Annotated in this window: 53 protein-coding genes (1 of these 53 running past the window's edge); 29 read left to right on the forward strand and 24 right to left on the reverse strand. The window is 62.1% G+C overall.

All coding sequences use genetic code 11. The features are described 5' to 3' along the window. Positions 1–587 precede the first annotated feature (587 nt). The 10 genes from CFE47_RS25790 to pedF all read right to left on the reverse strand — a co-directional run bounded on the left by CFE47_RS25790 (position 588) and on the right by pedF (position 11,640). Entirely contained in the window at positions 588–2,051 is a 1,464-nt protein-coding gene (locus CFE47_RS25790) for a DASS family sodium-coupled anion symporter (RefSeq protein WP_286841375.1), read from the reverse strand. Positions 2,052–2,115: 64 nt separating this feature from the next. Continuing rightward, positions 2,116–3,486 carry an ATP-binding response regulator gene (locus CFE47_RS25795; RefSeq protein WP_286841377.1) on the reverse strand — a complete coding sequence of 457 codons (1,371 nt, stop codon included), beginning with the start codon at positions 3,484–3,486 and terminating at the stop codon, positions 2,116–2,118. Continuing rightward, positions 3,470–4,633: an alcohol dehydrogenase-like regulatory protein ErcA gene (ercA, locus tag CFE47_RS25800; protein ID WP_185706362.1), complete on the reverse strand. Its 1,164-nt coding sequence runs from the start codon at positions 4,631–4,633 to the stop codon at positions 3,470–3,472. Before ercA ends, CFE47_RS25795 begins: the two co-directional genes overlap by 17 nt. 127 nt (positions 4,634–4,760) lie before the next feature. Further along, positions 4,761–4,832 carry a pyrroloquinoline quinone precursor peptide PqqA gene (gene pqqA / locus CFE47_RS25805; protein ID WP_010209364.1) on the reverse strand — a complete coding sequence of 24 codons (72 nt, stop codon included), beginning with the start codon at positions 4,830–4,832 and terminating at the stop codon, positions 4,761–4,763. A gap of 232 nt (positions 4,833–5,064) precedes the next feature. Further along, positions 5,065–6,585, reverse strand: coding sequence for an acetaldehyde dehydrogenase ExaC (gene exaC, locus CFE47_RS25810; RefSeq protein WP_286841379.1), 1,521 nt, complete (start codon positions 6,583–6,585; stop codon positions 5,065–5,067). Between the two features lie 121 nt (positions 6,586–6,706). After that, complete coding sequence (locus CFE47_RS25815; protein ID WP_286841381.1) at positions 6,707–8,482, reverse strand: PQQ-dependent methanol/ethanol family dehydrogenase; 1,776 nt, start codon at positions 8,480–8,482, stop codon at positions 6,707–6,709. Between the two features lie 107 nt (positions 8,483–8,589). After that, entirely contained in the window at positions 8,590–9,537 is a 948-nt protein-coding gene (locus tag CFE47_RS25820; protein WP_286841383.1) for a quinoprotein relay system zinc metallohydrolase 1, read from the reverse strand. A 16-nt stretch (positions 9,538–9,553) separates the two neighbouring features. Continuing rightward, on the reverse strand, positions 9,554–10,303 hold the full coding sequence (locus CFE47_RS25825) for a quinoprotein dehydrogenase-associated SoxYZ-like carrier (RefSeq protein WP_286841385.1): 750 nt from the start codon (positions 10,301–10,303) through the stop codon (positions 9,554–9,556). Beyond that, positions 10,300–11,175 carry a substrate-binding periplasmic protein gene (locus CFE47_RS25830; RefSeq protein WP_286841387.1) on the reverse strand — a complete coding sequence of 292 codons (876 nt, stop codon included), beginning with the start codon at positions 11,173–11,175 and terminating at the stop codon, positions 10,300–10,302. The genes CFE47_RS25825 and CFE47_RS25830 overlap by 4 nt, the downstream gene beginning before the upstream one ends. 3 nt (positions 11,176–11,178) lie before the next feature. Continuing rightward, positions 11,179–11,640 carry a cytochrome c-550 PedF gene (gene pedF, locus CFE47_RS25835; RefSeq protein WP_286841389.1) on the reverse strand — a complete coding sequence of 154 codons (462 nt, stop codon included), beginning with the start codon at positions 11,638–11,640 and terminating at the stop codon, positions 11,179–11,181. A 257-nt stretch (positions 11,641–11,897) separates the two neighbouring features. On the opposite strand from pedF, the gene exaA reads away from it, so the two are divergent. Both exaA and CFE47_RS25845 read left to right on the forward strand, forming a co-directional pair. Continuing rightward, positions 11,898–13,793, forward strand: a complete 1,896-nt coding sequence (gene exaA, locus CFE47_RS25840; protein WP_286841391.1) for a quinoprotein ethanol dehydrogenase — start codon at positions 11,898–11,900, stop codon at positions 13,791–13,793. A 178-nt stretch (positions 13,794–13,971) separates the two neighbouring features. Then, entirely contained in the window at positions 13,972–14,619 is a 648-nt protein-coding gene (locus CFE47_RS25845) for a pentapeptide repeat-containing protein (protein WP_286841393.1), read from the forward strand. Between the two features lie 131 nt (positions 14,620–14,750). Here the strand turns inward: CFE47_RS25845 and CFE47_RS25850 are convergent, their stop codons facing one another. Both CFE47_RS25850 and CFE47_RS25855 read right to left on the reverse strand, forming a co-directional pair. After that, positions 14,751–15,377: a response regulator gene (locus CFE47_RS25850; RefSeq protein WP_286841394.1), complete on the reverse strand. Its 627-nt coding sequence runs from the start codon at positions 15,375–15,377 to the stop codon at positions 14,751–14,753. Next, complete coding sequence (locus tag CFE47_RS25855; RefSeq protein ID WP_286841396.1) at positions 15,374–16,636, reverse strand: sensor histidine kinase; 1,263 nt, start codon at positions 16,634–16,636, stop codon at positions 15,374–15,376. Before CFE47_RS25855 ends, CFE47_RS25850 begins: the two co-directional genes overlap by 4 nt. 152 nt (positions 16,637–16,788) lie before the next feature. Between CFE47_RS25855 and CFE47_RS25860 the strand changes: the two genes are divergently transcribed. From CFE47_RS25860 to CFE47_RS25885, 6 genes are all read left to right on the forward strand, one after another. Further along, complete coding sequence (locus CFE47_RS25860; protein ID WP_286841398.1) at positions 16,789–17,961, forward strand: lanthanide ABC transporter ABC transporter substrate-binding protein PedA1; 1,173 nt, start codon at positions 16,789–16,791, stop codon at positions 17,959–17,961. A 29-nt stretch (positions 17,962–17,990) separates the two neighbouring features. Then, positions 17,991–18,950 (forward strand): YVTN family beta-propeller repeat protein, encoded by a 960-nt coding sequence (locus tag CFE47_RS25865; protein ID WP_286841400.1) that lies wholly within the window; start codon positions 17,991–17,993, stop codon positions 18,948–18,950. Further along, entirely contained in the window at positions 18,947–19,678 is a 732-nt protein-coding gene (locus tag CFE47_RS25870) for a lanthanide ABC transporter ATP-binding protein PedB/LutE (RefSeq protein ID WP_286841401.1), read from the forward strand. Before CFE47_RS25865 ends, CFE47_RS25870 begins: the two co-directional genes overlap by 4 nt. Beyond that, positions 19,675–20,466 (forward strand): lanthanide ABC transporter permease protein PedC, encoded by a 792-nt coding sequence (locus tag CFE47_RS25875; RefSeq protein WP_286841403.1) that lies wholly within the window; start codon positions 19,675–19,677, stop codon positions 20,464–20,466. Before CFE47_RS25870 ends, CFE47_RS25875 begins: the two co-directional genes overlap by 4 nt. A gap of 97 nt (positions 20,467–20,563) precedes the next feature. Then, on the forward strand, positions 20,564–21,103 hold the full coding sequence (locus CFE47_RS25880) for a PQQ-dependent catabolism-associated CXXCW motif protein (RefSeq protein ID WP_286841405.1): 540 nt from the start codon (positions 20,564–20,566) through the stop codon (positions 21,101–21,103). Positions 21,104–21,130: 27 nt separating this feature from the next. After that, the gene (locus CFE47_RS25885; protein WP_185710486.1) at positions 21,131–21,796 is read left to right on the forward strand and encodes a response regulator transcription factor; all 666 of its coding nucleotides are present in this window, start codon (positions 21,131–21,133) and stop codon (positions 21,794–21,796) included. A gap of 143 nt (positions 21,797–21,939) precedes the next feature. Here the strand turns inward: CFE47_RS25885 and CFE47_RS25890 are convergent, their stop codons facing one another. From CFE47_RS25890 to CFE47_RS25915, 6 genes are all read right to left on the reverse strand, one after another. Further along, positions 21,940–23,880: a PAS domain-containing hybrid sensor histidine kinase/response regulator gene (locus CFE47_RS25890; protein WP_502695518.1), complete on the reverse strand. Its 1,941-nt coding sequence runs from the start codon at positions 23,878–23,880 to the stop codon at positions 21,940–21,942. Continuing rightward, on the reverse strand, positions 23,822–24,967 hold the full coding sequence (nosP, locus tag CFE47_RS25895) for a nitric oxide-sensing protein NosP (protein WP_286841406.1): 1,146 nt from the start codon (positions 24,965–24,967) through the stop codon (positions 23,822–23,824). Before nosP ends, CFE47_RS25890 begins: the two co-directional genes overlap by 59 nt. A gap of 202 nt (positions 24,968–25,169) precedes the next feature. Further along, positions 25,170–26,345 carry a porin gene (locus CFE47_RS25900; RefSeq protein ID WP_286841407.1) on the reverse strand — a complete coding sequence of 392 codons (1,176 nt, stop codon included), beginning with the start codon at positions 26,343–26,345 and terminating at the stop codon, positions 25,170–25,172. A 145-nt stretch (positions 26,346–26,490) separates the two neighbouring features. Further along, positions 26,491–27,303: a sulfite exporter TauE/SafE family protein gene (locus tag CFE47_RS25905; RefSeq protein ID WP_286841408.1), complete on the reverse strand. Its 813-nt coding sequence runs from the start codon at positions 27,301–27,303 to the stop codon at positions 26,491–26,493. Then, positions 27,304–28,548, reverse strand: a complete 1,245-nt coding sequence (locus CFE47_RS25910; RefSeq protein ID WP_286841409.1) for an NAD(P)/FAD-dependent oxidoreductase — start codon at positions 28,546–28,548, stop codon at positions 27,304–27,306. Positions 28,549–28,599: 51 nt separating this feature from the next. Then, entirely contained in the window at positions 28,600–28,935 is a 336-nt protein-coding gene (locus CFE47_RS25915) for an ArsR/SmtB family transcription factor (protein ID WP_053256978.1), read from the reverse strand. A gap of 94 nt (positions 28,936–29,029) precedes the next feature. On the opposite strand from CFE47_RS25915, the gene CFE47_RS25920 reads away from it, so the two are divergent. Then, positions 29,030–29,893, forward strand: a complete 864-nt coding sequence (locus CFE47_RS25920; protein ID WP_286841410.1) for an MBL fold metallo-hydrolase — start codon at positions 29,030–29,032, stop codon at positions 29,891–29,893. Between the two features lie 51 nt (positions 29,894–29,944). On the opposite strand, the gene bkdR is transcribed toward CFE47_RS25920, so the two are convergent. After that, positions 29,945–30,433 carry a Bkd operon transcriptional regulator BkdR gene (bkdR, locus tag CFE47_RS25925; protein ID WP_185710479.1) on the reverse strand — a complete coding sequence of 163 codons (489 nt, stop codon included), beginning with the start codon at positions 30,431–30,433 and terminating at the stop codon, positions 29,945–29,947. Between the two features lie 195 nt (positions 30,434–30,628). Here bkdR and CFE47_RS25930 point away from each other — a divergent pair, with 195 nt between their 5' ends. From CFE47_RS25930 to CFE47_RS25950, 5 genes are all read left to right on the forward strand, one after another. Next, a complete protein-coding gene (locus CFE47_RS25930) occupies positions 30,629–31,864 on the forward strand; it encodes a 3-methyl-2-oxobutanoate dehydrogenase (2-methylpropanoyl-transferring) subunit alpha (RefSeq protein ID WP_185710478.1) in 1,236 nt (411 codons plus the stop codon). A 1-nt stretch (position 31,865) separates the two neighbouring features. Further along, entirely contained in the window at positions 31,866–32,924 is a 1,059-nt protein-coding gene (locus CFE47_RS25935) for an alpha-ketoacid dehydrogenase subunit beta (RefSeq protein WP_122426176.1), read from the forward strand. After that, positions 32,925–34,184 (forward strand): dihydrolipoamide acetyltransferase family protein, encoded by a 1,260-nt coding sequence (locus CFE47_RS25940; protein ID WP_286841414.1) that lies wholly within the window; start codon positions 32,925–32,927, stop codon positions 34,182–34,184. Positions 34,185–34,187: 3 nt separating this feature from the next. Beyond that, on the forward strand, positions 34,188–35,567 hold the full coding sequence (gene lpdA, locus CFE47_RS25945; protein WP_286841416.1) for a dihydrolipoyl dehydrogenase: 1,380 nt from the start codon (positions 34,188–34,190) through the stop codon (positions 35,565–35,567). 82 nt (positions 35,568–35,649) lie between these two features. Then, positions 35,650–36,669, forward strand: a complete 1,020-nt coding sequence (locus tag CFE47_RS25950) for a branched-chain amino acid aminotransferase (RefSeq protein WP_185710475.1) — start codon at positions 35,650–35,652, stop codon at positions 36,667–36,669. A 74-nt stretch (positions 36,670–36,743) separates the two neighbouring features. Here CFE47_RS25950 and CFE47_RS25955 read toward each other — a convergent pair whose 3' ends face one another. After that, entirely contained in the window at positions 36,744–37,637 is an 894-nt protein-coding gene (locus CFE47_RS25955) for a GNAT family acetyltransferase (RefSeq protein WP_286841419.1), read from the reverse strand. A 285-nt stretch (positions 37,638–37,922) separates the two neighbouring features. On the opposite strand from CFE47_RS25955, the gene ctlX reads away from it, so the two are divergent. The 7 genes from ctlX to CFE47_RS25990 all read left to right on the forward strand — a co-directional run bounded on the left by ctlX (position 37,923) and on the right by CFE47_RS25990 (position 43,819). Further along, positions 37,923–38,849, forward strand: a complete 927-nt coding sequence (ctlX, locus tag CFE47_RS25960) for a citrulline utilization hydrolase CtlX (protein WP_286841421.1) — start codon at positions 37,923–37,925, stop codon at positions 38,847–38,849. Between the two features lie 11 nt (positions 38,850–38,860). Then, the gene (gene ocd, locus CFE47_RS25965; RefSeq protein WP_286841423.1) at positions 38,861–39,907 is read left to right on the forward strand and encodes an ornithine cyclodeaminase; all 1,047 of its coding nucleotides are present in this window, start codon (positions 38,861–38,863) and stop codon (positions 39,905–39,907) included. 246 nt (positions 39,908–40,153) lie between these two features. Continuing rightward, positions 40,154–40,933 (forward strand): ABC transporter substrate-binding protein, encoded by a 780-nt coding sequence (locus CFE47_RS25970; RefSeq protein ID WP_185710471.1) that lies wholly within the window; start codon positions 40,154–40,156, stop codon positions 40,931–40,933. A gap of 137 nt (positions 40,934–41,070) precedes the next feature. Beyond that, positions 41,071–41,772 (forward strand): ABC transporter permease, encoded by a 702-nt coding sequence (locus tag CFE47_RS25975; protein ID WP_185710470.1) that lies wholly within the window; start codon positions 41,071–41,073, stop codon positions 41,770–41,772. After that, the gene (locus CFE47_RS25980) at positions 41,769–42,482 is read left to right on the forward strand and encodes an ABC transporter permease (protein WP_286841425.1); all 714 of its coding nucleotides are present in this window, start codon (positions 41,769–41,771) and stop codon (positions 42,480–42,482) included. Before CFE47_RS25975 ends, CFE47_RS25980 begins: the two co-directional genes overlap by 4 nt. 3 nt (positions 42,483–42,485) lie before the next feature. Continuing rightward, the gene (locus CFE47_RS25985) at positions 42,486–43,316 is read left to right on the forward strand and encodes an ABC transporter ATP-binding protein (RefSeq protein ID WP_198913759.1); all 831 of its coding nucleotides are present in this window, start codon (positions 42,486–42,488) and stop codon (positions 43,314–43,316) included. Positions 43,317–43,321: 5 nt separating this feature from the next. Beyond that, entirely contained in the window at positions 43,322–43,819 is a 498-nt protein-coding gene (locus tag CFE47_RS25990) for an Lrp/AsnC family transcriptional regulator (RefSeq protein WP_185710468.1), read from the forward strand. A 67-nt stretch (positions 43,820–43,886) separates the two neighbouring features. On the opposite strand, the gene CFE47_RS25995 is transcribed toward CFE47_RS25990, so the two are convergent. The 4 genes from CFE47_RS25995 to CFE47_RS26010 form a co-directional block, all read right to left on the reverse strand. Beyond that, on the reverse strand, positions 43,887–44,768 hold the full coding sequence (locus tag CFE47_RS25995) for a TIGR03915 family putative DNA repair protein (protein ID WP_286841428.1): 882 nt from the start codon (positions 44,766–44,768) through the stop codon (positions 43,887–43,889). Then, on the reverse strand, positions 44,765–45,985 hold the full coding sequence (locus CFE47_RS26000; RefSeq protein ID WP_286841430.1) for a putative DNA modification/repair radical SAM protein: 1,221 nt from the start codon (positions 45,983–45,985) through the stop codon (positions 44,765–44,767). The genes CFE47_RS25995 and CFE47_RS26000 overlap by 4 nt, the downstream gene beginning before the upstream one ends. A gap of 66 nt (positions 45,986–46,051) precedes the next feature. Continuing rightward, positions 46,052–47,389, reverse strand: a complete 1,338-nt coding sequence (locus CFE47_RS26005; RefSeq protein ID WP_286841432.1) for a lysine N(6)-hydroxylase/L-ornithine N(5)-oxygenase family protein — start codon at positions 47,387–47,389, stop codon at positions 46,052–46,054. A 126-nt stretch (positions 47,390–47,515) separates the two neighbouring features. Further along, the gene (locus tag CFE47_RS26010) at positions 47,516–47,998 is read right to left on the reverse strand and encodes a sigma-70 family RNA polymerase sigma factor (protein ID WP_185710464.1); all 483 of its coding nucleotides are present in this window, start codon (positions 47,996–47,998) and stop codon (positions 47,516–47,518) included. A gap of 259 nt (positions 47,999–48,257) precedes the next feature. Between CFE47_RS26010 and CFE47_RS26015 the strand changes: the two genes are divergently transcribed. From CFE47_RS26015 to CFE47_RS26050, 8 genes are all read left to right on the forward strand, one after another. Then, positions 48,258–49,430: an efflux RND transporter periplasmic adaptor subunit gene (locus CFE47_RS26015; protein WP_286841434.1), complete on the forward strand. Its 1,173-nt coding sequence runs from the start codon at positions 48,258–48,260 to the stop codon at positions 49,428–49,430. Between the two features lies 1 nt (position 49,431). Next, positions 49,432–51,402 (forward strand): MacB family efflux pump subunit, encoded by a 1,971-nt coding sequence (locus tag CFE47_RS26020; protein WP_286841436.1) that lies wholly within the window; start codon positions 49,432–49,434, stop codon positions 51,400–51,402. Between the two features lie 7 nt (positions 51,403–51,409). After that, positions 51,410–52,807 (forward strand): efflux transporter outer membrane subunit, encoded by a 1,398-nt coding sequence (locus tag CFE47_RS26025; protein WP_286841470.1) that lies wholly within the window; start codon positions 51,410–51,412, stop codon positions 52,805–52,807. 139 nt (positions 52,808–52,946) lie between these two features. Further along, complete coding sequence (locus tag CFE47_RS26030) at positions 52,947–54,569, forward strand: alpha/beta fold hydrolase (protein WP_286841438.1); 1,623 nt, start codon at positions 52,947–52,949, stop codon at positions 54,567–54,569. Between the two features lie 102 nt (positions 54,570–54,671). After that, the gene (locus tag CFE47_RS26035; protein ID WP_286841440.1) at positions 54,672–55,160 is read left to right on the forward strand and encodes a DUF2846 domain-containing protein; all 489 of its coding nucleotides are present in this window, start codon (positions 54,672–54,674) and stop codon (positions 55,158–55,160) included. A gap of 5 nt (positions 55,161–55,165) precedes the next feature. After that, entirely contained in the window at positions 55,166–56,029 is an 864-nt protein-coding gene (locus CFE47_RS26040) for a LysR family transcriptional regulator (protein WP_185710459.1), read from the forward strand. A 115-nt stretch (positions 56,030–56,144) separates the two neighbouring features. Beyond that, positions 56,145–56,822, forward strand: coding sequence for a sterol desaturase family protein (locus CFE47_RS26045; RefSeq protein WP_286841442.1), 678 nt, complete (start codon positions 56,145–56,147; stop codon positions 56,820–56,822). Further along, positions 56,819–57,098 carry the beginning of an SMP-30/gluconolactonase/LRE family protein gene (locus CFE47_RS26050; RefSeq protein ID WP_286841444.1) on the forward strand. 821 nt of this gene lie beyond the right edge of the window, so only the first 280 of its 1,101 coding nucleotides appear in the window; the start codon lies at positions 56,819–56,821; the stop codon falls past the right edge of the window. The genes CFE47_RS26045 and CFE47_RS26050 overlap by 4 nt, the downstream gene beginning before the upstream one ends.

Below are 57,098 nucleotides of genomic sequence, written 5' to 3' on the forward strand. Positions count from 1 at the left end.
CGGGCTTGCTCGCGAATGCAGTGTGTCAGTCAACACATTCATTGGCTGATCCACCGCATTCGCGAGCAAGCCCGCTCCCACATTTTTTGACCGCGTCCGACTTCCTTGCCCTGTGAAATCTGCTTTTCTGTGGGAGCTGGCTTGCCTGCGATGGCATCAACCGGGTATGCCTGATGTACCGAGTTGCCTGCATCGCAGGCAAGCCAGCTCCCACATTTGAACTCACTTCGACTGAAAACTCGGTCGGCTCTAAGGCCGCCGCGCTCTTGCTTTTGATCTATAAGCGCCCCGTCAAACACGCTGGCCGAACGCAGGCTTTGGAGCGTGGGTAACCCGGCAGGACGCCGGGTTAGCCGCGCTGGGCCAGGGATGGCCCATCGCGGCGGCCCACGCTCCAAAGCCGGAGTGAGGGCACACCGAGCCTAAGCGAGGTGCCGAGTGTTGGGGCAAGAGCCCTTTTGCTTACTTTTGGCTGGGCCGGCATTCCGGGCTCTTTTCCAAAAGTGAGTCGCTGTAAGAGCGAAACCATAATCAGCCGTTACCTAAAAAACGGATATGTACACCAACCAACCCACCACCATAGAGGATCAGATCCAACCCAACCAACTCCAATAAGTCGCAGCAAACACCAGCATCAACCCATACCCCACCAGCGTCACCAAAATCCCCACCTTGGCAAACTGCCGTGCCGTGAACGTCCCGGTTCCCAAACACACCATATTCTGCGGCGCATTGATCGGCAGGATAAACCCGTAGCTCATCACAAACCCCAGCAACATGGTCATGCCCAACCGGCTGAAATCCCCCGGCAAGGTCTGCAACACCGCAATCAATATCGGCAGCAACGCCGAGGTCAACGCCGTGGCGCTGGCAAAACCCAAGTGAATCAAGATCAGGAATACACCTAAAATCGCAAACACACCCAACGGCCCGACTTGATCCAACCCGGTGTGCGCCACCACTTGAGAACCCAGCCACTGCCCCGCCTGAGTGGTCAGCAACGCCGTACCCAGGCTGATACCCACGCCAAACACAATCACCGTGCCCCACGGAATGCGCGACTGCACATCCTTCCAGGTCATCACGCCGATCCCTGGCATCAGCAGGAACACTAGGCCTGCATAAGTGGTCGAGGTGGTGTCGAAGCTGTGCAGGCGCCCTTCCGTGGCCCAGGCCAGCAGCAACAGCACGGACACGGTGAGCAGGCGTTTCTGCGGCCCGGTCATCGGGCCAATCTCCACGAGCGACTGCGCCACCGCTTCTTTGCCGCCTGGAATACTGTCGGTTTCCGGCGGCAGCAGCTTGAGCACCAAGAACAACAACACCGCCGACATGATCAACGCCCACGGCGCGCCCGCGATCAGCCAGTCGATCCACGACACGCGCTGGCCGAGCATCTTGTCCATGAAGCCCACGGTGAGCAGGTTCTGCGCAGCGGCGGTCTGGATGCCGACGTTCCAGATGCTGGTACCCTGGGCCACCACGATCATGATGCCGGCGGCGATGTTCGAGCGTTTATCCACGCCGAACGCGGCAATCACCCCCATCATGATCGGCACCACGCAGGCACTGCGCGCCGTGGCGCTGGGCACCACCAGGCTGAGCAGGATGGTCACCGCAATCGCCCCCAGCAGGATGCGCCGGGTGCTGGTGCCCACCCGGCTCAGGGTCACCAGTGCAATACGCCGGTCCAGCCCGGTGTGGGTCATGGCAGCGGCGATAAAGAGCGCGCCTGCCACCAACGCCAGCGCCGGGTTGGAGAACCCGGTCAGCGCCATGCTGATCGCCGGACTGGTGCCGATCAGGTGCGCGGGGTCTTGCAACGACGGGGCGGTGCCCAGCAGAAACGCCATCAGCGAGGTGATCATGATCGCGCTGGCTTCATAGGACACCGCCTCGGTGATCCACACCACCACGGCAAACGCGAGGATCGCCAGCATGCGATGCCCGGCCACCGGCAAGTCGGCCGGCAGCGGCAACAGCAGCACGCCAGCCATCACCAATACGGCGACCACCAGGCCCAGGGGTAATTTGAAGGGTGCCGCGCTCATGGGATGCTCCAAGGCTCTAGATCAGGCCTTGAGCATAGGGCAACGCCTCCTGCGACGCATTGACCTAGGCCAATAACTGGCTCAACACCGCCCGCAACTTGCCGGGCTTGACCGGTTTGTTCAGCAACGGCGCTTCAAGACGACGCAAGGCGCGGCGGCATTGGTCGGTGCGGTCGGCGGTAATGATCACCGCCGGGATCTTGCACCCGAAATGCTCGCGCAAATGCTTGACCACTTCGCAACCGACCACCCCATGATCAAGGTGATAATCCGCCAGGATCAGCTCCGGCGCCCTGCCCTGCAACGCCAGCAACGCGCCGGCCTGATCGGTGGCGGTCAGCACTTCACACCCCCACTGACCGAGCAGCGCCTGCATGCTGTCGAGGATGCTCACTTCGTTATCGATCACCAGCAACCGCCGCCCCGGCAGTGGGTTGCCGGTGGTCGGCAGCACCGGCAGTTGGCTGATCGGCAGCGGCATCTCGTCACTCAGGGGCACTTCGATACTGAACATCGAGCCTCGCCCCGGCCAGGAACGCACGGCAATCGGATAACCGAGGATCTCGGCGATGCGCTCCACAATCGCCAACCCCAGCCCCACGCCCTTGCGATCCGCAGCACGACCAACGTCGAGTTGGTTGAACTCCAGGAAAATCGCCTCCAGCCGATCCGCCGCAATCCCGCGCCCGGTGTCCCACACCTCAAGCCGCAGGTAATCACCGCGGCGGCGTGCACCCATCAGGACGCAACCCTCGTCGGTATAGCGGCAGGCATTGCTCAAGAAATTACGCAGGATGCGTGTGAGCAGCCGCAGGTCCGTACTCACCGCATAGCTGCCGGTGTGCACCCGCAGGTTCAATCCGGCTGCCTGGGCCACCGATTGAAACTCCGAGACCAGCGGCGCAAACACCTCGTCCAGGCGGTACAACGCCACGTCTGGTTTGACTGCCGCTTGGTCCAACCGCGAGATGTCGAGCAAGTCAGTCAGCAAATCCTCGGCGCCCTCCAGCGCCTGGTGCGTGCGTTCCACCAGCACCTGCTCGACGTCGGGCAACGTGCGCTCGCGCAAGGTGGCGATCAGCAAACGTGCGGCATTGAGCGGTTGCAACAGGTCATGGCTGGCGGCGGCGAGGTACTTGTCCTTGCTGCGGTTGGCGGCTTGGGCGGCATCGCGGGCATCGCGCAGGTCCTGCTCGATCCGTTCACGCTGGGCGATCTGTTGTTGCAGGTTGAGGTTGGCTTCCAACAGTTCATCGGTGCGGGCGGCAACGCGCTGCTCCAGCTCGTCGTTGAGGCGGATATAGCGGTTGCGCTCGGCTTCCAGTTCATCCAGCCGTGCGGTCAGTTCCGGGTAGTGGCTCTTGCGCGCCGACTGGTCGCCCAAGCCCAACAGCGCTGAAAGCGCACGTTGCGGGTCGTCAGAGTGCTTCGCCATAGACGACCTCGACGTCACGCTGGCTCGACGCTCGCGGGTTGGTCAGGATGCACGGGTCATCCATCGCATGCTCGGACAGGAACGGAATATCCGCCACGCGCACCCCATGCAGGCCGAGTGTTTCGTGGAAGCCAATCGCATGCTTCAACGCGATCAGGTGCTCCACCAACCGCCCGCAGATCTGCCGATGGTTCAGGCCCCGGCAGTCAATGCCAAAGGTCTCGGCAATCACCTTGAAACGCTCCGGTGCCGAACTGTAGTTGAACGCCACCACATGCTCTACCAGCACCGCGTTGCACAGGCCGTGGGGCAAATCGAGGAAGCCGCCGAGGCTGTGGGACATGGCGTGCACCGCGCCAAGGATCGCATTGGAGAACGCCAACCCGGCCTGCATGCTGCCGAGCATGATCTTTTCGCGCAGGGCAATGTCCGTCGGGTTGGCGATCATCTGCACCAGGTTGCCGTTGATCAGACGCATGGCTTCCAGCGCATGAGGGTCGGTGAGCGGGCCATGCCCGGTGGACACGAACGCCTCGATGGCATGCACCAACGCGTCGATGCCGGTACAGGCCGACAGGAACGGGTCCATGCTGGCGGTGGTTTCCGGGTCGATCAGCGACACGTCCGGCACCACCGCCTTGCTGACGATGGAGAACTTCATGCGCTCTTGCTGGTTGGAAATGATCACGAACTGCGAGACATCCGCCGAGGTGCCTGCCGTGGTCGGTATCAGGATCAGCGGCGGGCTGGGCACACGAATGGTGTCCACGCCTTCGAATTCGAGAATGCTGCGTCCGTGGGCGACTACGATGCCGATGGCCTTGCCGCAGTCCATGGGGCTGCCGCCGCCGATGGCGACGATCACGTCACAGTGGTTTTCGCGGTACACCTCGGCGCCGGTCATCACTTCTTCAACGCGGGGGTTGGGCGAGACGGCGCTGTACAGGCAGTAGTCGATGCCGATGGCTTGCAGGCTGGCTTCCACATCGGCGACCCAACCGGCGGCGATCACCCCGGGGTCACTGACCACCAGCACCTTGCGCGCACCAAAGGTCTTCGCGTAGTTGCCGACGTTGTGCCGGCAGCCGGCACCAAAGATGATTTCAGGAGAGACGAATTTACGCAGTTGGCTCAGAGTCTGGCTCATTGGAAAGCCTGTTCTTATTATTTTGGAAGAATGCGCTCCACACTAACCGATCCGGCCGCGATTGCAATCAGACCAAAGAGGCATCTCCCAAACGGTCCCGGCCAACGCAAGGCTGGCCGGGGGTACATCAACGGCTGGCGAAGTACATGGTCACTTCAAAGCCGATACGCAGGTCGGTAAACGCGGGTTTAGTCCACATGGGGCGTTCCTCTTGTTGTGCCGGAAGATTCCGGTCAGGTCATTAATGCATGGGGGATGTGGGAGGCGAATGCTACTTTCGAAGGAGTTGGAACAGTGCATTGGTCTCAGGCATGCAGAGATCAAAATGTGGGAGCTGGCTTGCCTGCGATAGCGGTGGACCAGTTACTTATTTGTACCTGATACACCGCTATCGCAGGCAAGCCAGCTCCCACAGTTTTGACCGCGTTTTGTCAGAAGAACCCGAGTGGGTTGATGTCGTAGCTCACCAACAGGTTCTTGGTCTGCTGATAGTGATCGAGCATCATCTTGTGGTTCTCACGCCCCACACCGGATTTTTTATAGCCCCCAAACGCCGCATGCGCCGGGTACAGGTGATAGCAGTTGGTCCATACGCGCCCAGCCTTGATCGCCCGGCCCATGCGGTACGCACGGTTGATATCGCGGGTCCACAAGCCAGCGCCCAGGCCAAATTCGCTGTCGTTGGCAATCGCCAGGGCTTCGGCTTCGTCCTTGAAGGTGGTAATGCCCACCACCGGGCCAAAGATTTCCTCCTGGAACACGCGCATCTTGTTGTGGCCCTTGAGCAGGGTCGGCTGGATGTAATAACCGCTGGACAGGTCGCCCTCCAAACGCTCGGCCGCGCCGCCGGTCAGCAGTACCGCACCTTCTTGCTTGGCGATTTCAAGGTAGGACAGGATCTTGTCGTATTGCTGCTCGGACGCCTGGGCACCCACCATGGTCTCGGTGTCCAGCGGGTTGCCGCGCTTGATCTTGACGATTTTCTGCATCACCACTTTCATGAAGTCGTCATAGATCGACTCCTGCACCAGCGCCCGCGACGGGCAGGTGCACACTTCGCCCTGGTTGAAGAACGCCAGAACCAGGCCTTCAGCGGCCTTTTCGATAAACGCAGGCTCGGCCTTCATGATGTCTTCGAAGAAGATGTTCGGCGACTTGCCGCCCAGCTCTACGGTGGACGGAATGATGTTCTCGGCAGCGGCATGCATGATGTGCGCGCCCACCGGGGTCGAGCCGGTGAAGGCGATCTTGGCGATGCGCTTGCTGGTCGCCAACGCCTCCCCCGCTTCGCGGCCAAAGCCTTGCACGATGTTCAGTACGCCCGGCGGCAGCAGGTCATTGATCAGCTCGGCGAACACCATGATCGACAGCGGCGTCTGCTCGGCCGGCTTGAGCACGATGCAGTTACCGGCAGCCAGCGCCGGCGCCAGTTTCCATGCGGCCATCAGCAGCGGGAAGTTCCACGGAATGATCTGCCCGACCACGCCCAAGGGCTCATGGAAGTGATACGCGGCGGTCAGTTCGTTGATCTCGGCCGCGCCGCCTTCCTGGGCACGGATGCACCCGGCGAAGTAACGGAAGTGGTCAGCGGCCAGCGGCACGTCGGCGTTGAGGGTTTCGCGCACGGCCTTGCCGTTGTCCCAGGTTTCAGCCACGGCCAGCACTTCGAGGTTCTGCTCGATGCGGTCGGCAATTTTCAGCAGTACCAACGAGCGGTCCTGGGCCGAGGTTTTGCCCCAGGCGTCGGCAGCGGCGTGGGCGGCGTCGAGGGCCTTGTCGATGTCGGCGGCGCTGGAGCGCGGGAATTCGGCGATGACTTCACCGGTGACCGGCGAAGTGTTGGTGAAGTAGTTGCCATCGATAGGCGCGACAAACTCACCGCCGATGTAATTGCCGTAACGCGCCTTGAAGCTGACGACGGCGCCAGGGGTGCCGGGTTGTGCGTAGATCATGATGAGGCCTCTGTCGGGGTCCGGGCCTGTCGGTCAACAGGCGATGACCCGATAGTAAAGAGCCCCCGCTGCCCGGCGAATGCGCCGTTGGCAGGGGGGTTATTGTTATTTGGTCGTAGAACTAGTGCTTGGCCACCAGCTCTTTGGGCAGTTTGAAGGTCCAGAGCATGCCGCCCTGGTTGAAGTCCTTGACCCGCTTGGCGACCTCGCCGCCCCACAGCGGCACCGCGCCGCCCCAGCCAGAGACCACCGACACATATTGCTCGCCGTCCATGTCCCAGGTAACCGGGGAGCCGAGTACGCCGGAGCCGGTCTGGAACTCCCAGACTTTTTCACCGGTCTTGGCATTGAACGCTTGCAGGAAGCCTTCTGGCGTACCGGTAAACACCAGGTTGCCCTTGGTGGTCAGCACCCCGCCCCACAGCGGCGCGAAGTTTTTGTGGCGCCACACTTCCTTGCCGGTTTTCGGGTCAATCGCCCGCAGCACACCAATGTAGTCTTCGTTCAACGGCTTGATGGTGAAACCAGCGCCAAGGAACGCCGCGCCTTTCTTGTAGGCGATGCCTTCGTTCCAGATGTCCATGCCCCATTCGTTGGACGGCACATAGAACAGCCCGGTGTCGCGGTTGTAGGCCATCGGCATCCAGTTTTTCGCCCCCAGGAACGCCGGGGCAACGAACACCGAGGTGCCCTTGGTTTCGCTGCCTGGGGCGCCGGGGCGGCTGGCTTCGTTGTAGATCGGCCGGCCGTTCTTATCCAGGCCGGTGGCCCAGGTGATCTTGTCGACAAACGGGAAGCCACGGATGAACTTGCCGTTGGTGCGGTCCAGCACGTAGAAGAAACCGTTGCGGTCGGCGGTGGCCGCTGCTTTGATTTCCTTGCCGCCTTCGGTGTAGTTGAATGAGATCAACTCATTCACGCCGTCGAAGTCCCAACCGTCATGGGGGGTGCTCTGGAAGTGCCATTTGATGGTGCCGTCATCCGGGTTCAGCGCCAGGCGCGAAGACGAATAGAGGTTGTCGCCAGGGCGCAGGTGGGAGTTCCACGGTGCCGGGTTACCGGTGCCGAACAGCAGCAGGTTGGTTTCCGGGTCATAGAAGCCGCCCAGCCAAGGGGCTGCGCCGCCGGTCTTCCACAGATCGCCCGGCCAGGTTTTGCCTGCCTCACCGCCGGAGATGCCGTTCTCAACGGCCTTGCCGTCCTTGTACACGTAGCCCATATGGCCTTCGACGGTGGGTCGGCTCCACAACAGCTCGCCGTTTTTCGGGTCGTAGGCTTCGATCTTGCCCACCACGCCAAATTCGCCACCGGCCACGCCGGTGATCAGCTTGCCGTTGATGACCAAGGGCGCTGCGCTGATGGAGTAGCCTTCCTTGTGATCGGCGACTTTCTTGCTCCACACCACCTTGCCGGTGTCTTTGTTCAAGGCCACCAGCTTGGCGTCGAGGGTGCCGAAGAACACCAGGTCGCCGTACAGCGCCACGCCCCGATTGATCACGTCACAGCAGGGACGGATGTCGTCGGGCAGGCGTGCGTCGTATTGCCAAAGTTTCTTGCCGGTGCGCGCATCCACCGCAAACACCCGCGAGTAAGAACCGGTGAGGTACATCACCCCGTCCTTGATCATGGGTTGCGCCTGTTGGCCGCGCTGTTTCTCGCCGCCAAAGGAAAACGCCCAGACCGGGCGCAGTTCCTTGACGTTGTCCACGTTCAGCGTGTCCAGCGGGCTGTAGCGCTGGCCCTGCACGCCCAGGCCGTTGGTGACGATCTGCTCCGGGTTTTTCGGGTCCTGGAGAATGTCCTGGTCGGTGACAGCGGCCAGCGCCTGGCCGGATAACAGGATGGCACCGAGCAACACACTCAAGGCGAAGGGTTGGCGGCGTGCGGGTTGGGTCATGACGGCTACCTCTGCGGTTTTTTGTTATACCCGGGAAATTTTCCCGGTCTGGTGCAGATTCTTGGGCGCAGGGGCCATCGTCACAATTGACCGCAGTATCGAGTTTGCTAGTTCCTTAGTAGGGGGGACTGGCCGTCCACACGTTGCATCTGCTCACGCTCGTAACGCGGGTAGAGGTGGCTGACGCTGCGAATCAACTCGTAGCGGCTCAGGTTCACCGAGGCAAACCGCTCAGGGATGGGGCTGCGGATCATCTCGCTCATGTCGTTGCCTTGGGCGGCGCCGTCACGCAGCAATTGATCGAGCCAGGTCAGGTAGTCACGCATCTGCTCGAAGGGTTGCGCATCGGTGGCGATGGGGCCGTGGCCGGGCACCACAATGGTCCAGGGCAGGCCTTGCAGGGTAGCAATGTCGGCCAGCCAGGCGGCCAGCCCCGGGCTGTTGGGCGTGGTGAGGGCGCGCTGGTAAAACACCAGGTCGCCGGCAAACAGCACGCCGGTGGTCTGGTCGAGAATCGCCAAGTCAGCGCCGGTGTGCCCGGTCAGCGCCACCAGGCGCAAATCGTGGTTGCCAAAGGTACGCACACCGGGTTCCAGCACTTGGGTTGGCAACACCACTTCGGTGCCGCGCATCCAGTCGCCGACCATGCGGTACAGGTTTTCGGCCATGCTCTCGCCCTGCTCATGCAACAGCCGCGTGGTGTCGGCCAAGGCGCCGATGGGCACATCCTTGAAGGCTTGATTGCCCAGGGCATGGTCGGGGTGATGGTGAGTCAGTAACACCTGGATCACCGGCTTGGCGGTCACGCTGGCGATGGCTTGGCGCAGGGCTTCTCCGTAGCGTTTGGACGGCCCGGTGTCGATCACCACCACACCGGCTTGGGTGACGATGAACGCGACATTGACGATATTGCCGCCGTTGGCCTTGGCAAAATTGTCGGTACTGCCTTCCAGCAGCCAGGTGTCATCGGCAATCTGGCGCGGTTTCAGGGCGTATTCCAGATCAGCATGGGCGGCAAGGCTCAGGCCCACGCATAACAACAGTATCCAGCGCATGCCGCGCTCCTTCTGGTCAGGGAATGGCCGCGTCGAATTCATTGCCGCTGTTGTCGCGCAGCACCAACCGCGTCTGCCCGGCTCCTTCGATATCGAAGGCCAGGTTGGGGTTTTCGCTGACCGCCGGGAACAACTCCAGCTCGGCCATGACCTGACCCTTGTCCCCCAGCAACTGGGCGTGATTGATGTAGAACTCGGGGATGCCGCTGACCATGCCGTTGTCCATCGGATGCGCCACCTGCACGCGCAGGCGACTGAACTCGCCACGCGGGTAACGCCCGCCAAGCACTTCGCCGATATGCTCTTCCCAACCCGGCTGGGTACGCACCACGCTCGGCGCGGTGCAGCCACCACCAGCGGCGTCGATCAAGGTGGAACCCACATGCCACATTCCGTCATCGGTGAGTACGGCGGCGCGCAACGGCGTGGCCTGCTCGATGCGGATACGGATCGACAGCCAGGGCAACACCCCGGCCTTGGGCTGGAAGTCGACGATCTTCGGCAACGGGTTCAACTCGGCCCAGGCAACGATCCGCACCACCCGCCCCTTGAACGCTCGCGCATCGATTTCCAACGGCACTTGGCGCGCATCTTCGGCGAACGGCGGCGCCAGCAGCTTGACCTGATCGTCGAACACAAACGGCGCACTGTTCAAAAACTGCTTGTGATAGAACGACCACATCACCGACGGCACCGGATCAACCTCGGTGGCCTGGGCCGCCCATGGCAACCCGCACACCAACAGGCACATCAGCCGCCAGTTCATTGGTACATCTCGGGCACTTCGTAACGCAGCCCATAGTGGCTGTAGAGGGTTTGCACGGTGCCGTCGCGGATCAGGCCTTCCAGTGCCTCTTCCACGGCGTAGGCCAACTGCCGGTTGCTTTCATGCACCGCCATGCCGATCTCCCACCGCTGCCTACCCATGTTCGGGTAGGCGTTTTCCGCCAGGGCCAGTTGCGGGTCGGCGGCCTTGAAGACTTGCCAGTCGATCTCGCCACGCATCGCCATGACCGCATCGACCTCCCCCGCCTTCATCGCCGCAAAGGCTTGGGGCACGCCGGGATAGTGATGGGTCTTGCCGGCCAGCATGCCGTTGAACACCGAGGTGAGGTAGAACGACGGCACGCTGTCGACTTCGACGCCGATGGGATGCGTTTCGAACACTGCCACACTGGCGACGCTGTCGAGGCGACGGCGGTCGTAGGCCACCTGCCATTGTTCGTTCTGATACGGCCCGAACATCACCACATGGCCGTTTTCCAGCTCGCCCTGGTCGTTGCGCTTTTGCGCGTAGTCGTGGTCATACGGGGCGCGCATCATCAGGTCAGCCAGTTGCTGGTTATGCAACGGGCTGCCGCGCCAGATGTAGTCGCGCAGGTCGTCGTCGAGCTTCTCACCGGCCGGGGCCCAGATCAGGCTCAACCGCACGCCGAGGGCCTTGGCCAGCGCCTGGGCCAATTCCACATCCACACCGCGTGGCGTGCCGCCGTCGTCGAAGCTGTAGGGCGCAAAATCCTTGTACACCGCCACCTTCAACTCGCCGGCGGCGATCATCTGGTCATAACTGCGCACCTGCGCCTGTGCCACCTGGCAACACAGCAAGGCCAGGCCGAACACGATGCTGAACAGGCGCATGGCTTACTCCTCGACGTGCACGGAATCCAGGTAAGTGCGCACGGCCCACAGGGCTTCCTGGCTCAGGTAGTCGGCCATTTTCGGCATATACACTCGGCCGTCACGCACGGCGCCGTGGCGTACGCGCTCGACAAACCACTCATCGCCGGCGTCGCCGACATCCAGCATGCGCAGGTCAGGCGCAATGCCGCCGGACTTGGCTTCCAGCCCGTGGCACGCCGCGCAGTTCTGGTTGTAGGCGGATGAACCGATCTCTACCGCCTTGTCGTGCTCTGGGGACTTGCGATACGGGTTGGTGGCGGCCCAACCATCGCCGTCAACCGGCACGCCCGCGTCTTTGATCGGCGTCAGGCCCTGGGTCTCCACCGCTTGCGGCACCACGTTGCCATGGGCCCAGACGTTACCCACACCGATCACACTCACCAACAGGCCGGCCACCAGCAGAGCGTTGCGTTTTGTTGTCATTATTTTTGTCCTCTCAGATTGCACGCAAACCCCATGGTTCGAGGTTATGGCAACCATCTTAGAAACCGCCGGGCCAGGGCCGTATGCTGCTTTGGTGGCCGCACCCTACTCCCTTGGTAGTAGGGCTTGTGGGGCACGTCCAAATCAGAGGCGGTTCGGGAAGTCTTCCCGGCAACAGCGGGAATTTTTCCGTATCCAGCCACCGCCCCGGCGCACCACCCTGTGCAGGCCAAAACCTCCACTGGGAACTGCAAACCATGACAATAAGATCGCTACCCTCCCGCTCCCCTCTGAGCCTTGCCGTGCAAGCCTTTTTGCTGGTGGGCAGCTTGTCCTTCAGTGCGGCGAGCTTTGCCGCCGCCGAACCTGCCGCCAAGCAAACCCGCAACGTCACCTGGGAAGACATTGCCAACGACCACCTGACCACCAAGGACGTGCTGCAATACGGCATGGGCACCAATGCCCAACGCTGGAGCCCCTTGGCCCAGGTCAACGACAAGAACGTGTTCAAGCTCACACCGGCCTGGTCCTATTCCTTTGGCGACGAGAAACAACGCGGCCAGGAATCCCAGGCCATCGTCAGCGACGGCGTGGTGTACGTCACCGGCTCGTATTCGCGCGTATTCGCCCTCGACGCGAAGACCGGCAAGCGCCTCTGGACCTACAACCACCGCCTGCCCGACAACATTCGCCCGTGCTGTGACGTGGTCAACCGGGGCGCCGCGATCTTCGGCGACAAGATCTACTTCGGCACCCTCGATGCGCGCCTGATCGCCCTCGACAAAAACACCGGCAAAGTGGTGTGGAACAAGAAGTTCGGTGACCACGCCGCTGGCTACACCATGACCGGCGCGCCCGTGCTGATCAAAGACAAAGTCACCGGCAAGGTGCTGCTGATCCACGGCAGCTCCGGCGATGAATTCGGCGTAGTCGGCCAGCTGTATGCCCGCGACCCCGATACGGGTGAAGAAGTGTGGATGCGTCCGTTCGTGGAGGGCCACATGGGCCGCCTCAACGGCAAGGACAGCACTCCCACCGGCGACGTCAAGGCGCCTTCGTGGCCGGATGACCCGACCACCGAAACCGGCAAGGTCGAGGCCTGGAGCCACGGCGGCGGCGCGCCTTGGCAGAGTGCAAGTTTTGATGCCGAGACCAACACCATCATCGTCGGCGCCGGTAACCCCGGCCCGTGGAACACCTGGGCGCGAACGTCCAAGGACGGCAACCCGCACGACTTCGACAGCCTCTACACCTCGGGCCAAGTTGGCGTAGACCCAAGCACCGGCGAAGTGAAGTGGTTCTACCAGCACACGCCGAACGACGCCTGGGACTTCTCCGGCAACAACGAGCTGGTGCTGTTCGACTACAAGGACAAAGACGGCAAGGTCACCAAGGCCACCGGCCACGCTGACCGCAACGGCTTCTTCTATGTGGTGGACCGCACCAACGGCAAGCTGCAGAACGCCTTCCCGTTTGTCGACAACATCACCTGGGCCAGCCACATCGATCTGAAAACCGGTCGCCCCGTGGAAAACGAAGGCCAGCGTCCGGCCAAGCCATTACCGGGTGAAACCAAGGGCAAGCCGGTGGAAGTCTCGCCGCCGTTTCTCGGTGGCAAGAACTGGAACCCGATGGCGTACAGCCAGGACACCGGCCTGTTCTACATCCCGGGCAACCAGTGGAAAGAGGAATACTGGACCGAAGAGGTCAACTACAAGAAGGGCTCGGCGTACCTGGGCATGGGTTTCCGCATCAAGCGCATGTATGACGACCACGTCGGCACCCTGCGCGCGATGAACCCGACCACCGGCAAGGTGGTGTGGGAGCACAAGGAGCACCTGCCACTGTGGGCCGGCGTACTGGCAACCAAGGGCAACCTAGTGTTCACCGGCACCGGCGACGGCTTCTTCAAGGCCTTCGATGCGAAAACCGGCAAGGAGCTGTGGAAGTTCCAGACCGGCAGCGGCATCGTCTCCCCGCCGATCACCTGGGAACAGGATGGCGAGCAGTTCATCGGCGTGACGGTCGGCTACGGCGGCGCAGTGCCGCTGTGGGGCGGTGACATGGCCGAGCTGACCAAACCGGTGGCACAGGGCGGGTCGTTCTGGGTGTTCAAGATCCCGAGTTGGGATCAGAAAACCGCCCAGAAGTAACCTCCAACGAACATGCCGGGGGTCGCTCTTTGTAGTGAGCGGGCTCGTCGAATCGTCGCACCGCCCGCGCTGGGCTGCGAAGCGGCCCCCGGCATTCCTTCAGCGCTACCGTGCACTCAGGCTTTGCGACTGCTACGCAGCCGAGCGCGGGGCAAGCCCGCTCACTACAGGTCTTGTGATGAAAATACTTCCTTTATTGGTCCTGCTATCTCTCCCCATGGCCCACGCCGACGACGGCGACGACGCCCCCCTCGTCATCAACGGCTGCACCCTCGCCGAACACAGCCAATGCCCCGGTGCCAACCTCAAGGGTGCCAACCTGCGTAACCAGAACCTCAGCGGCATGAACCTGGCCGGCGCCGATCTGCGCGATGCGGACCTGCGCCACGCCAACCTGGATCTTGCCAACCTGGAAAAAGCCCAACTGCAAGGCGCCAACCTCACCCGCGCCAGCCTGCAACAAGCCAACCTGCGCCTGGCCGACTTCACCGGTGCCACGCTAATGGCGGTACAAGGCTGGGGACTGTTTGCCCAGGGCGCGCAATTTGAAAACGCCAACCTGAGCACCGCCTACCTGCAATTCGCAAGGCTGTCGGGGGCAAAGATGCACAAGGCCAACCTGCGTGCGGCGGACCTGGAAATGACATGGTTGAGCAAGGCTGACCTGCAAGGCGCGGACTTAAGCGATGCGAATCTACAGGAAGCCAAGTTCGGCGAAAGCAACCTGGAAAAAGCCACGCTCACGGGCAGTCGACAGCACTATGCGAATTTCCAGGATGCGAATATGGAAGGTTGCACGGATTGCCCGACGACCTGGGATCGGTAGGGCACTGAGAACCAAATGTGGGAGCTGGCTTGCCTGCGATAGCGGCGGGTCAGCCAGCATATGCATCGACTGTCACACCGCTATCGCAGGCAAGCCAGCTCCCACAGGATTCGGTGTACATCAGGCAAAAATCAGCCCGCCACCCGCACCACCCCCATATCAATCCCCACATGCACCAGTTCGGCATGGGAACTCACCTGCAACTTGCTCTTGAGCAACGTCAGGTGATTGGACACGGTCTTGCTGCTGATACTCAGTTGCTCGGCGATCTGTCGCGCCGGGGTGCCTTTGGCGAGCATCAGGAAGATCTCGAGCTCACGCGGGGTCATGCTGTGCAAGCGCGGGTCGGTGGGTTGGCAGGCCAACTGGGTGGCCAATGGCTGTTCGATATAGGCGTGGCCGTCGAGGATGCGCCGCACGGCTTCGATCAACACCTGGGGCGCCGAGCTTTTGGTCAGGTAGCCCGCCGCACCTGCATCCAGCGCCTGGCGTACCAGGGGCAGTTCATCGTGCATGCTGAAAAACAGCACGCGCAATTGGGGCAGGCGCTGGCGCAGGCGTCGGGTGGTTTCCAGGCCGCTGATGCCGGGCAGGCCGAAGTCCATGATCACCAGGTTCGGGACCGCTTCGTGCACCCGCGTCAGTGCTTCTTCGCCACTGGCCGCCTCGCGCACTTCAACCGCCGGCAACAGTGCGCGCAGCAGGCTGGCATAGCCTTGGCGCACCACGGCGTGGTCATCCACCAACAAAATATTCATAAGCCCTCCACAGGCATGTTCAACGCCAGCGCCCAACCGGCTCCGGGGTGGCTGAGGATCTTCAACTCGCCGCCCAGGCAGCGCGCACGCTCGTACATCGAGTACAGGCCAACGCCGGGGCGCTGGGGTTGTTGCGCGCCGTGGCCGTTGTCGCGCACCCACAGGCGCAAGCGCGAACCACGGTGTTGCAGGCGCACGCGCACCTGGCTGGCATCGGCGTGGCGCACGATGTTGGTCAAGGCTTCCTGGAGCAACCGATAGAGGTGGGTCTTGCTGGCCGGGGACAACGGCGGCAGCGCCGCGCTGACCTGCAGTTGGCAGTCGATGCCGTGACTGGCGCGCCATTGCGCCACCAGCATGGCGAACGCTTCGGACATCGGCAGGTGTTGCAGGGCCACCGGGTAGAGATCGTGGACCAGCACGCGAAAACCCTGCTGCAAGTGTTCGCAGTGTCCTTCCAGCAGGTGCACGGTGCGCGCCAGTGTCTCGGGTTGATGCGCGATCAACGGCAACAGGCACACCTGGGCCCGGATGCCGGCCAGGTATTGGCCAAGGTCATCGTGCAGGGTCTGGGCCAGGTGAGTCCGCTCTCGCTCCTGCACCGCCAGCAGCGTCTGGGTCAGCCGCGCATTGTCGAGACGGGCTTGCTCCAGGGCGTCGGTCATACGATTGAAATGCAGGGCCAGTTGCTGCGCCTCCGGCGCCCCTGCGCAGCGCAGGCGGACATTCAGGCGGCCACTGCACACCTGTTGCAGAGCCAGCAGCAATTCATCCAGCACGCGCATGCCCCGACGCACTGCCCAGCGGATGGTCAACAGGCTCAGGGCCAACGCCATGGCGCACACAGCCAACAGTTGCTGCAGGGAATCCCAGACTTCGTCGATCTCATCACGCGGGTCGACCCCAATGGAGACGCGCCGACCATCCGCCAGGTCAAGCACCTTGGCGCTGTGGCTGGCATCGGCAAACAGTACGCGACCGAGCCAGGCATCCAGGCCATCCTGGTCCGCCACAGGCAAGGCCTCATCAGCGGCCAGCCAATCCACGCGCACATGGCGCAGGCTGGCAGTGAGGCGCGGTTGCAGGCTGGCGGGATCGCGCTCGGCGGTTTCACTGAGGTAGTGCACCACCGCTTCGGCCGATTGCAGCTCGCGCTCCACATCCGCCAACGCCTGGTGCATCAGCAGTGCCGTGCAGGCGCAGGTCACCAGGGCGAAGAAGCCGCAGACCCACAGGTTGATCCGCCAGAGCGCCGACATAGCCAATTCCCGAACCGCACAGTTGAGCCCCATGCTAAGACCGCACCGCACACGGCGGGCTACTACCTTGGTACTGCCCCAGCGCTACTTTCTGCATATTTGCAGTGATCCGGTGGGTTTATATGCTGGCGCTACCTGTCATGGAGTGCCTTATGCGCAAGCTGCCCCCTTACGCCGTGATCTGCCTGCTGGCAGTCGCCTGGGCCACCGTCGGTCAAGCGGCTGAGCCGCCGTTGCAGGTGCAGCTCGGCTACCTGGGCTATCGGCCCGACCCGGGGCCGCTGCTCTCCAACGTGATTCCCGAACCTGTCGATGCAGGCCTGCGCGGCGCCGAGCTGGCGATCATCGACAGCAACAGCACCGGGGCTTTTCTCAATCAGCGCTACAGCCTGGTTGATGCAACAGTGGACAGCCCCGAGGCGCTGCTCGCTGCCGCGCAAAAACAACACGACCAAGGCCTGCGCCTGTTCGTGGTCAACGCCCCCGCTGCCAGCCTGCGTCAACTCAGTGCTGCAATGCCCGACAGCCTGCTGTTCAACGCCGGCAGCCCGGATGACAGCCTGCGCAGCACCGACTGCCTGGGCAACGTGCTGCACAGCCTGCCGAGCCGGGCGATGCTCGCTGATGCTCTGGCCCAGTTTCTGGTAACGCGTAAATGGCAAAAGGCACTGCTGATTGTCGGCCCCACCGAAGATGACCAAGCCTACGCCGCCGCCCTGCGCCGCGCGGCCAAGCGCTTTGGCGTCAAACTGGTGGCCGAGAAGGCCTGGCGCTTTGACAACGACCAGCGCCGCAGCGCCCAGGCCGATATGCCGCTGTTCACCCAGACCGCCGAATACGATGTGGTGCTGGTGGCCGACGAGCGCGGTGACTTTGGCGAGTACGTGCCCTACCAGACCTGGTACCCGCGCCCGGTCGCGGGTACCCAGGGCCTGACGCCCACTGGCTGGCACAAAACCGTGGAAACCTACGGCGCCGCCCAACTGCAAAAACGCTTCGAAGCCCTTGCCGGGCGCTGGATGAATGACCGCGACTTCGCCGCCTGGATGGCCGTGCGCAGCGTCGCCAGCGCAGTGAGCAAGCTGCGCCAGGCAGACCCGATGAGCATCCGCCAACTGGAGATCAGCGACCAGTTGCCCCTGGACGGTTTCAAGGGCCGCAAGCTCAGCTACCGCCCATGGAATGGCGAGCTGCGCCAACCGATCCCGATTGTGCAACCCCGCGCCCTGGTCAGCACCTCGCCCCAGGACGGCTTCCTGCACCCCTTCAATGAAATGGACAGCCTGGGCTATGACAAGCCCGAGGTGACCTGCCGCTTTCCCTGAAGCCTGACAACAACAATAAGGAATACGCCATGCGCCGCACCCTGCTCTCCTGCGCCCTGCTGCTTGCCGCTGGACATGCCGTGGCCGCCACGGCCTGGGTCTCCAACGAAAAAGACAACAGCCTGAGCCTGATCGACATGCAGACCCTGCAAGTCACCGACACGCTCAAGGTCGGCCAGCGCCCTCGCGGCCTGCTGCTGTCCCACGACAACAAGCTGCTGTACATCTGCGCCAGCGATTCTGACCGGGTCCAGGTAATGGACGTGGCCACGCGCAAGATCATCAAGGAGCTGCCCTCCGGCAAAGACCCCGAGCAATTTGCCCTGCACCCCAACAACCGCTGGCTGTACGTTTCCAACGAAGACGATGCGCTGGTCACGGTGATCGACACCGAAACCTCCAAGGTGCTCGCCCAGGTCAACGTCGGCGTGGAGCCCGAAGGCATGGCCGTGAGCCCGGATGGCAAATGGGCGGTGAACACCAGCGAAACCACCAACATGCTGCACTGGATCGACACCAGCACCCAGACCCTGGCCGACAGCACGCTGGTGGACCAGCGCCCGCGTTTTGTCGAGTTCAACCATGATGGCTCGCAGCTGTGGGCCTCGGCGGAAATCGGCGGCACCGTGACCATCCTCGATGTGGCCAGCCGCGCGGTCCTCAAGACCCTGACCTTCAAGATCAAAGGCGTGCACCCGGACAAGGTACAGCCGGTGGGCATCAAGCTCAGTGCCGACGGCAAATACGGTTTCGTCGCCCTGGGACCTGCCAATCACGTGGCCGTGATCGACGCCAAGACGTTCGAGGTCCTTGACTACCTGCTGGTGGGCCGGCGCGTGTGGCAAATGGCATTTACCCCGGATGAAAAACAACTGCTGGCCACCAACGGCGTGAGCGGCGACGTGTCGGTGATCGATGTGGACAGCCTCAAGGTGATCAAGTCGGTCAAGGTCGGGCGTTACCCGTGGGGCGTGGTGGTCACGCCATGAACGCGCTTGACGTCAGTGCCGTCAGCTTTGCCTACGGCGCACGCAACGCCTTGGTGGATGTGAACTTCAGCCTGGCCCCCGGCCGATTTACCGCGCTGCTGGGGCCCAATGGCGCGGGCAAATCGACATTGATTGCGTTGCTCACACGCCTGTATGACTTGCAGAGTGGGGACATTCGCGTCGGGGGTTATTCATTGCGTGAGGCCCCCCGCGCAGCACTTCAGCAACTCGGCGTGGTGTTCCAGCAAAGCACACTGGACCTGGACCTCAGCGTCGAACAGAACCTGCGTTATCACGCCGCGCTGCATGGCCTTTCACGCCGCGAAACCGGGTTGCGGGTCGAGGCCGAACTGGCCCGCCAGGCGTTGGGCGAGCGGCGCCGGGAAAAGGTCCGCGAACTTAACGGCGGCCACCGGCGCCGAGTAGAAATCGCCCGCGCCCTGCTGCATGAGCCGCGCCTGCTGTTGCTCGATGAAGCCAGCGTCGGCCTCGACCCGGCCAGCCGTTTGGCGCTGAACCAACATGTGCGCACACTGTGCCAGGAACAGGGCATCAGCGTGCTATGGACCACCCATCTGCTCGACGAAGTAGACGCCGACGATGCCTTGATGATCCTGCACCAGGGCCGTCTGGTCGCCAGCGGGCAGCTCGACGACCTGCTGCTGGAACAAGGCGACGACCTGAGCCAACTGTTCGCGCGCGTGACCACTAAAGGAGCCCCGGCATGAACGCCTACTGGCAATGCTTCAACGGCATCGTGCTGCGCGAATGGCTGCGCTTCGTGTTGCAGCGCACACGCTTTCTCAGCGCCTTGGTGCGGCCGCTGCTGTGGCTGCTGGTATTCGCCGCAGGCTTTCGGGCGGCGCTGGGTATTTCGGTGATCGAGCCCTACGACACCTACATCCCCTACGAGGTGTACATCATCCCAGGGCTGGCCTGCATGATCCTGTTGTTCAACGGTATGCAAGGCTCGTTGTCGATGGTTTATGACCGCGAGATGGGCAGCATGCGCGTGCTGCTCACCAGCCCGTTGCCACGCACGTTCCTGCTGTGCAGCAAGCTGTTGGCTACCTCGTTGATTTCGCTGTTGCAGGTATACGGGTTCCTGGCGATTGCCTGGGTGTATGGCGTACAGCCTCCGGCCATGGGTTTGTTGATCGCCTTGCCGGCGCTGCTGCTGGTGGCCTTGATGCTCAGTGCGCTGGGGTTGCTGCTGTCCAACGCGATCCGGCAATTGGAGAACTTCGCCGGGGTGATGAATTTCGTGATCTTCCCGCTGTTTTTCATGTCGTCAGCACTCTACCCGCTGTGGAAAATGCGTGACTCCAGCGAGTGGCTGTATTGGTTGTGCGCGATCAACCCGTTCACCCACGCGGTGGAGCTGGTGCGCTTTGCCCTGTATGAACGCTTTGCCGGCCTGGCCCTGGCGGTATGCCTAGGCCTGACCGTGGTGTTCGTAGTGTTGGCGGTGCTGACGTTCAACCCACAACATGCCGCGCTGCGCAAAAAGAGCTGATCTACTACTTTGGTACTGGTTTTCGTGTCTATCGTCGCATTCCCAAGGCAGCGGGACTGGCGTGTAATGGCGGTATAACGATAAGGATTTCACCGCCATGCTGCCCGCCCGACTGCCCTTGCTGGCCTTGCTGTGCCTGCTCTGTCTCAACGCCCAGGCCGACACCCCGCTGTTTTCCGCTGACGGCTATCGCATCAGCCTGTACCGCAGCCCCACGCCCGATCACCTGCCGGGTGCGACCATCGTCGACACCCCGGCCCTGCAAGCCCTGCTCGAGCAGACCCCGGCGCCGGTGCTGATCGACGTGTACCGCCGCCAATGGCTGCAAGGCCGCTTCATCGAAGACCAGCCCCATGCCAACCTGCCGGGCAGCCATTGGCTGGCCAATACCGGTGACGGCGACCTCACGCCTGAATGGCAAGGCTACTTCGTGCGGCACCTGTATAAATTCACCAGCGGCAACATGAGCAAGCCGGTGGTCTTCTACTGCCGCTCCGATTGCTGGCTGAGTTGGAACGCGGTAAAACGAGCCACCCAACTGGGCTATACCTCTGTGTATTGGTATCGCGACGGCTTGGACGCATGGGAAGCGGCAAAACTGCCATTGATGGCTGCAACACCCGAACCCTTTGAATAAAAAACCACAACAAGAAGGTGAACGGCCATGTACAAAATCCTGATCGCCGACGATCACCCGCTGTTTCGCGAAGCGATCCACAACGTGATCAGCGACGGTTTCCCCGGCAGTGACGTGATGGAAACCGCCGACCTGGACAGCGCCCTCGCCCTGACCCAGGACCATGACGACCTTGACCTGATCCTGCTGGACCTGAACATGCCCGGCATGCACGGCCTCAACGGCCTGATCAACCTGCGCAACGAGTCGCCGACGATTCCGGTGGTGATCGTCTCGGCTGAGCAAGACAAGCAGATCGTGCTGCAAGCCATCACCTACGGCGCCGTAGGCTTTATCACCAAGTCCTCGCCGCGCCTGCAAATGACCGAGGCGATCCAGCAGATTCTCAACGGCAACGTGTACCTGCCGCCAGACATCATCCGCACCCAGAAAAACCCCAGCCAACGCCGCCTCAACGACAACCCGAGCTTTGCGCCAGAACTGCTGCAGGCCCTGACGCGCAAGCAGTTGCTGGTGTTGGAGCGCATGACCAAGGGGGAATCGAACAAGCAGATTGCCTATACGCTGGAAATTGCCGAGACCACGGTGAAGGCCCATGTGTCGGCGATCTTGCGCAAGTTGAATGTGCATAACCGGGTGCAGGCGATCCTGAGTGCCGGGGACATCGACTTCGGCTCGTACCTGCGCCGCTGATGCCTCAGGAGAGTGCGGTCAACATGTGGGAGCTGGCTTGCCTGCGATAGCAGTGGGTCAGCTTGCACATGTATCACTGATACACCGCTATCGCAGGCAAGCCAGCTCCCACAGTTGATCTCCATTGGATGAGGGTTCGGTGTTTATTTGCCGAGTAGGTGACTCATCGCCGTTTTCAACTTCATCGGCCGCACCGGCTTATGCATCAACGTATGCCCCAACTCCCGAATCTGCTGCTTCAACTCATTGCTGTAGTTGGCCGTGATCATCAACGCCGGCACCGCGCTGCCGCGCCGGGCATTGATACGTGCCACGGCGTCCACGCCGTTCTGGTCGTCATCCAGGTGGTAGTCGGCAATCAACAAATCGGCCTCGGCATGGTAGTTGTCCACCTGCCGCGCCAGGTCCTGTTCCGACAAGGCGGTGACCACCCGGCAACCCCAGCCTTCCAGCAGCGTGCGCATGCCGGCGCAAATCGCCGCGTCGTTATCCAGCACCCACACCCGCGCGCCTTGCAGGCGTTCCAGCATCGGCTCGCTCATGCACGGCATCGGCAGTGACTTGGGTGCGGTGGCGCTCAGCGGCACTTCCACACAAAACATAGAGCCTTTGCCCGGCCAGGATTTGACGGTGATGCGGTGCCCCAGGATCCCGGCGATTTTTTCGACAATGGCCAGGCCCAAGCCGAGCCCGCGATCCTGGTCCGGGCGCTGCACATCGCCGCGCTTGAACTCCTGGAAAATTTCCTCCAAGCGTTCTTCGGCAATGCCCATGCCGCTGTCCCACACCTGGATCAACAAGCGCTGGTGCTGGCGGCGGCAACCGAGCACCACGCGGCCCTTGTAGGTGTAGCGCAGCGCATTGCTCAGCAGGTTGCGCAGGATCCGCGCCAGCAGCTGGATGTCGCTGCGCACCAGCGCCGAGCAGCCGACAAAGTGCAATTGCAGGCCTTCGGCGCGGGCCAGTTCGGTGTACTCGGCGGCGAGGTTGTCCAGCAGTTCACTGAGGGCGAACGGGGCGATATCGGCCTTGATCACCCCGGCGTCCAGCTTGGAAATATCCACCAGGGTGCCCAGCAGGTTTTCCACGTCTTCCAGGGAATTGCTCACGTTGCGCACCAGGGTTTCGCTGGGGCGTTCCAAGAGTGCGCTGGTAAACAGCCGGGCGGCGTTGAGCGGTTGCAGCAGGTCATGGCTGACGGCAGCGAGGAACTTGGTCTTCGACAGGTTGGCCTGCTCGGCCTCCAACTTGGCTTCGCGCAGGCGGGTTTCCATGCGCCGGCGCTCGTCGATTTCCTTGAGCAGTTGGTCATTGAGCGAGGTGAGTTCCGAGGTGCGCTGGGCCACCCGTTGTTCAAGATGTTGATAGGCCTGGTGCAAGGCTTCGGCGGTGCGGCGACGTTCGGTAATGTCGCGGATCAACACAAAGATCCCCACCACTTCGCCACTGGCCAGCATGTTCGGCACATAGGAACGCAGCATGTAGCGCTCCTGGTTGTTGATGTTGGTTTCGGCGAATTCGAAGGTCACGCTTTCACCGGCCAGGGCGCGGGTGACGTAGGCATCCAGGCGTTGGCAGTGCTGTTCGCTGTGCACTTCGCGCAGGCTCTGGCCAAGCATCATGCCGCGCGGCCAGCAGTACCATTCTTCATAGACTTTATTGGTGAACTCGTAGACCAGGTCGGCATTCAGGTAGCCGATCAGCGCCGGTACGTTGTCGGTGATCAAGCGAATCCAGCGTTCGCTTTCCTGGGCCTTTTGCGCGGCAGCCTGTTCGCCACGCAGTGTTTCGGCACGCAGGCGGGCGTTGATCAGCAAGTGGTTGCTGGCCTTGAGTTCGGCCATTGCCTGGTTGAGCGCGTCGGTGCGTTCGCGCACCTGCTCGGCCAGCACCACCGAATGCTGGAAGGTCGTGTACGGGTTGTTGCCCTGGGTCATGCCGGACTCGATGCGCTCGATCAGCGCCGCATTGATCCGCGCAAGCTTGCGGTTGTCCTGCTGCAGCCGGGAGACCTGGGCGAGCAGTTCAGCGTCGGCCACGGGCAATGGCGACCCCGGTGAAGGTCTGGTTGATGTGCATGCCATTGAACTGTTCTCCGTAGGTGTTGAAGCCCATCACCCGCTGGCCCTGCAGGTAGCGGCCGATCTGTTCCAGGTCGCCGCTGTCTTCCAGCTCCAGGCGGCGCAAAAAGCAGTCGCAGCCGATGGTCAGCAACAGATCGCCGAGGCGCGATTGCAGGCCGTCGAACAAGGCTTCCAGGTTGGGCAGGATCGGGCCGGGTTTCATCACGGTCAGCACAATGCCGTTCTCCACCGCGCAGTAGAAACTCAGGCTGAGGTCCTCGTGCACCTGCTGGATCGCACGTATGTAGTACTGGTCGTGGATGCGCACCGCCAACGGGTGGGCGGCGAAGATGCGGTGGTCAAGGTCGGCCACCGCCACGCCGATGTGCCGCGCGTACTCTTCGGCGGCGGGTTCGGCATTGAGTTCAAACACCCGGCGCGACGGGCTATCGGCGCCGGTCACCACCAGTTTTTCCGTGCGCGGCAGGATGTGGTGGGTGGTGAACACCTCGAAATCCAGCCAGGTATTGACCAGCACCACCACCGCCGCGCCGCTGTGGAACACGCCGTTGAAGTACACGTGGGTGTGGGTGAGAAAGTTGTCATCCCCCGCCGAGCCGCCGAAATGCGGAATATCCCCCAAGGCTGCGCTGAGGGCGGCGAGGACCATCTCTTCGCGACTGGACAGGCCGTCGAGCAAGGTCAGGGCAAAGGTGTTGCCCTTGATCGGCGCGAGCGTATTGCTGCGGCAGCCGCCCACAAGGCGTTCGACCATGTCCTGGGCGCCGATCAGGCTGAAATTTTCCACCTGGTCGATCAGCTCGGTGGCGATGGAAAAATGCGCATGGTTGAAGCCCACCGCCGTGATGCAATTGCGGTCGTAGCCTTGGGGCGTGATCTCGCCGGCGCTGGTGCAACCCACTACGCGCACATTGCCGAAACACTGTTGCAGGGCTTGGCCCAGGGCCTGGAGGTCGTAGGAGGCGGAGCAGAAAAACAGCACAAACCCCAGGTACGGATGCAGCAGTTGGCGGGCCAACTCTTCAGCCGCCTGCCCGGGGTCGTTGGCCTGGGACATGGCGCTGACTACGCCTTCACTGTTGTGCATCGTTGGTTTCCCCCTCTGAGGTATCAGTGTACGAAGGCCAAGGGGTGGGCCCTATGCTACTTGGGTACTGGGTGGGGGGATGCTATGGGATGAGGTTCCCAGGAACACTGGAGAGCAAATGTGGGAGCTGGCTTGCCTGCGATAGCAATGTGTCAGGTACATCACTATCGCAGGCAAGCCAGCTCCCACAGGTTTGAACGGGTTACCAAGTCAAGACGGCACCTACTGCAAAAGTGTCGGTGTCTTCATTCTGCGCACTGGTGTCATGCCCCTTGATCTGGAACTGGTTGTACTCCGCCACCAGCTTCAAGTTGTCATTCACGTCATGAAACAGCGCAATCCCACGGGTTTCATAATCCGCCCCGCTGCCCACCACGCCGTTGCCATCGTCCTTGGTCTTGCCGTAAGACAACGCCAAGCGGTTCTTGCCGAGCTTGTACGAGCCCTGCACCAGGTAGCCGTTGCTGTCGACGTTGCGCAGGGTGGCTTCCCCGGCATTGTTGGTGAAAAACGGGTTGATGCCCTTGGCCTGGAAGCCGGAACCTGTCAGCGACAAGCCGCCCATCTTCGCTTGCACACCGTAGCCCAGGCCCTTGGAAGTAACGCTGGCCACGGTCGAGTCGGTGTTGTCGGAGGTCTGGTAGCTGCCGTTGAGCCAGCTGTAGATCTTCGCCCCGCCCACGTCGAACTGGTAGGTGATCTCGCTCTCGGTGCGCGGGTTCTTCTGGTAGGCCTTGCCCAACGGGCTGCTGTCGTTGGTGTCCACCGGGTCCATGATGCCGACGGCGATGCGCAGGCCGTCCATCACGGGCGTGCGGTAGGTGATCTGCGAGGTGGGAAACGGGTACGGGTAGCCGCTGCCGATATTGCCGAACGACACACCGCCACCGTCCACCAGACCGAGGCTGTCGCTGACCTGGCCGTAACCGGCGAGCAATTCATCGAGCAGGATGTTGGAGCGGGCGAACAGGCCGAAGTCCTTGCCGATCAACACTTCGCCCCATTCCTTGTTTGCCACCGTGCCGTAGAACTGGCGCACGTCGATGGCGGTGTCGGTACCGTTGGTTTCGCTGTCGTTGATGGTGACCCAGAACGATGCGCGAGCGCCGAGCTTGAGGTCGTCGACCTGCTTGGTCATGTTGAAGCCCAGGTAGTTGGGCAAGAAGCCCATCTTCACCCGCGACTGGCGGCGGTCATATTGGTCACCGGCGCGGTCGACGTCGCTGTTGACGTAGAAAGCGTTGATGTAGCCATCGGTGGAAAAGGTGGTTTCGTCTTTGTCGTACAGCATGATCTCGGCGTCGGCGAACGGGCTGAGGCCCAGACTGACGAGAAAGGCAGGCAACAAACGCAGGGGGAGATTCTTATTGTTATGCATGGCGCGCTCCGCAACGGGGACTTGATGTCGGAGGCGATTATCGAAAGGGCCAAGGCCTCGGCATACGCTGCGTTGGCCTAGGTTGCGGGGTGCTTTGGACGGGCCGCGGGTGCCCGCCAAGTTGGGTGTAAGCCGGGCCCGGCACTTAGTGCGTAAGACCGGCCTTGATCAACATGCCAACGGCCACCAGTACACACAGGCTGGCAAAGCCGACCTGCAAGGTGCGCGCAGGAATCACCGAGCACAGGCGCCGGCCGGCCAACATGCCAACGATGCTCGCGCCGATAAACACCCAGCCCACCGGCTCGATGCGCACACCGGCATGGAACGCCCCCGCCACGCCGATCAGCGAGATCAGGCTGATCACCATCAGCGAGGTCGCGACAATGCCGCGCATCTGCACATCAGTGAGCTGCTTGAACGCTGGCACGATCAGGAAGCCGCCGCCCACGCCAAGCAGGCCGGAGACAGCACCGGTCACCGCACCGAGGGCGGCCAGGGTCGTGGTGCATTTGGCGGTCCACGCCAAGCGCCCGGTCTGCTGGTTGAGCATGCAGTTCTTCTGGCCCCAGGACGCGGTGCCATGGTCACTCGGCCCCGGCTCGGTTTTTTCGCGCTGCAACATGCGCCACGCCACCAGCACCATCAACGCGCTGAACAAGCCCATCAGCAGCGCTTCCGGCAATTGGTGGGCGAGAAACACACCCACCGGCGAAAACAGCGCGCCGAGCAAGGCGATCAACAGCGCGGCGCGGTAACGCACCAGGCCATGGCGCAAGCCGTCGATCGCACCGACCGCCGCCGCCGCACCGACCGCGAGCAGCGACACCGGCGCGGCCTGGGTCATGCTCAGGCCCAAGCCGAGCACTAGCGCAGGCACCCCGAGAATGCCGCCACCCGCACCGGTCAGGCCCATCACCAGGCCCATCAATAATCCCAACACAGTGGCCAGCAGCATTCAGTCCACCTTGCTCAGGCGAGTCAGCCACTCACGACCCTTGAGCATGCCGTTCCAGTAGAACCACGGCAGCAGCGTGGCCTTGAGGAACCACATCGAACGCCGCGCCTGGGTCGGGTCCAGAGGAAAAGTCGGCAGCAACTTGCCGCCGTAGCCGAACTCGGCGAGCACCACCTTGCCCTTCTCCACCGTCAGCGGGCACGAGCCGTAGCCGTCGTATTTCAGCGGCAGCGGCGCCTGTTTGCGCAGGGCCAGCAGGTTCTCGGCCACCACCACAATCTGCTTGCGCACCGCAGCAGCGGTCTTGGCATTGGTGGTGGAGCACACATCGCCCAGGCCAAAGACGTGCGGGTAACGCAGATGTTGCAGGCTGTGGGGGTTCACTTCGCACCAGCCGGCGGCGTCGGACAGCGGGCTCTGGCGGATGAAATCCGGGGCCACCTGGGGCGGGACGACGTGCAGCAGGTCGAAGGATTTTTCTTCTAACGTGGCATTGCCCTCGGCGTCCTTGACCTCGAACCAGGCCTTGCGCGCCGGACCGTCGACTTTCACCAGATTGGAATTGAATGCCAGGTTCGCGTTGTACTTGTGCACGTATTCCATCAACGGCGGCACAAAGGTTGGCACGCCAAACAGCGCGGCGCCGGCGAGGTTGAATTCCACGTCGATATGTTTCAGATGGCCGTGCTTGAGCCAGTGATCACACGACAAGTACAGGGCTTTTTGCGGCGCACCCGCGCATTTGATCGGCATGGCTGGCTGGGTAAAGATCGCCTTGCCAGCCTTGAGCTGCTGCACCAACTGCCAGGTGTAGGCGGCGTGTTCGTAGCTGTAGTTGGAGGTGACGCCGTTGTGGCCGAGGGTGTCTTGCAGGCCTTCGATTTTTTCCCAGGCCAGGCGTAGGCCGGGGCACACGATGAGGTTGTTCCAGGTGATGTGCTGGCCGCTGTCGAGCACCAGGGTCTTTTCGTCGGGCAGCACGTCGGTCACGGCCGCCTGAATCCAGGCAACGCCGTTGGGCAGCACGTCAGCCAAGGGGCGACGGGTCTTTTTCACATCGTAGGCACCGCCGCCCACCAGGGTCCAGGCGGGTTGGTAGCAGTGGTAATCGTTGGGTTCGATCAGGGTGATATTCAGGTGGGGGTCGCGCTTGAGCAGGCTGGCCAGCAGGCCGATGCCTGCCGAACCGCCGCCGATGACTACGATGTCGCCACTGATGGTCGGTCCCCAGTGTTGGTCGGTCATGGTCTATCGCCTTTTTTATTCAGTGCACACAAGGGTCGCTGCCGGATGGCGTCACGCCCAGCTTTTCATCACCGCGCCGCAGTACAGGCCGGACAAGGTCTTCATCACTTGGATCACTTCGTGGCTGGCCAGCCCGTAGAAGATGTATTTGCCTTCCCGACGGGTGGCGACCAACCCTTCGTCACGCAAGATGCCCAACTGTTGGGACAGGGTGGGTTGGCGTACGCCGGTCATGGTTTCCAACTCGCCGACGTTGCGCTCGCCCTGGGTCAACTGGCAGAGGATCAACAGGCGATCCTCATTGGCCAGCGCCTTGAGCAAGGAACAGGCCTTGGACGCCGATGCCCGCAACTGCGCGACTTCGCCTTCACTCAGAGTAGATTCCATTTGCCTCGGGTCCTTTGCGTCACTTAAGCTCAAAACATTATGTGAAAACGTAAACTGATTGTAACTACTTTTTTCTTCATCGGGGATAGCCGCCATGTCAGCGTTGATTCAAGCCTTTCTGGACGAGGCATCGTCGACCTACACCTACGTCGTTTACGAGGCCGATGGCGGCCCCTGTGCCATCGTCGACTCAGTGCTCAACTACGACCCGGCGTCCGGGCGCACCGGCACTGCGGGGGCAGACACCGTCATTGCGTTCGTGCGCGAGCACCAGCTGCAGGTGCAATGGCTACTGGAAACCCACGCCCATGCCGACCACCTGTCCGCCGCGCCCTACCTGCGCCGCACCCTGGGCGGCAAGATCGCGATTGGCCAGTCCATCAGCAAGGTGCAGGGCGTGTTCAAGCACCTGTTCAACCTGGAACCGGAATTTCGCGTCGACGGCTCGCAGTTCGATCACCTGTTTGCACCGGACGAGGTGTTTTACATCGGCAACCTCAAGGCCCAGGCCCTGCACGTGCCGGGGCATACGCCAGCCGACATGGCCTACCTGATCGACGGCCGGTTGATCCTGGTGGGCGATACGCTGTTCATGCCGGATGTGGGCACGGCGCGCTGCGATTTCCCTGGCGGCGATGCGCGGCAGTTGTATGCGTCGATGCGCACGTTGCTGGCGTTTCCGTTGGAGACCGAACTGTACGTGTGCCATGACTATCCGCCTGAGGGGCGCGAGGCGAAATGCCTGACGACGGTGGCGGAACAACGGGCTGGGAATATCCATGTGCATGACGGGGTGGATGAGGCGGCGTTTGTCGAGATGCGTACCCAGCGCGATGCGGGGCTGGGCATGCCGACGTTATTGTTGCCGGCGATCCAGGTGAATGTGCGGGCGGGGAATATGCCGCCGGCGGAGGACAACGGCGTGACCTACCTGAAAATCCCCCTTAACCAACTTTGAAATGCAGCTCCCACATTTTGGACAGTGCCTGATCGGTGAGATTAGTGATATTCAAGAGCCCAAACTTATGCCGTTAGCCGGTAGCGGCAACGCAGTTTTATAACGCACCTGCTTCAGCGCAAAACTCGACCGAATGTTCGCCACCCCCGGCACCTTGGTCAAAAAATCCATCATGAAACGCTCCAGCGACTGGATCGTCGGCACCAGCACCCGGATCAGATAGTCCGGGTCACCGGCCATCAGGTAGCACTCCATCACTTCCGGGCGATCCGAAATCGCCCCTTCAAACTGCTGCAGCGCCAGTTCGTTCTGTTTTTCCAGGCTCACATGGATAAACACATTAACGTGCAGCCCCAGTAAATCCGGGTCTAGCAGGGTGACTTGCTCACGAATCAGCCCCAGTTCTTCCATCGCCTTCACCCGGTTGAAACACGGCGTGGGCGACAGATTGACCGAGCGGGCCAGGTCGGCGTTGGTGATGCGGGCGTTCTCCTGCAGGGCGTTGAGAATGCCGATATCGGTACGGTCCAGTTTGCGCATGAGACAAAATCACCTGTTTATTATGTTTATGCAGTTTTTTTATCCGCAAATGATCGCGAGCGCAACGAAACACAGATAAATATTCTTCTACGCCCCGCCTATGATTGTTGTAGGACAAGATTTCCCCTATCCGGGGACTGACTGTCAGCTAGCGCGCCCACTACAAGAAATTCACAAGATAGAGCGTAGAAAGCCATGACCCAGCAGTACGAACCACTGCGCCTGCACGTGCCTGAACCCTCAGGCCGCCCAGGCTGCAAGACCGACTTCACGTACCTGCGCCTGACCGACGCCGGCACAGTGCGCAAACCCGCCATCGACGTAGAACCCGCCGACACCGCCGACCTGGCCAAGGGCCTGATCCGCGTGCTCGACGATCAAGGCCAGGCCCTCGGCCCGTGGGCCGAAGGCGTTCCCGTCGAGATCCTGCGTAAAGGCATGCGCGCCATGCTCAAGACGCGCATCTTCGACAACCGCATGGTGGTCGCCCAGCGTCAGAAAAAAATGTCGTTCTACATGCAAAGCCTCGGCGAAGAAGCCATCGGCAGCGCCCAGGCCCTGGCCTTGAACATCGACGACATGTGCTTCCCCACCTACCGCCAGCAAAGCATCCTGATGGCCCGCGATGTGCCGCTGGTGGACCTGATCTGCCAACTGCTGTCCAACGAGCGCGACCCGCTCAAGGGCCGTCAGTTGCCGATCATGTACTCGGTCAAGGAATCCGGTTTCTTCACCATTTCCGGCAACCTGGCCACCCAATTCGTACAAGGCGTGGGCTGGGGCATGGCCTCGGCGATCAAGGGCGATACCAAGATCGCATCCGCCTGGATCGGCGACGGTGCTACCGCCGAATCGGACTTCCACACCGCCCTCACCTTCGCCCACGTGTACCGCGCGCCGGTGATCCTCAACGTGGTCAACAACCAATGGGCCATTTCCACCTTCCAGGCGATTGCCGGGGGTGAGGCCACCACCTTCGCCGGACGCGGCGTCGGCTGCGGCATCGCCTCCCTGCGCGTGGACGGCAACGACTTCATCGCGGTGTACGCCGCCTCCGCCTGGGCTGCCGAGCGTGCGCGCCGCAACCTCGGCCCTACCCTGATCGAATGGGTCACCTACCGCGCCGGCCCGCACTCCACGTCCGATGATCCTTCGAAATACCGTCCAGCCGACGACTGGAGCCACTTCCCATTGGGCGACCCGATTGCGCGCCTCAAGCAGCACTTGATCAAGATTGGCCAGTGGTCCGAAGAGGAACACGCGGCAGTCAGTGCCGAACTTGAAGCCCAAGTGATCGCTGCACAGAAAGAAGCCGAACAGTACGGCACCCTTGCCGGCGGCCAGATTCCAAGCGCCGCGACCATGTTCGAAGACGTCTATAAAGAGATGCCGGAGCACTTGAAGCGCCAGCGTCAAGAGTTGGGGATCTGACATGAACGATCACAACAACAGCATTGAAGTGGAAACCGCCATGACCACCACCACCATGACCATGATTCAGGCCCTGCGCTCGGCCATGGATGTGATGCTCGAACGTGACGACAACGTGGTGGTGTTCGGCCAGGACGTGGGTTACTTCGGCGGCGTGTTCCGCTGCACCGAAGGCCTGCAGGGCAAGTACGGCAGTTCGCGGGTGTTCGACGCACCGATTTCCGAAAGCGGCATTATCGGCGTGGCGGTGGGCATGGGTGCCTACGGCCTGCGTCCGGTGGCCGAGATCCAGTTCGCCGACTACGTCTACCCTGCCACCGACCAGATCATCTCCGAAGCTGCCCGCCTGCGTTATCGCTCGGCTGGCCAGTTCACCGCGCCGCTGACCATGCGCATGCCTTGCGGCGGCGGCATCTACGGCGGCCAGACCCACAGCCAGAGTATCGAAGCGGTATTCACCCAGGTCTGCGGCCTGCGCACGGTGATGCCGTCCAACCCGTATGACGCCAAGGGCCTGCTGATTGCCTCCATCGAAAACGATGACCCGGTGATCTTCCTCGAGCCTAAACGCCTGTACAACGGCCCGTTCGATGGCCATCACGACCGCCCTGTCACCCCGTGGTCGAAACACCCGCAAGCCCAAGTGCCGGACGGTTACTACACCGTGCCGCTGGACGTGGCCGCCATCGTGCGTCCGGGCTCGGCTGTGACCGTGCTGACCTACGGCACCACCGTGTATGTGTCACAAGTGGCGGCGGAAGAAACCGGCATCGACGCCGAGGTCATCGACCTGCGCAGCCTGTGGCCGCTGGACCTGGAAACCATCGTCAAGTCGGTGAAAAAGACCGGCCGTTGCGTGGTGGTGCATGAAGCCACCCGTACCTGCGGCTTTGGTGCCGAGCTGGTATCGCTGGTGCAAGAGCATTGCTTCCACCACCTGGAAGCGCCGATCGAACGCGTCACCGGTTGGGACACTCCCTACCCGCACGCGCAGGAGTGGGCGTATTTCCCAGGGCCGTCCCGAGTGGGCGCGGCGTTGAAACGGGTCATGGAGGTCTGAATGGGCACGCACGTTATCAAGATGCCGGACATTGGCGAAGGCATCGCAGAAGTTGAACTGTCAGTCTGGCACGTCAAGGTCGGTGACCTGGTGGTTGAAGACCAGGTGCTGGCGGATGTCATGACCGACAAGGCGATGGTGGACATTCCCTCGCCGGTACACGGCAAGGTGATTTCCCTCGGCGGCGAGCCGGGCGAGGTCATGGCGGTGGGCAGTATCTTGATCAGCATTGAAGTCGAAGGGGCTGGCAACGCCAAGGAAGCGCCGGCAGTAAAGGAAGCGCCGAAGGCAGCCCCCGTTGCTGCCGAAACCAAGCCCGCACCCGTAGCAGTTGAAACCAAGCCAGTGGTGAAACCCGCAGCAGCGCCTGTGGCCCGTGAAGCCGACGAGCGCCCACTCGCCTCCCCTGCCGTGCGCAAGCACGCACTGGATGCCGGGATTCAGTTGCGCCTGGTCCAGGGCTCCGGCCCAGCTGGGCGAATCTTGCACGAAGACCTCGATGCCTACCTGCAACAAGGCACGGCAAAGGCATCGACAGCCGCCACCCCTTACGCCGAACGCAATACCGAAGAACAGATCCCGGTGATCGGCATGCGCCGCAAGATCGCCCAGCGCATGCAGGACGCCACTCGGCGCGCCGCGCATTTCAGCTATGTGGAAGAAATCGACGTCACCGCCCTCGACGAGCTGCGCGTGCACCTCAACGAGAAGCACGGTGCCACACGTGGCAAGCTGACTCTGCTGCCGTTCATCGTGCGTGCCATGGTCGTGGCGTTGCGGGACTTCCCGCAGATCAACGCCCGCTATGACGACGAAGCCCAGGTCATCACCCGCCTGGGTGCGGTGCATGTGGGCGTCGCCACCCAAAGCGACGTCGGCCTGATGGTGCCGGTGGTGCGTCACGCCGAAGCGCGCAGCCTGTGGGGCAACGCTGAGGAAATCGCACGCTTGGCCACGGCCGCACGCAATGGCAAGGCCAGCCGTGATGAGCTCTCGGGCTCGACCATTACCCTGACCAGCCTGGGCGCGTTGGGCGGCATCGTCAGCACGCCAGTGCTGAACCTGCCGGAAGTGGCCATAGTCGGCGTCAACCGCATCGTTGAACGGCCAATGGTGATCAAGGGCCAGATCGTGGTGCGCAAGATGATGAACCTCTCCAGCTCGTTCGATCACCGCGTGGTCGATGGCATGGACGCGGCGCAATTCATCCAGGCCATTCGCGGCCTGCTCGAACAACCCGCCAGCCTGTTTTTGGAGTAAGGCATGTCTCAGACGTTGAATACCACGCTGCTGATTATCGGCGGCGGCCCTGGCGGTTATGTGGCAGCGATCCGGGCCGGCCAACTGGGCATCCCGACCATCCTGGTGGAAGGCCAGGCGCTGGGCGGCACCTGCCTGAACATCGGCTGCATCCCGTCCAAGGCCCTGATCCATGTGGCCGAACAGTTCCAGCAAACCGTGCACCACAGCCAAGGCTCCCAACTGGGCATTGAAGTGGATGTGCCGACCCTGGACATCCGTAAAAGCGTGGAATGGAAAGACGGCATCGTCGACCGCCTGACCACCGGCGTCGCCGCGTTGCTCAAGAAGCACAAGGTGCAGGTGATCCACGGCTGGGCCAAGGTGGTGGACGGCAAGACCGTCGATGTCGGCGACCAGCGCATCCAGTGCGAGCACCTGCTGCTGGCCACCGGTTCGAAAAGCGTCAATCTGCCGATGCTGCCGATTGGCGGGCCGATCATTTCGTCCACTGAAGCCTTGGCACCAACCCGGGTGCCCAAGCGCCTGATCGTGGTGGGTGGTGGCTACATCGGTCTGGAACTGGGCATTGCCTACCGCAAGCTCGGCGCCGAGGTCAGCGTGGTCGAGGCGCAGGAGCGTATCCTGCCGGCCTACGATGCCGAGCTGACGGCACCGGTGAACGAGTCCCTCAAGCAACTGGGCGTGAAGCTGTACCTCAAGCACAGCGTCACCGGGTTTGCCGATGGCAGCCTGCAGGTACGTGATCCGAATGGCGACACCTTGTCGCTGGCCACCGATCAGGTGTTGGTGGCCGTTGGTCGCAAACCCAACACCCAAGGCTGGAACCTGGAAGCGCTGAACCTGGCGATGAACGGTGCAGCGATCAAGGTCGACAGCCACTGCCAGACCAGCATGCGCAACGTGTGGGCGATTGGCGACCTGAGCGGCGAGCCGATGTTGGCGCACCGGGCCATGGCCCAGGGTGAAATGGTCGCCGAACTGATCAGCGGCAAAGCCCGCGAGTTCAACCCGGCGGCGATTCCAGCGGTGTGCTTTACCGACCCGGAACTGGTGGTGGTCGGCAAGACCCCGGATGAAGCCAAGGCCGCCGGTTTGGACTGCATCGTGTCGAGCTTCCCGTTCGCGGCTAATGGCCGTGCCATGACGCTGGAGTCGAAAACCGGCTTCGTGCGCGTGGTGGCGCGGCGTGATAATCACCTGATCGTCGGCTGGCAGGCAGTCGGCGTTGGCGTATCGGAGCTGTCCACCGCCTTCGGCCTGAGCCTGGAAATGGGCGCGCGGCTGGAAGATGTGGCGGGCACCATCCACGCCCATCCGACCCTGGGTGAAGCGGTGCAGGAAGCAGCGCTAAGGGCTTTGGGGCATGCCTTGCACCTTTGAAGGGGGTGCTAAGGCACCGGCTAATGAAGTATTGTTGCGCCCATTCAGAAAAAAACCGACTTGACCAGAGATAGAGGGTGTCATGGGTAACGAAAGCATCAATTGGGACAAGCTGGGTTTTGACTACATCAAGACCGACAAACGGTTTCTCCAAGTCTGGAAAAACGGCGAGTGGCAAGAAGGCACCCTGACCGACGACAACGTGCTGCACATCAGTGAGGGCTCCACTGCCCTGCACTATGGCCAGCAGTGCTTCGAAGGCCTCAAGGCCTACCGTTGCAAGGACGGTTCGATCAACCTGTTCCGCCCGGACCAGAACGCCGCCCGCATGCAACGCAGCTGCGCGCGCCTGCTGATGCCGCATGTGCCGACCGACGTGTTTATCGACGCCTGCAAGCAAGTGGTCAAGGCCAACGAGCGCTTCATCCCGCCGTACGGCAGCGGCGGCGCGCTGTACCTGCGTCCGTTCGTGATCGGCACCGGTGACAACATCGGCGTGCGTACCGCGCCGGAGTTCATCTTCTCGGTGTTCGCGATCCCGGTCGGTGCCTACTTCAAGGGCGGCCTGGTGCCCCACAACTTCCAGATCTCCACCTTCGACCGCGCCGCGCCACAAGGCACCGGTGCCGCCAAGGTCGGTGGCAACTACGCCGCCAGCCTGATGCCAGGTTCGGAAGCCAAGAAAGCCGGCTTCGCCGATGCGATCTACCTGGACCCGATGACCCACTCGAAAATCGAAGAAGTCGGTTCGGCCAACTTCTTCGGGATCACCCACGACAACCAGTTCATCACGCCGAAGTCGCCTTCGGTACTGCCAGGCATCACCCGCCTGTCGCTGATCGAACTGGCCCAGACCCGCCTGGGCCTGAAAGTGACCGAGGGCGAAGTGTTCATCGACAAGCTGGACCAGTTCAAGGAAGCCGGCGCCTGCGGTACCGCTGCTGTGATCTCGCCAATCGGCGGTATCCAGTACAACGGCAAACTGCATGTGTTCCACAGCGAGACCGAAGTGGGCCCGATCACCCAGCAGCTCTACAAAGAGCTGACCGGTGTGCAGACCGGTGATGTTGAAGCGCCAGAGGGTTGGATCGTCAAGGTCTGATCACTGCCACAGCAACACCGCAGGACCCATGTGGGAGCTGGTTTGCCAGCTCCCACATTTGCTTTTAGGTGTTCTTAAGATTGAGTGGGAATATTCCCGGCAATCTTTTTGCCCATGCTGATCCTCGGCTCCACGCCATACCCCAACGCCTCATAAAACCCCACCACGGCCTCGTTGCTACTGTTGATCTGCAGGTTGATCTTCATGCAGCCCAGTCCAATCAACGCCTGCTCCGCATGCCGCACCAACGACGAACCCAAGCCATGACGTCGGTAGTCCGCGTGCACCGCCACCGAGTACAGCCAACCCCGATGGCCGTCGTAGCCCGCGAGGATCGTGCCGATCACCGCCTTTTTATCGGTTGCCACAAAAAACAGCCCATCGTTGACGGCGAGCTTCTTGTCGATCGCCAAGCTGGGCACGTTATGCGCGGTGTCATAACCAAACGCCTGCTGCCACAACGCCACCACTTGCGCGCGGTGTTGGCGGTCGCGATACAGCCCGATGGGATGTCGCGACAGCAATGCCTTTTCCATCACCAACGTACGCTCGTTACCGTGATAAACATCACGTACGGTGTGAAACCCCAGTTTGGTATAGAACGGCTCGGCGGTCAGTGAAGACGGCACGCTCAACACCGTCACGCCCGCTTCACGGGCGCGCAGTTCGATCTCGATCATCAGCAACCGGCCAATCCCCTGCCCCTGCAGCGACGGGTTGACGAACACCGAGCGCACCACATTGGCATCCAGCGCCGCCGTGGCCACGATGACCTCGTCCTGCACCGCCACCAACACCACCCGTCGCGCCAGCAAAGCCAGCACTGCCTCGGGGGTGAAGTTGCCCGCGACCCGGGCGATCACATCCGCCGGGTAATCCTGCGCATTGCTGCTGTGCAGGGCTGCCAGGATGACTTGGCTGATGCCCTCGGCATCGGTGGGTTGGGCGAGACGTACGGCGGTCGACATGATTACTCCTGGCTGACGGCGTTTTAGCAGACGCCACCATAACAATGTGGGAGCGGGCTTGCTCGCGAAAGCGGTACATCAGTGATGAATTCAGTGACTGACACACCGCCTTCGCGAGCAAGCCCGCTCCCACATTTTGATCGCATTTCACATCGGCGGCCGATTCGGCTGCGCCACTTAACTTTTCAGCTTTCCCGGCTGACCCACCCCCTCGTTTCAGCCGGGATTCATCCCGCACAACCCACAAAATAGCCCCACTGCTCAACCTCATGGATTCGTGCACCCATGCAAACCACCAATACCGTCTTGATGATTCGCCCGGCGCGCTTTGCCTTCAACCCGGACACCGCGATCAACAACCGCTTCCAACGCCAGCCCCTAGACCCACTCGGCGCGCAGCAGAAAGCGCTGGAAGAGTTCGACGGTTATGTCGATACCCTGCGCCAACACGGCGTGGAGGTGCTGGTGGTGCAGGACACCCCGGCGCCCCACACCCCCGACTCGATCTTCCCCAACAATTGGTGGAGCAGCCACGCGGATGGCAGCCTGGTGCTGTACCCGATGGAAGGCCAGAACCGACGATTGGAACGCAACAAGGGCGTGCTGCAAGTACTGGAGCAACGCTTTGCGATCAACAGCACCATTGACCTGAGCCACCTGGAACAACAGAACATCTTCCTCGAAGGCACCGGCAGCATGGTGCTCGACCGCCAGCACCGCATCAGCTACGCCTGCCACTCCGGGCGCACCCACCACGACGCCCTGCGCCAGTTCGCCGAACGCCTCGACTACCAGCTCTGCGTGTTCCACGCCGTCGACCGCCACCACGCGCCGATCTACCACAGCAACGTGATGATGAGCGTCGGCCGCGACCTCTCGGTGGTGTGCCTGCAAGCCCTGCCCGACGAAGGCGAACGCCGCACCCTGGAACGCTCGCTGCGCGACACCGGCAAGGACATCCTCGGCCTCGACTTCGACCAGCTTGAAGCCTTCGCCGGCAACATGCTCGAAGTCCACGACCGTGACGGCCAGCCGCTGCTGGTGATGTCTGCCAGCGCCTGGGGCGCCCTGCAACCCGCGCAGCGCCAACATGTGGAACGCCACACCCGGCCGGTGGTGGTGAACATCGACAACATCGAACGCATCGGCGGCGGCAGTGCCCGCTGCATGCTGGCAGAAGTTCATCTGCCCGCCCGTCCCACCTTTCAATAAGGAGTCTTGCCATGACCCGCTATATCGACGTCAACGACCTCAGCTACCTGGTCTCGCAAAAAGGCCTGCAAACCTGCATCACCGAGATGGCCGAGTACATCCGCGCCGACTACCTGCGCTGGCAGGACTTCGAAAAATGCGCCCGCCTGGCCAACCATTCGCCGGATGGCGTGATCGAGTTGATGCCGGTGTCGGACGCCTCGCTGTACGCCTTCAAGTACGTCAACGGCCACCCGAAAAACACCCTGGCCGGCATGCTCACCGTGATGGCCTTCGGTGCCTTGGGCGATGTGGACACTGGCAAGCCGGTGCTGCTGGCAGAAATGACCCTGACCACTGCGATCCGCACTGCCGCCACCTCAGCCCTGGTGGCACGCTACCTGGCCCGCGACAACAGCCGCAGCATGGCGCTGATCGGCAACGGCTCGCAGAGTGAGTTCCAGGCGCTGGCCTTCCACGCCATGCTCGGCATCAATGAAATCCGCCTGTTCGACATCGACGCCAAGGCCACCGCCAAATTGGCGGCCAACCTCAAGGCGTTCCCGGCGATAGAGGTGATCCTGGCCGGCAGCGTGGCCGAAGCGGTGAAAGGTGCGGACATCGTCACCACCGTCACCGCCGACAAGGCCTACGCGACCATCTTGACCGACGAGATGATCGAACCCGGCATGCACCTCAACGCCGTCGGCGGCGACTGCCCGGGCAAGACCGAGCTGGACCGACGCATCGTCGAGCGCGCCCGGGTGATCGTCGAGTACGAACCACAAAGCCGTATTGAAGGTGAAATCCAGCACATGCCGGAAGACTCGCCAGTGACCGAGTTGTGGCGAGTGATCAACGGCCAACAGCCTGGCCGCGAAAACGCCCGCCAAATCACCCTGTTCGACTCGGTGGGCTTCGCCATCGAAGACTACTCGGCCCTGCGCTACGTGCTGGACGTTGCCAAGGCGCTGGACGTGGGCAGCACGCTGGAGCTGGTCCCGGACCTGGCCGACCCCAAAGACCTGTTCGCGCGCCTGGCCCAACAGCCGGTGGCACAGCAGAAAAAGCGCGCCTGAGAACGCTCTGGCCTGCCGCTTTGCGCCACGGGCAGGCCAGATTCCCTCGGATGAAAAGCCGATTCAGCGGGTGCTGCAGCCGATTCCGCTGCATTGCCCGTTTTAACAGCGCAATTTGCGCTTTAGGCGAGGGGTAAACGACACAAAAAACGCACCACCATGAAGCATTCTCTCCCCCCAACAAGAACGAATTGTTTCAACGTTTTTACTGCCCTGACATCAATTACAAAATATAGGGACCACACCATGACTCCATTGCGATCACTCTTCGCTGCGTTGCTGTTGCCACTGTGCGCCACCGCCGTCCACGCCCAGGAATGGAAAGAAATCCGCTTCGGCGTATTCCCCGAATACCCACCCTTTGAGTCCGTCGCCGCCGATGGCAGCCTGCAAGGATTTGATATCGAACTGGGCAACGCCATCTGCGCCAAGCTCGAAGTCAAATGCACTTGGGTGCACAACGAATTCGACGGGATGATCCCAGCCCTGCGCGCGCGCAAGTTCGACGCCATCATGTCGTCCATGGCCGTGACCCCGGCCCGCGAAAAAATCATCGACTTCACCGACCGCTTGTTCTTGAGCCCGACCTCGGTGATTACCCGCAAGAGCGCCGACTTCGGCGACACCCCCGAATCCCTCAAGGGCAAGCAAGTCGGCGTGCTGCAAGGTTCGTTGCAAGAGGCCTATGCCCGTGCGCACCTGGCCAAGCTCGGCGCGCAGATCAAGGCGTACCAGTCCCAGGACCAGAACTACGCCGACCTGCAGAACGGCCGTCTTGACGCGACCCTGACCGACAAGCTCGAAGCCCAGCTCAATTTCCTGTCCAAGCCCGAAGGCGCCGACTTCAAGACCGGCCCGGCCTTCAAGGACCCAACCCTGCCGTTGGACATCGCCATGGGCTTGCGCAAGAACGATCAGGAACTGCGGGCGCTGATCAACAAGGGCATCGCTGCCGTGCAAGCTGACGGTACGTATGCCGAGATCCAGAAGAAGTACTTCGGCGATCAGGACATCTACAACGAGTGATGCCCACGCCTACCCTGTGGGAGCGGGCTTGCTCGCGAAGGCGGTGTGTCAGACACACATCCAGCGACTGACACTCCGTATTCGCGAGCAAGCCCGCTCCCACAGGGGGTTGTCTGCGCTCTTAAGAGAAATCCCCCATGAACGAACTTCTCAACCTGCAAGGCTACGGCCCGATGCTCGCCCAAGGCGCGTGGATGACACTCAAGCTGTCGTTCCTCGCCCTGGCCCTGAGCCTCGCCCTGGGCCTGATCGCCGCCGGTGCCAAGCTTTCCAGCGCCAAATGGCTGCGAGTGCCGGCCACGCTGTACACCACGCTGATCCGCAGCGTGCCAGACCTGGTGCTGATCCTGTTGATCTTCTACAGCCTGCAACTGTGGCTCAACGACCTGAGCGAAGTGTTCGGCTGGGACTACTTTGAAATCGATCCCTTCACCGCCGGGGTGGTCACCCTGGGCTTTATCTACGGCGCGTATTTCACCGAAAACTTTCGTGGTGCGATCCTCAGCGTGCCCGTCGGCCAACTGGAAGCCGCCACTGCCTACGGCCTGAGCCGCTGGCAGCGGTTTCACCTGGTGCTGTTCCCGCAACTGATGCGCTTTGCCCTGCCGGGGTTGGGCAATAACTGGCTGGTGCTGCTCAAGTCCACCGCGCTGGTGTCGATCATCGGCTTGTCGGACCTGGTCAAGGCCGCGCAGAACGCCGGCAAGACCACCAACGAGCCGCTGTATTTCCTGATCATCGCGGGCTTGGTCTATCTGGTGATCACCACCCTCTCCAACCGCATCTTCAAGCGCCTCGAACGGCGCTACAACCTCGGCATCAAGGGGATGGCGCGATGATCGAACTGTTCCAGCAATACGGCCTGGCCTACCTGTTCAGCGATGGGGCGGGCTTGTCCGGCGTGGCCATGACATTGTGGCTGTTCATTATCTCGGTGGTGCTCGGCTTTGTGCTGTCGATTCCGTTGGCACTGGCCCGCGTGTCAGAGCACTTCTGGCTGCGCTGGCCAGTGGAGGTCTACACCTACCTGTTTCGCGGCACGCCGCTGTATATCCAATTGCTGATTTGCTACACCGGGCTGTACAGCCTGGAAGTGGTGCAGGACAACGCGCTGCTCAATCAGTTTTTCCGCAATGCGCTGAACTGCACCCTGCTGGCCTTTGTGCTGAACACCTGCGCGTACACCGTGGAAATCTTCGCCGGGGCGATCCGCAATATTCCCCATGGCGAGATCGAAGCGGCGCGCGCCTACGGCCTGCACGGCTGGCGCTTGAACCTGTTTGTAGTGATACCGGCGGCCTTGCGCCGTGCGTTGCCGGCCTACAGCAATGAAATGATCCTGATGCTGCACGCCACCTCGCTGGCGTTTACCGCCACCGTCGCCGACATCCTCAAGGTGGCCCGCGATGCCAACGCCGAGACGTTCCTGACATTCCAGGCCTTCGGTATCGCCGCGGTGCTCTACATGCTGCTGTCCTTTGCACTGGTGGGCCTGTTCCGACTGGCCGAACGTCGCTGGATGCGTTTTCTTGTTCCTACCCGAGGCTAACCCATGAATCAGTCCGCGCAGGCCCTGGCCGCTTATCCCGTTGATGTCCCCGTTGCCAACACCGCAACCGCGGCCATCAAGCTGCAAGTCGAAGGCATCCACAAACGCTACGGCGAACACGAAGTGCTCAAGGGCGTGTCCGTCAACGCACGCAATGGCGATGTGATCAGCCTGATCGGCGCCAGCGGCTCCGGCAAAAGTACGATGCTGCGCTGCATCAATTTCCTTGAACAACCCGACGCCGGGGTCATCACCCTGGACGGCATCAGCATCGAAATGCAGCAAGGCCGCGCCGGCACCCGCGCACCGCACCAGGACCAACTGCAGAACCTGCGCACGCGCCTGGCCATGGTGTTCCAGCACTTCAACCTGTGGAGCCACATGACCGTGCTGGAAAACATCACCATGGCCCCGCGCCGGGTGCTGGGCGTCAGCGCTGCCGAGGCGGAAAAACGCGCGCGGATGTACCTGGACAAGGTCGGCCTGCCGGGCCGCGTGGCCGATCAGTACCCAGCCTTCTTGTCGGGTGGCCAGCAGCAACGCGTGGCGATTGCCCGCGCGTTGGCCATGGAGCCGGAGATCATCCTGTTCGACGAACCCACCTCAGCGCTCGACCCGGAACTTGTAGGAGAAGTCCTCAAAGTCATACAGACGTTGGCCGAGGAAGGTCGTACCATGCTGATGGTCACCCACGAGATGGGCTTTGCCCGCCAGGTGTCCAGCCAAGTGCTGTTCTTGCACCAGGGCCGGGTCGAGGAACAAGGCGACGCCAAGATCCTCGACCACCCCAACAGCGAGCGCTTGCAGCAATTTCTTTCCAATCGTTTGAAGTGAAACCCATGGATACCAAGGCCAACGGACCCCATTCTTCCCCTGCGCTGGACCGCATCGATGAAGCGATCATCGACGTGTTGCGGCACCAGGGGCGTATCACCTACGAGAAACTTTCGTCGTTGGTGCACCTCACGCCCAGGCCCTGCCTGGAACGGGTGCGCAAGCTGGAGCGACGCGGGGTGATCCGTGGGTACGGTGCGATCATCGATGTGCAGATGGTCTCGCCGGGGTTGTCCTTGCTGGTCTTGGTGGCCTTGTCCAATCAGAGCGGGCGCTCGGCGCAGAAGGCTTTCGAGGCTTGCGTCAAAAACTGCCCGCAGGTGTTCGAGTGCCAGCTCATCAGCGGGCCGTTCGACTACAGCCTGCGCATGCGCTGCCGGGACATGGAGCATTACCGCGTGCTGACGGAGACCTGGTTGAACAATGATGAACTGCACATTGATAAGTTGGTGGCGCACCCGGAGTTGGCTGTGGTGAAAAACACCGCCACCGAGCTGACCTGAAACCCGCTCCCCCAAACACCGAAAAAACCCTGTGGGAGCTGGCTTGCCTGCGATGGCGGTGTCTCAGTCAGCCATGATTTGACTGACCCACCGCCATCGCAGGCAAGCCAGCTCCCACATTGATCGGGTTCGCAATTTTCTTTCCGGGTTTACTGCCAATCAATTTGGCCTGCCCATCCCTCTGCTTGCCCATCCGCGCCTCGCTGATCAACCCCGGGATCAACTTGCCCTCCGGCAAGTTCTTCCAGAATCGGCTAGGCAAATGCCCCTCCATCACCTTGGGGTTCAACCGTGCCGGGTTGAAGATATGGCTGTAGTAGGTCAACCACATCTCACTGTGGGGATCCTCGACATTCTGCGCCAACTGGCGCCACGCCTCGGGGCACTCGCGCTGGTGAATCAACTGTTCGCCGTCGTAATACACCCCGTCCAAGGGCGTGGCGATCATCCAGCGGTGGCGCCCCATGCGCCCGACAAAATGTTGGCTGGCGGATTTCAAGATGTCATGCGCCGGCTCGTGCCACGCCACGTATTCCGGCAACTCGGGGCCCGCCTTGGCCGGCAGCGCGATAAACCGCACAAACGCGTGCAGGTGATGGGCTTCGCGGCTGACTTGCTTGATGCGCCGCTGCAACTCGCTGCCCAACTTGTCCCCCGCCAGCATCGCGGTGCGGTCGCCATGGCTGACGCGCCACAACACTTCATACAGCAGGCTCCAGCGCTGGTCGCCGTGGTAACAGGCGGCGGACTCCAGCAATTCCAGCAGTGCCTTGGGCACCCGTGTCTGAAACGGCCCAAGCCCTTCGGGGATCGGTTCATCCGTGGCAAACAGGTCGGCGGCCTGCTCCTCGCCCCAACTGACTTGGCTGGGATCGACTTGATGGCTGAGCAGCCAACGCGCCTGCTCGCGCCAGGTGCTGAAGAGGTTGGCGCATTCCAGGCCTATCATCCCCACAACCCCATTTGTTGCGGCTGCGGACGGTCGCGCAATTGCTCGCGCAGCAGCACGCTGGTGCTGTCTGCCTGCTGCGGGTGGTAGTCGCTGGTGATGAAAAACGGCTTGGCCTTGGCCAGCACGCAACGCATGCGCGCCAGGTCTTCGAAACGGATCTTGCGCTCGCGGCGCAGGTCCACCAAACGTTGAGTGGTGCGCAGGCCAATCCCCGGAATACGTGCGATCAGCGTGGGTTCGGCGCGGTTCAGGTCCAGCGGGAAGACGTCGCGGTTCTCCAGTGCCCAGGCCAGCTTGGGGTCGATATCCAAAGCCAGGTGACCAGGCCCCTGGAACAGTTCATTGGCGCGGTACCCGTAGCTGCGCAGCAGGAAATCCGCTTGATACAAGCGGTGCTCGCGCATCAGCGGCGGCGCGGCCAGCGGGACGCTTTTGGGGCTGTTGGGAATGGGGCTGAACGCCGAGTAATACACGCGGCGCAACTTGAAGTTGCCGTACAGCGCTTCGGCACCGTGGAGGATGGTGCTGTCGTCGGTGTCGTCGGCGCCGACGATCAGTTGCGTGCTCTGCCCCGCCGGAGCGAAACGCGGCGCGCGCGGTTCGTTGCGTACCGTCTGCTCGCCGGTGTAGATGGTCTGCATGGCCTGCTTGATCGACACGCTGGTTTTTTCCGGCGCCAGGGTTTGCAGACTGGCCTCGGTAGGCAGTTCAAGGTTCACGCTCAAGCGGTCGGCGTAGCGCCCCGCCTCGGCGATCAGCGCCGGGTCGGCATCGGGAATGGTCTTGAGGTGGATGTAACCGCGAAAGTCATGCTCTTCGCGCAGCAGTTTCGCGACCCGCACCAACTGTTCCATGGTGTAGTCGGACGAGCGAATGATGCCGGAACTGAGAAACAGCCCACTGACGCAGTTGCGCCGGTAGAAATCCAGGGTCAGGGTGACCACCTCCTCCGGGCTGAAACGCGCGCGGGGCACGTCGCTGGAGCGGCGGTTGACGCAATATTGGCAGTCGTAGAGGCAGAAGTTGGTGAGCAGCACCTTGAGCAGCGAAACGCAGCGCCCATCCGGCGTGTAGCTATGGCAAATGCCCATGCCATCGGTGGAACCCAGCCCCGCCTTGCCCTCGGAACTGCGCTTGGGTGCGCCACTGCTGGCGCAAGAGGCGTCGTATTTGGCGGCGTCGGCGAGGATGCTGAGTTTTTCGATCAACTGCATGGGGTTCTACCGATACTGGTTTTTTGTACAGTATCAGTCGAAACCCCTTGTCACAAGTACAGCTGATCAGCTGGCGGTGGCCAGCAGCAGGTCTTGTACCGAGCGACCTTTGCCACGGTGACGGTCGTTTTCATACAGCGACGCGGCAATTTCATCGGCGCGAATCGGCAGAATCGACAGCAAGGTGTCGCTCAAACCGTGGCTGGCCTGGCTGAAACCCTGGATGTAGATACCCGCCTTGCAGCGCTCGTCGGTAACGATCCGGTAGTCACGGGCCACTTCAAAGTCACCCATGTAGGTTTCCAGCGGCGCCAGCAGTTCGCGGTGCATCTGGCGCTCGTAACCGGTTGCCAGCACGACCGCATCGTAATGGTTGACGGTGATCTCACCGTTGGCGTTGTTGCGCAAGGTCAGCTCGATACCCAGCGGGCCCGCCACCGCCTTTTCAACCACGGTCATGGTGCAGAACGCGTGGCGGGCGATGCCGGAAACTTTCTGGCGGTAGAAAATCCCGTAGATACGTTCGATCAAGTCCAGATCCACCACCGAATAGTTGGTGTTCTGGTACTCGGCCACGAGGCGCTCGCGCTCGGCACCGACCTGCTGGAACACCAGGTCGGTAAAGGCCGGCGAGAACACTTCGTTGACGAACGGGCTGTCATCGGCAGGCTTGAGCGCCGAACCGCGCAGGATCATGTCGACCTGCACCGACGGGTAGCTGTCGTTCAGGTCGATAAAGGCTTCGGCTGCGCTCTGGCCACCGCCGATGATCGCGATACGCATCGCCTTGCCTTCTACACACGGCTGCTGCGCCATACGGGCCAGGTATTGGGAATGGTGGAACACGCGGCTATCGTCCTTGAGCGCCTTGAAGGCCGCCGGCACGCGCGGCGTCCCGCCGGCGCTGACCACCACCGAACGGGTGGTGCGCACGTGCTGTTCACCCAGCGCGTCACGGGAGATCACGCGCAACGCCTCGACCTGCTGCTGATGCAGGATCGGCTCGATGGCCAGCACTTCCTCGCCATAGCGGCCCTGCCCCTGGAACTGCGCCGCGACCCAACGCAGGTAGTCGTTGTACTCCATGCGGCAGGGGTAAAAGGTACCCAGGTTGATGAAGTCCACCAGGCGGTCGTGGGCTTTGAGGTAGTTGACGAAGGAGTACGGGCTGGTGGGGTTGCGCAGGGTCACCAGGTCCTTGAGGAACGAAATCTGCAATTCGCTCTGGGTGACCAGGGTATTGCCGTGCCAGCGGTAGTCGGCCTGCTTGTCGAGAAACAGCGCGTCCAGTTTGCCCTGGGTTTTCTCTCGTTCCTGCAGGGCGATGGCCAGCGCCAGGTTCGATGGGCCGAAACCGATACCGATGAGGTCGTGAACCGCGGGCGAAGCAATTGCCTGTGTCATTCCAGTGTCCTCTGGATAAGCCCCGTGGCGTTGGGGCGGGAAAACCTTCGAGACCTGAAGGCTGAACAACAGGTCGTGTGTTGATAGGAAACGAGGACAGTGAAATAAAATTTAACTGATCAGCGATCAGTGCGCTTCCCACTCGCGCATGCGCACCCGGCAGTGCTTCATCGCATTAACGATGTGTTTTTCCACGAGGGCGCGAGAAATATTCAGGCGTTCGGCGATTTGCACGTGGGTCAGGCCATCCAGCTTGCGCAGCAAGAAGCTGTCACGGCAATGCGCGGGCAACTCGGCCAAGGCACGCTCCAGCATTTCAAGGCGCTGGTTCTCGTAATGGCTGGCATGGGGCGAGTTCGGGGAAAAACGCTCTTCGGTGTCGAGCACTTCCAGCGGCTCGGACTGGCGCAGGGCATTGCGTCGGTGGCCGTCGATCACCAGGTTCAGTGCGGTGCGGTATAAAAACGCGCGGGGCTGGTCGATGGGAATGTCGCTGGAGCGCTCCAGTATCCGGACGTAAGCGTCATGCACCACATCTTCGGCCACCTGACGGTTGCCCAGCTTGGCGTTAAGGAAACACACCAGCTCGCGATAGTAGTTTTCCAACATGACTCCCGACCGCCTGTGAGGGGCGGCATCAATTCCTTGAGTACTAAAGATGACAGCTCATTGCGTAATGGCAGTTTGAGCTCGTGCAATTTATAGTAATTCTCATCTAGTTTTAAAGAAGTCTTGCGCCAACGGTCGATTTTTTTACGTAAGCGAGCTGTTACACGGTGTGTAACAGCCTAAATCCCCGAGCAATTCTCTCGTTTAACTGTCAGCTCTGCGCAACTGCGCTCCGAACTTTCCTGGCTGGAACCTAAGCATGAAACGCCCTCGCCCTGCCCGACGTGCCCTGCTAGTTGTCGCATGCCTGATCCCCGTCCTCGCCGTTGCCGCCTGGCAAGTATTGCCACCCGGCCGCGACGCCCTGGCTACGGTCACGGTGACCCGCGGCAATATCGAAAACAGCGTCACCGCGCTGGGCACCCTGCAACCCCGTCGTTATGTGGATGTGGGCGCTCAGGCGTCCGGGCAGATCCAGAAGATCCACGTCGAGGCGGGTGACCAGGTCAAGGAAGGCCAGTTGCTGGTGGAAATCGACCCGTCCACGCAGAAAGCCAAACTCGACGCCAGCCGCTACGCCATCGAAAACCTCAAGGCCCAGTTGCAGGAACAAAGGGCCCAGCACGAACTGGCCCGCCAGAAGTACCAGCGCCAGCAGCGTCTGGTGGCAGGCAATGCCACCCGTGAGGAAGACGTGCAAACCGCCAAGGCCGAACTGAGCGCCACCCAGGCGCGGGTCGAGATGTTCCAGGCGCAAATCCTGCAGGCCCAGGCCAGCCTGCGCAGCGATGAAGCGGAGCTGGGCTACACGCGTATTTATGCGCCCATGACCGGCACGGTGGTGGCGGTGGACGCGCGAGTCGGCCAGACCCTCAACGCCCAGCAGCAGACCCCGTTGATCCTGCGTATCGCCAAGCTGTCGCCAATGACCGTATGGGCAGAGGTGTCGGAAGCTGACATCGGGCACGTCAAACCCGGCATGACCGCGTACTTCACCACCTTGAGCGGTGGCAACCGGCGCTGGACCAGCACCGTGCGTCAGATCCTGCCGATCCCGCCCAAGCCCCTCAATGAAACAAGCCAGGGCAGCGGCAGCCCCAGCAGTTCGAGCAAGAGCGGCACCGGTCGCGTGGTGCTGTACACCGTGCTGCTCGACGTGGATAACAGCGACAACGCCTTGATGGCCGAGATGACCACCCAGGTATTTTTCGTCGCGGGTGCCGTCAAGGACGCCCTCACCGCCCCGGTGGCTGCCCTGCTCGGCACCAGCAGTGCCGACAAGCAGATCGCCCGAGTGGTGGCAGAAAACGGCCGTATCGAAGAACGCGAAGTGCGCCTGGGTATCAGCGACCGCCTGCGCGTGCAGGTACTCGACGGTCTCAACGAAGGCGATCACCTGTTGATCGGCCCGGCCGACGGCAACGGGGGTTGAGTTGACCACGCCCCTGATCGAACTCAAGCACATCCGCAAATCCTATGGCGGCGGCGACAGCCCTCAGGTCGACGTGTTGCGCGGCATCGACCTGTCGATCCATGCCGGGGAATTCGTCGCCATCGTGGGCGCCTCCGGCTCCGGCAAGTCGACCTTGATGAATATCCTCGGCTGCCTCGACCGCCCCTCCGAGGGCGACTACCTGTTCGCCGGGGAAAACGTCGCCCACCTCGACAGTGACGCACTGGCCTGGTTGCGCCGCGAAGCCTTCGGCTTTGTGTTCCAGGGCTATCACCTGATCCCTTCGGGCTCGGCCCAGGAAAACGTCGAGATGCCGGCGATCTATGCCGGTATCAGCGCCGCCGAGCGCCATGCCCGCGCCAAAGCCCTGCTCACCCGCCTGGGCCTGGCCGAGCGCACCGGCAACCGTCCGCACCAGTTGTCCGGTGGCCAACAGCAGCGGGTCTCGATTGCCCGGGCCTTGATGAACGGCGGGCATATCATCCTCGCCGACGAACCCACCGGCGCCCTCGACAGCCACAGCGGCAAAGAGGTCATGGCCCTGCTGGACGAATTGGCCAGCCAGGGCCACGTGGTGATTCTGATCACCCACGACCGTGAAGTGGCGGCACGCGCCAACCGCATCATCGAGATTCGCGATGGCCTGATCATCAGCGACTCGGCCGATACCAGCGAGCCAGCGCCCACCGCCAATGCCGGTGCGCTGCAAGCCGTTGACCTGCGCCAGCGCCTGGCCGATGGCGCCGAGCACAACGGCGCCTGGAAGGCTGAACTGGTGGACGCGGTGCATGCCGCCTGGCGGGTGATGTGGATCAACCGTTTTCGCACGGCGCTGACGCTGCTGGGGATCATCATCGGCGTGGCGTCGGTGGTGGTAATGCTGGCCGTCGGCGAAGGCAGCAAGCGCCAGGTGATGGCGCAGATGGGCGCATTCGGCTCGAACATCCTCTATTTGAGCGGCTCCTCGCCCAACCCGCGCACGCCGTTGGGGGTGGTCACCCTCAATGACGTCGCGGCGCTGGCGGCGTTGCCCCAGGTCAAGCGCATCATGCCGGTCAATGGCAGCAAGGCGGGTGTGCGTTACGGCAACGTCGACTACATGGCCTATGTCGGCGGCAACGACACCAATTTCCCGGATATCTTCAATTGGCCGGTGGTCGAGGGCAGCTATTTCACCCCCGCTGACGAACGTACCGGCGCCACCGTCGCGGTGATCGGGCATCGCATCCGCGAGAAGCTGTTCAAGGGCCAGGTCAACCCGATCGGCCAATACATCCTGATCGAGAACGTGCCGTTCCAGGTGATCGGCGTGCTGGCGGAAAAAGGCGCCGCCTCCGGTGACAAGGACAGCGACGACCGTATCGCCATCCCCTACACCGCCGCCAGCGTGCGCCTGTTCGGCAGCTACGACCCTGAATACGTGGTGATCGCCGCCGCCGACGCACGCAAGGTGCACGAGGCCGAAGTGGCCATCGACCAGTTGATGCAGAAGCTGCACAACGGCAAGCGCGACTACGAGTTGACCAACAACGCGGCGATGATCCAGGCCGAAGCCCATACGCAAAACACCCTGTCGCTGATGCTCGGCGCGATTGCCGCAATCTCGCTGCTGGTAGGCGGTATCGGGGTGATGAACATCATGTTGATGACCGTGCGCGAGCGCACCCGTGAAATCGGCATCCGCATGGCCACCGGCGCACGCCAGCGCGACATTTTGCGCCAGTTCCTCACCGAAGCAGTGATGCTCTCGGTGGTCGGCGGCCTGTGCGGTATCGCCCTGGCCCTGCTGGTCGGCGGCGTACTGGTGCTGGCTAAAGTGGCGGTGCAGTTCTCTCTGGTGGCGGTGCTGGGTGCGTTTGGTTGCGCGCTGGTCACCGGCGTCGTATTCGGCTTCATGCCGGCCCGTAAAGCTGCCCGGCTCGATCCGGTTAAGGCGTTGACCAGTGAATAAACGATCCATGCCCTCGCACCTGTCCGTCCTCAGCCTGTGCCTGTTACTGAACGCCTGCACCGGCAATCCGCCCGCCATCGACAGCGGCATTGCCCCACCGGCCGCCTGGCAATTTGCCGAGCGGGACGCGGCCCAGGTCACCAACCAGCAGTGGTGGACGCAATTTGGCAGCCCGCAACTCAACCGCCTGGTCGAACAGGCGCGGCGCGACAGTTTCGACGTGGCCGCCGCCACGGCCCGTGTACGCCAGGCCCAGGCCAGCGCGGTGATTGCTGGCGCGCCGTTGTTGCCTGAGGTGAAGTTCAACCTCGCCGCCAGCCGCCAGCGACTGCTGCGCGGCAGTGGCAATTCGGACCTGGACGCCACAGAGAGCAACAACACCGTCAACAGCTATGACGCCAATTTCACCGCCAGCTACGAAGTGGATTTCTGGGGTGGCCGCGCCGCCGCCCGCGACAGCGCGGTACAGAGCCTGCGCGCCAGCCAGTTTGACCAGGCCACCGTGGAGCTGACGCTGCTCAGCAACGTCGCCGACCGCTACGCGCAAACCCTCGCCGCACGCCAGCGCCAGCAGATCGCCGAGTTGAACCTGGCCAATGCACGCAATGTGCTGGGGCTGGTGCAAACCCGCTACGACGCAGGTTCCGCCACCGCCCTGGAACTGGCCCAGCAGAAAAGCCTGGTGGCCAGCCAGCAGCGGCAACTGCCGTTGATCCAGCAACTGGCGGAAGAGTCCCAGATCACCCTCGCCGCCCTGCTCGGCCAGCCGGTGCAAGCAGTAGACATGGGCGTCGAGCCGTTCCAGGCGCTGACCTGGCCGAGCATTGGCGTCGGCGTACCCAGCCAGCTGTTGAGCCAGCGCCCGGATATCGCCCAGGCCGAGGCACAACTGGCGGCGGCCAGTGCCGATGTCACAGTGGCGCGCGCCGCCATGCTGCCCACCCTGACCCTTGGCGCCACCGTCGGCTCTGGCGCCTATAAGGCCAATGAGATCCTGCGCAGCCCGTTCTACACCTTGACCTCCGGCCTGGTAGCACCGATTTTCAACAACGGGCGTTTAAGCGCCGAACGTGACAAGGCCCGTGCACGCCAAGATGAGCTGCTACACACCTATCGCGGCGCGATCATCAACGGCTTTGCCGATGTGGAAAAATCCCTCAGCCGAATCACGCGTCTCGACCAGCAACGCCAGTGGCAAAGTGAAGAGCTACAGCAGGCGCAGACCGCGTTCCAGATCGCCGAAAGCCGTTACCAGGCGGGTGCCGAAGACTTGCTCACGGTGCTGGAAACCCAACGCACCCTGTACACGGCCCAAGACTTGAACGTGCAGTTGCGGCTGTCACGCCTGCAGGCCAGTATCGCGCTGTACAAAGCATTAGGAGGCGGCTGGAAAACCGATATCTGATAAACAAAAGTCGCATTTCGTACACGCCCCGTCTGGTCCTCCTACATTCTTCCCCCAGCGGTCCTTGGTAAAAAAGTCGCCTCGAACAGGAAGCCACAGCAGTGGCTTCTTTTTCCCACGCGACTGACCAGGATTGCAGATGAAATCCCGTCCAACGGCAAGCGCCGTGCCCTTGCGATACCTGCTGATGTTGGCCGCCCTGGCCCCCGTCATCGGCCACGCCGAAACACCACCGCCGCCTTTAGGCATCGAGTGGTTCCTCGATTGCCCGCAACCCGAACTTGAACGGCTCGACCCCGAGGTTATCGAACGCACCCAATGCGGCATCGTCACCGCGCCCCTCGACCACGCCGCGCCGGAGCGCGGCAGCATCAGCTTCGACATCACCCGCGTAGGTGCCCGGCAGCCCCTGTCACGCCAGGGCGCACTGTTCACCAACCCCGGCGGCCCCGGCCTCGACGCCGGCGGCGCGTTCGCCGTGCATTTGGCCACCGTGTGGAAACATTACGCCCGGCAACCCGAATGGGGAGGAACGTACCGCACGCTGGCCGACACCTTTGACGTGGTTGAAGTGACCCCACGCGGACTCGGCAGCGTGCCCGGGTCGCGCCTCGAATGCCGCTCCGACGATGTGATCGTGCCGCAACATGACGCCAGCGAAGATCGCAGCGAAGCCAACCTGCTCGCCATTCGTGACAACGCCCGCCTGATCGCCCAAGCCTGCGCCAGCCATCCGCTGACGCCCTACATCACCACTGAACAAACCGCACGTGACCTGGAGTTTGTGCGCAGGCAACTGGGCGAGTTGCAGTTCAATTACCTTGGCAATGCCTACGGCACCTGGCTCGGCGCCTGGTACGGCGGCCTGTTCCCGGCCCATGTAGGGCGCATGGTGCTGGACTCGAATATCAATTGGACGTCGACCTTCGAACACGCCAGCTTCATCGTGGCGGGCGAAAAAGAGAAGATCTTTGACCGCTTCGTCGCCCACCCCGCCGCCCTTGACCCTGGCGTATATCACCTGGGTGACAGCCCGGTCGCCGTGCGCCAGGTGTTCATGACGCTGCTGCCCAGCGTGCGCACGGCGCTGCGTTCGAACAATCGCTACTACAGCGACCCTGCCGGCTTGATGGGTGCACAAATACTCAGTCGCTGGCTCAGCGAAACGCCCCACAGCGATGACCTGGCACTGGAGGCGCGAGCCCGCGCCCATCAATTCAGCCCGAACCCGGCGATCGAGGAACGCGCCAAGCTGATGTTCAGCTTGCTGTTGCAACGTGTTCGCGAACCGTTGCAGGCCAGAATGCCGAAGCCCGGCCCCTTACAGATGTCGGCTGCCGACTCGGTCAGGACCGCCATCCTGTGCAACGACTCGGTCTACTCCAGCGAAGCGACATGGCAACGCAAGGAGGCCGAGTCCCTCGCCAGCCATCCCGTCGCCGGCAGCGCCCTGGAGGCCCGCCAGTGCACTACTTGGCCGCGAAAAAACGCCAGACCGCTGCCGCACAAGGAACTGGCCAGGCTCGACAGTTTGCTGATGATCCAGGCCGAGTTCGACGACCTGGCCCCCTCCACCGGTGCAGCGTGGGCCTTCGAACGCACCTTCCCGGCCAGTCGCGTCCAACTCAAGGACGCCTATGCCCATGGTGTTTCGTTCAGCGGGGTGAGTGCCTGCGTCAACCAATGGGTGGGGGACTACCTCGCGCATGGCACCCGACCGCCGCGTTCTACTGTGTGCAGTGATGCCCAGGCCATGCAATGACGCAGCGCTGCGCCTTGCGCCGAGTCGGTGCTATCCTCGCGGCCTCATTGTTTCCAGAGATGTTTCGCAATGCCGAGAACCCACACATGGATAGGTCTTTTCTTGGCGCTGGCCTGTTTGCAAGGTTGCGCTCATACCGACCCACTCGCCGGCCAGCCGTTTTTTACCGAGCCCGTCCACACCGCCCCTGATACTGCCACGGTCTACTTCGTGCGCCAGTATCGCCAATTGAGCCCGCAGTTCATCACCGAAGTGCATGTCGATGGCAAAAGCCTGGGCGGCCTGCCCACCGGCGGTTACTTCAAGGTCGACTTGCCGGCGGGCGTGCACCGCGTACGCTCAAACAAGACATCGATCCTCACCGACGAAGCCACTCGGGAGTTCGATCTCACCGTGGCCGCTGGCAAAAACTACTTCGTGGTGGACCAAGACCTGTGGAGCGAGCCGAAAGACGGCTTGACCCTGGGCGAAATGAGCAACGATATCTACCGCGGTTCCAGGCACTATTTCCGCTGGGCCCTCTTGCCCGAAGACGCCGTGGTGCCATACATGCCCAAATACCGCCTGGCCAAACCTGCTGACGCGAAGTAGCAACCATGGACATCGAACTGGCACGCACCTTCCTGGAAATCACCCGCTGCGGCAGCCTGGCTGCGGCAGCCGAGAAACTGCACGTTACCCAGACTGCCATCACCGCCCGCGTCAAAAGCCTGGAAAGCCAGTTGGGCAGCACGCTGTTTGTGCGCAACCGCGCCGGCGCCCGACTCACTGCCGATGGCGAGGCGTTCGTGGTGTACGCCAACCAGTTGCTGCAAACCTGGGAAGCAGCGAAACGCGACCTGCCATTGCCCGATGGCTATCGCAATGTGTTGCACATCGGCGGCGAGGTCAGCCTGTGCAACCCGCTGATGCTCGGTTGGGCCCAGGCCCTGCGCGAACATATCCCCGGCCATGCGCTGCGTACCGAAGTACGCGAAGGTGACTACTTGTTGCGCCAACTGGAGCTGGGCGTGCTCGACGCCGCACTGGTGTTCCAGCCGCAATACTGGCCGGGGCTGCAGGTGGAACAGGTGCTGGAAGAAAAGCTGATCCTGGTACAACTGGTGAGCAAGCCTGAGCCGTACGTGTACATCGACTGGGGCCAAGGCTTTCGCCAGCAACACGACACCGCCCTGCCCGACAAGGCGCGCGCCGCGTTGAGTTTCAACCTTGGGCCGTTGGCCTTGCAGTACATCCTGGAGAACGGCGGCGCGGGGTATTTCCGTACGCGTGTGGTGCAGAGCTACCTGGACAGCGGCGTGATGCAGCGTGTGCCCAAGGCGCCAGAGTTCAACTTCCCCACTTACCTGGTGTATTCGCGGGCACGGGATTCGGCGGTGTTGCAGCACGCGCTAGAGTTGCTGCGCGGTGTGGTCAAGGCCGAAAGCGATTGGTCGCAGCGCTGGGACCCGCTGATTTAGGCCCCAGCTCGCTCACTACAAAAGGTGGCCGCGATGGGCACCAGGACAAAAACTCGCACTTTTCCCGCCACCAACTAAGCTCTGCCTCCAATAAAAAATTGTCGAGCAGCCTGCAATGCAACATCCCACCGAGGCTTTCCGCGAGCGTTACCGTGCCAACGTTCACCCACGCTACAACCCCTGGCTCCACGCCGGTTTCGTACTCGCCTATGGGGTTGCCTGCATTGCCGTGGCCTGGTCTTCCACCGCACACATCAGCGCCCTGCAATGGCTGACCGTGCCCCTGACCCTCGTGTTCTTCAACCTCTGCATCTACCTCGTGCACCGTCACCTCGGCCACCACAAACACGCCATTGGCCGGCTGTTTTATGCGCGCCACACCGGCGACCATCACAGTTTCTTCACCCCCGGCCACATGACCTACGACAGCCCCCGCGATTGGCGGGTGATCCTGTTTCCTGCCTGGCTGATCGTGCTGCACAGCCTGGCGATCACCCTGCCCGCCTGGTGGCTCCTCAAGCAATTGAGCCCCAACGTCGCCGGACTGTTTGCCGGGTGCATGATCCTCGGCTACCTGCTCTACGAAGTGTTCCACGCGTGCGAGCATCTGCCCGCCGAGCACCCCGTGGCACGCCTGCCGTGGCTGCGCCAGATGCACCGGCTGCACGCCTTGCATCACCGCCGTGAGCTGATGCAGGGGCGCAATTTCAACATCGTCCTTCCCTTGATGGATTACCTGTTCGGCACCCTGCACTGGGAGCCGGGCACCCACGACAAACAGGAATCGTCATGAGTACCCGTCCCAAAAAACTGCGTCATCTGCTGTTCGTGCTGTTTCTTGCGCTGATCGCCTTTTTGCTGTTGATGCCCACCAAGGTGCAACCGGTGAACTGGGCACCGCCCAAGGCGCCGTCGATGAAGGACGGGCTCTTTGCTGAAAACCAGCGGCTCAACGCCGTGCAGAAAATTGGCGCCCAAGGCATCGACGGGCCCGAAGCCTTGGTGTTGGACGCCCAGGGCTACCTGGTCAGCGGCCTGCATGACGGGCGCATCATCCGTACCTCCCCCG

This window comes from Pseudomonas sp. PGPPP1, assembly GCF_002255865.1.
In the GTDB taxonomy this organism is placed as follows: domain Bacteria; phylum Pseudomonadota; class Gammaproteobacteria; order Pseudomonadales; family Pseudomonadaceae; genus Aquipseudomonas; species Aquipseudomonas cremoris.

Excerpts from the sequence above, each read along its gene's own strand:
- CFE47_RS26015 (WP_286841434.1), top strand. The coding sequence starts at position 48,258 with ATGAAACGCCCTCGCCCTGCCCGACGTGCCCTGCTAGTTGTCGCATGC.
- CFE47_RS26000 (WP_286841430.1), bottom strand. The coding sequence starts at position 45,985 with ATGCAGTTGATCGAAAAACTCAGCATCCTCGCCGACGCCGCCAAATAC.
- CFE47_RS25900 (WP_286841407.1), bottom strand. The coding sequence starts at position 26,345 with ATGCATAACAATAAGAATCTCCCCCTGCGTTTGTTGCCTGCCTTTCTC.
- ocd (WP_286841423.1), top strand. The coding sequence starts at position 38,861 with ATGACCCGCTATATCGACGTCAACGACCTCAGCTACCTGGTCTCGCAA.
- CFE47_RS25820 (WP_286841383.1), bottom strand. The coding sequence starts at position 9,537 with ATGCGCTGGATACTGTTGTTATGCGTGGGCCTGAGCCTTGCCGCCCAT.
- pedF (WP_286841389.1), bottom strand. The coding sequence starts at position 11,640 with ATGACAACAAAACGCAACGCTCTGCTGGTGGCCGGCCTGTTGGTGAGT.
- CFE47_RS26010 (WP_185710464.1), bottom strand. The coding sequence starts at position 47,998 with ATGTTGGAAAACTACTATCGCGAGCTGGTGTGTTTCCTTAACGCCAAG.
- CFE47_RS25995 (WP_286841428.1), bottom strand. The coding sequence starts at position 44,768 with ATGATAGGCCTGGAATGCGCCAACCTCTTCAGCACCTGGCGCGAGCAG.
- CFE47_RS25795 (WP_286841377.1), bottom strand. The coding sequence starts at position 3,486 with ATGGCGAAGCACTCTGACGACCCGCAACGTGCGCTTTCAGCGCTGTTG.
- ercA (WP_185706362.1), bottom strand. The coding sequence starts at position 4,633 with ATGAGCCAGACTCTGAGCCAACTGCGTAAATTCGTCTCTCCTGAAATC.
- lpdA (WP_286841416.1), top strand. The coding sequence starts at position 34,188 with ATGTCTCAGACGTTGAATACCACGCTGCTGATTATCGGCGGCGGCCCT.
- exaA (WP_286841391.1), top strand. The coding sequence starts at position 11,898 with ATGACAATAAGATCGCTACCCTCCCGCTCCCCTCTGAGCCTTGCCGTG.
- CFE47_RS25975 (WP_185710470.1), top strand. The coding sequence starts at position 41,071 with ATGAACGAACTTCTCAACCTGCAAGGCTACGGCCCGATGCTCGCCCAA.
- CFE47_RS25980 (WP_286841425.1), top strand. The coding sequence starts at position 41,769 with ATGATCGAACTGTTCCAGCAATACGGCCTGGCCTACCTGTTCAGCGAT.
- CFE47_RS25955 (WP_286841419.1), bottom strand. The coding sequence starts at position 37,637 with ATGTCGACCGCCGTACGTCTCGCCCAACCCACCGATGCCGAGGGCATC.
- CFE47_RS26005 (WP_286841432.1), bottom strand. The coding sequence starts at position 47,389 with ATGACACAGGCAATTGCTTCGCCCGCGGTTCACGACCTCATCGGTATC.
- CFE47_RS25935 (WP_122426176.1), top strand. The coding sequence starts at position 31,866 with ATGAACGATCACAACAACAGCATTGAAGTGGAAACCGCCATGACCACC.
- CFE47_RS25905 (WP_286841408.1), bottom strand. The coding sequence starts at position 27,303 with ATGCTGCTGGCCACTGTGTTGGGATTATTGATGGGCCTGGTGATGGGC.
- CFE47_RS25880 (WP_286841405.1), top strand. The coding sequence starts at position 20,564 with ATGCTGCCCGCCCGACTGCCCTTGCTGGCCTTGCTGTGCCTGCTCTGT.
- CFE47_RS25915 (WP_053256978.1), bottom strand. The coding sequence starts at position 28,935 with ATGGAATCTACTCTGAGTGAAGGCGAAGTCGCGCAGTTGCGGGCATCG.
- ctlX (WP_286841421.1), top strand. The coding sequence starts at position 37,923 with ATGCAAACCACCAATACCGTCTTGATGATTCGCCCGGCGCGCTTTGCC.
- CFE47_RS25940 (WP_286841414.1), top strand. The coding sequence starts at position 32,925 with ATGGGCACGCACGTTATCAAGATGCCGGACATTGGCGAAGGCATCGCA.
- CFE47_RS26045 (WP_286841442.1), top strand. The coding sequence starts at position 56,145 with ATGCAACATCCCACCGAGGCTTTCCGCGAGCGTTACCGTGCCAACGTT.
- exaC (WP_286841379.1), bottom strand. The coding sequence starts at position 6,585 with ATGATCTACGCACAACCCGGCACCCCTGGCGCCGTCGTCAGCTTCAAG.
- CFE47_RS25790 (WP_286841375.1), bottom strand. The coding sequence starts at position 2,051 with ATGAGCGCGGCACCCTTCAAATTACCCCTGGGCCTGGTGGTCGCCGTA.
- CFE47_RS25850 (WP_286841394.1), bottom strand. The coding sequence starts at position 15,377 with ATGAATATTTTGTTGGTGGATGACCACGCCGTGGTGCGCCAAGGCTAT.
- CFE47_RS25830 (WP_286841387.1), bottom strand. The coding sequence starts at position 11,175 with ATGCGCCTGTTCAGCATCGTGTTCGGCCTGGCCTTGCTGTGTTGCCAG.
- CFE47_RS25970 (WP_185710471.1), top strand. The coding sequence starts at position 40,154 with ATGACTCCATTGCGATCACTCTTCGCTGCGTTGCTGTTGCCACTGTGC.
- bkdR (WP_185710479.1), bottom strand. The coding sequence starts at position 30,433 with ATGCGCAAACTGGACCGTACCGATATCGGCATTCTCAACGCCCTGCAG.
- CFE47_RS25910 (WP_286841409.1), bottom strand. The coding sequence starts at position 28,548 with ATGACCGACCAACACTGGGGACCGACCATCAGTGGCGACATCGTAGTC.
- nosP (WP_286841406.1), bottom strand. The coding sequence starts at position 24,967 with ATGCACAACAGTGAAGGCGTAGTCAGCGCCATGTCCCAGGCCAACGAC.
- CFE47_RS25985 (WP_198913759.1), top strand. The coding sequence starts at position 42,486 with ATGAATCAGTCCGCGCAGGCCCTGGCCGCTTATCCCGTTGATGTCCCC.
- CFE47_RS25890 (WP_502695518.1), bottom strand. The coding sequence starts at position 23,880 with ATGGCATGCACATCAACCAGACCTTCACCGGGGTCGCCATTGCCCGTG.
- CFE47_RS25825 (WP_286841385.1), bottom strand. The coding sequence starts at position 10,303 with ATGAACTGGCGGCTGATGTGCCTGTTGGTGTGCGGGTTGCCATGGGCG.
- CFE47_RS25855 (WP_286841396.1), bottom strand. The coding sequence starts at position 16,636 with ATGTCGGCGCTCTGGCGGATCAACCTGTGGGTCTGCGGCTTCTTCGCC.
- CFE47_RS25930 (WP_185710478.1), top strand. The coding sequence starts at position 30,629 with ATGACCCAGCAGTACGAACCACTGCGCCTGCACGTGCCTGAACCCTCA.
- CFE47_RS25845 (WP_286841393.1), top strand. The coding sequence starts at position 13,972 with ATGAAAATACTTCCTTTATTGGTCCTGCTATCTCTCCCCATGGCCCAC.
- CFE47_RS25870 (WP_286841401.1), top strand. The coding sequence starts at position 18,947 with ATGAACGCGCTTGACGTCAGTGCCGTCAGCTTTGCCTACGGCGCACGC.
- CFE47_RS25950 (WP_185710475.1), top strand. The coding sequence starts at position 35,650 with ATGGGTAACGAAAGCATCAATTGGGACAAGCTGGGTTTTGACTACATC.
- CFE47_RS26040 (WP_185710459.1), top strand. The coding sequence starts at position 55,166 with ATGGACATCGAACTGGCACGCACCTTCCTGGAAATCACCCGCTGCGGC.
- CFE47_RS25875 (WP_286841403.1), top strand. The coding sequence starts at position 19,675 with ATGAACGCCTACTGGCAATGCTTCAACGGCATCGTGCTGCGCGAATGG.
- CFE47_RS25990 (WP_185710468.1), top strand. The coding sequence starts at position 43,322 with ATGGATACCAAGGCCAACGGACCCCATTCTTCCCCTGCGCTGGACCGC.
- CFE47_RS25860 (WP_286841398.1), top strand. The coding sequence starts at position 16,789 with ATGCGCAAGCTGCCCCCTTACGCCGTGATCTGCCTGCTGGCAGTCGCC.
- CFE47_RS25865 (WP_286841400.1), top strand. The coding sequence starts at position 17,991 with ATGCGCCGCACCCTGCTCTCCTGCGCCCTGCTGCTTGCCGCTGGACAT.
- CFE47_RS26030 (WP_286841438.1), top strand. The coding sequence starts at position 52,947 with ATGAAATCCCGTCCAACGGCAAGCGCCGTGCCCTTGCGATACCTGCTG.
- CFE47_RS26025 (WP_286841470.1), top strand. The coding sequence starts at position 51,410 with ATGCCCTCGCACCTGTCCGTCCTCAGCCTGTGCCTGTTACTGAACGCC.
- CFE47_RS25920 (WP_286841410.1), top strand. The coding sequence starts at position 29,030 with ATGTCAGCGTTGATTCAAGCCTTTCTGGACGAGGCATCGTCGACCTAC.
- CFE47_RS25815 (WP_286841381.1), bottom strand. The coding sequence starts at position 8,482 with ATGACCCAACCCGCACGCCGCCAACCCTTCGCCTTGAGTGTGTTGCTC.
- CFE47_RS25885 (WP_185710486.1), top strand. The coding sequence starts at position 21,131 with ATGTACAAAATCCTGATCGCCGACGATCACCCGCTGTTTCGCGAAGCG.